Below are 57,003 nucleotides of genomic sequence, written 5' to 3' on the forward strand. Positions count from 1 at the left end.
CCACCGAGGTCAGGTCGTCGGCCGAAATCGCCGACACCACGGCCGAGCTGAGCATCAGCAGGATGAACTGGCTGGTGAGGGCCGGGTACACCGTGCGCAGCGCCGGTTTCAGAATCACGAAGCGGAAAATTTCGTGGCGTTTCAGATTGAGCGCCAGGCCGGCCTCGATCTGCCCCTTGGGAATGGACTCGATGCCGGCGCGGATGATCTCAGTCGCGTAGGCACCCAGGTTCACCACCATGGCGACCAGCGCGGCGGCGTAGGCCGACCAGCGCAGGCCCAGCGCCGGCAGCGCGAAAAAGAAGAAGAACAGCTGCACCAGAAACGGCGTGTTGCGGATCAGCTCGATGTAGGCATTGATGACCCAGCGCAGCGGGCGCGGCCCGGCGGTTTTGCCCCAGGCGCAGACGATCGCCAGCATGAGGCCGAGCAGCATGGCCAAGAGCGAGAGCTCGATGGTGCTGAGCGTGCCCTTGACCAGCAGCGGCCAGGCGGCAAAGACATCACCGAATTGAAATGAATAGTTCATGAGCGGGCGCAATCGCCAGGTTGGGCACAAAAATTGACGGGTCAACCGGGTTCAGCAGTCAGCTCTTGGCAACAAGTTTGAAACCGGTTTCAGTGAATTATAAAAGTAGCCCGGAACGCTCGGTAACTATGGAAAACCCTAGTACGGGTTAATTGACGGCGTGCACCGACGAGCCGCGCGGCACCAGACGGCCGGACAGCAAAATCTGGCGCGGCGGCAGTTCCAGGCCCTTCAGGCGCTCGATCAGGCAGCCGGCCGCAATGCGCCCCAACTCGTCGGTCGGCTGCGCAATGGTGCTCAGGCCCGGGCCGATGTAAGGCGACCACTCGGTGTCGTCGAAGCCCACCAGGCCGACATCGGTGCCGAACTGCCAGCCCAGGCGCGCCATGGCCGCCACCACGCGCAAGGTCACCACGGCATTGCTGGAGAGCACACCGGGCAGGCGCGGTCCGGCGCGCTGGCGCAAATCACGCAAGGCGGCGTCCAGCGCTTGCGGGTCGTCCGCCGTGTGCTCGAAAGTCCGGCCTTGCAGGCCGGCCACGGCGGGCGCCGACTCGCTGATGAAGGCGCGAAAAGCCGCCTCGCGCTCCTCGCGCGAGCTGACATTCTTGACCGGTTCCGAGATGAACAACAGCTCGCGATAACCGGCCTCCACCAAGTGGCTGGCGCCCAGGCGCACCGCGCCGGCATTGTCCAGTGATACAAAGTCGGCCTGCATGCCGGGGTGGCGCCGATCCACCAGCACCACCGGCTTGCCGTGGCGCGCGGCTTCGGCCGCGGCCTTGGCGTCGCGGCCCAGCGTGTTGAGGATGAAGCCTTCCACCTGGTAGGCGGTGAGCGCTTCAATGGCTTCGCTTTCGCGCCGGCTGTCATTGCCCAGGTTGAACAGCATCAGCAGGTAGCCGGCGTCCTGGCAGGCTTTCTCAGCCCCGCGCAATACCGCCACGGAAAAGGGGTTGGTCACGTCCGCCACCACCAGGCCGATCAGGCGCGAGCGCCCGCGCTTGAGCGCCTGCGCCATCGGGCTGGGGCTGTAGGCCAGCGCCGCAATGGCGACCTCCACACGCGTGGCGATGTCTTTGGTGAGCAGCTTGTCGCGGTGGTTCAGGAAGCGGGAGACAGTGGCCTTGGAGACGCCCGCGACGCGCGCGACATCCGCAATAGTGGGACGCGCCGCCGGCACGGCGGCGAGCGTGTTGTGAGAATGTGGTGAGGTGGACATTGCAAGTGGGACAGGCGTGGGAGAGACCGATTGAAACCAGTTTCAGGCGATGGTAGCACCTGCGCCGCGCGTGATCTACGGTCCAGGCTGCCCAGGCTAGGTTGGCGAGGCCGGGGCAAAGCGTTGCAGGACGTGGTGGGTCATGCCCTTGGCCAGCTCCTCCTCGCCGAAGAACACCGTGCCCACCCGTTCATTGCGCAGCAGTTGCGACTCGTCCTCGCTGTGGGTGCGCAACACGACTTCGATGCCCGGGTTGAGCGCGCGTGCTGTCTCGGCCATCTGGCGCACGCCGACGGAGTCCGGGGTGGCGATGACCAGCATCGCCGCCTCAGCGATGTGCGCCTGGATCAGCACCGCCGAATCCGCCGCATTGCCCGAGACGGCGGCCACGCCGTTCTTGCGCAACTGCTCCACCCGCTCGCGGTTCTGCTCGGCCACCACATAAGGGATGCCCCGTTCACTCAAAGCCGTGGCGATGCGTCGCCCGACGCGCCCATAGCCCACCAGCACCACCTGCCCTTCGAGGTATTTGCGCTCGGTGTTCACCGGCAATTCGGCAAACGGGTCCTCGCGCCGCTCCAGCTGGCGCGCCAGCTCGGAGCGCTGCAGCACCCAGCGGCTGAAGGGCGCGACGGCGGCGAAAACAAAGGGATTGAGCGCGATCGAAATCAGCGCGCCCGCCAGCACCAGGCTCATGCCTTCAACCGGCAACAGCCCCAGCGACTGCCCCAGCCCGGCCAGGATGAAGGAAAACTCGCCGATCTGGGACAGGCTGGCCGCCACCGTCAGCGCGGTATTGAGCGGGTAGCGAAAGGCCAGCACCAGCGCCATCGCCGCAATCGACTTGCCGATGATGATGATGGCCACCACGGCCAGCACACGCACGGGCTCCTGCACCAACACGGCCGGGTCGAACAGCATGCCGACCGAGACGAAGAACAGCACCGAGAACGCATCGCGCAGCGGCAGCGACTCTTCGGCCGCCCGGTGGCTGAATTCGGACTCGCGCATCACCATGCCGGCAAAGAAGGCACCCAGCGCAAAAGACACGCCGAACAACTGCGCCGAACCAAAGGCAATGCCGATGGCGGCGGCCACGACCGACAAGGTGAACAGTTCGCGCGAGCCGGTGGCGGCCACCTGCGACAGCATCCACGGCAAAACACGACGCCCCACCATCAGCATCAAGGCGATGAAGGCACCGACCTGCAGCAAGGTCAGGGCAATCGTTTGCCACAAGGGCGCCGCGCTCCTGGCCGACGCCACCGTGCCGCCCAGAATGCCGGCAAGCGCGGGCAGCAGCACCAGCACCAGCACCGTGACAATGTCTTCCACCACCAGCCAGCCCACAGCGATGCGCCCGTTCATGGTCTCCAGAATGCCGCGGGCTTCCAGCGCCTTGATCAGCACCACCGTGCTAGCACAGGACAAAGACAGGCCGAAAACCAGCCCGGCCCCCGGCGACCAGTCCCACCACCAGGCCATGCCCATGCCCAGCACGGTGGCCAGGCTCATTTGCAGGACCGCGCCGGGCAAGGCAATGCGCTTCACCGCGAGCAGATCGTCCAGCGAGAAATGCAGGCCAACGCCGAACATCAGCAACATGACGCCGATCTCCGACAACTGGGCGGCGATGCCGACGTCGGCGACAAAACCCGGCGTGGCCGGGCCGATCAGCACGCCCGCGAGCAGGTAGCCCACCAGGGCCGGCAGTTTCAGCCGCACGGCAACGAAGCCGAGAATCAGCGCCAGGCCGAAGCCGGCGGCAATCGTGGTGATCAGGGAGACGTTATGGTCCATTCGGGCTCTCTTCCTTGCACGACCAATGGATAGGCCATACGCTGCAAATTAAGTAGCGGCTTCCGCTTATTCAACGAGAGCTGGAGGTCAATTTGACCTCTAATTTTGACGGATTTTCCGGACCAACGCCGTGGTCGAATAACCATCCACAAAAGGCAAGGCCAGCGCCCGGCCGCCATAGGATTCGACCACGCGCGTCTCGGCCAGCTTGACCATGTCGTAGTCACCGCCCTTGACCAGAATGTCGGGCTGGATGTCGGCAATCAATTCCAGCGGCGTATCTTCGTCAAACCAGGTCACCAGGCTGGTCGACGCCAGCGCCGCCATGACAAAAGCCCGGTCCGTTTCTGAATTGAGCGGCCGGTCCGGCCCTTTGCCCAGGCGCCGGGCCGAGGCATCGGTGTTCAACGCCACCAGCAAACTGGCGCCCAGGGCGCGCGCCTGCGCCAGGTACATGACGTGGCCGCGGTGCAGCACGTCAAACACGCCATTGGTAAACACCAGCGGACGCGGCAGCTGCGCCACCCGCGCCAACACGCCGGCACGGCTGCAAATCTTGTCGGACAGGGCGGAAAGGGCAGAAATGGCGGGTAAGTCGGTCATGGCTTCCATGCTAGCAGGGTGGGCAAATCCCTTAAGCTCAGGAAGCCCGACCAATGCCTTGCCCGTGCATCGGCGTCTATTGGCATAATCCCGTCACTTCATGAATCTCGTCACCATCAACGTCGACTCCATCCGCATCGGCCAGCCGCTACCCTTTTCACTCCGGGATGAAAGCGGCGTCTTGCTGGCGAACAAGGGTTATGTGGTGGAAAACCGGGAAGAGCTGGACCTCATGATCGGACGGCGCAGCAATCTGTTCATTGATGTCACCGAGTCCGAGAGCTATCGCCGCGCCTATGTGGGCAAGCTTCGTGATCTGGTGCGGGACGACATTCCCCTGGGACAAATCGCCGACAGCCAGTTCTCTTCTTTCGAGCTGGCCAGCGCCCGCGACACCACGGACACCGGCGAGCCCGACTGGCTGGACCTGCAGGCGCAGACCCATGCCATGCTGCGCGACAGCAACCCGGCGAGCTTTCGCCAGCGGCTGGACAAACTGCAGGCGCAACTCAGCCGGCATGCGCGCGTCAATCCGGATGGCACCTTGTTTGCGCTGATCCACCTCTCCAGCAGCGAGGTGCGGCTCTACAGCGCAACGCACGCCATGCTGGTCAGTGTGATGTGCAGCCTGGCCGCGCGGGAGGTCTTGAAATGGCCCGCCGAGCTGGAGGCCACGCTGTGCAAGGCGGCGCTGACCATGAACATCGGCATGACCGAGCTGCAGGACCGGCTGGCGCTGCAAAAGCAGCCCCCCAGTCCAGAGCAGCTGCGACAGATCGAGCAACATGCCACGCGCTCCGTCATCCTGCTGGAGCAGCTGGGGGTCACAGATCCGTGCTGGCTTGAAGCCGTGCTGGACCATCGCACCAAAACACCGGGCCCGCTGGCCGGTCGCGTGCAAGGTCAGCGCATGGCACGCCTGATCCAGCGCGCCGATATTTTTGCGGCACGTCTGGCGCCGCGCACCTCGCGCCTGCCCGACTCGCCCGCCAGCGCCATGCAGGCCAGCTACTTTGATGAAAACCGCCAGATCGACGAAGCCGGCGCCGCCCTGATCAAGGCGGTGGGAATTTACTCACCGGGCTCGTTCGTGCGCCTGTCGACCAACGAGGTGGCGGTGGTGATCAAACGCGGGGCCAACACCACCACCCCGCGCGTGGCCATATTGATCAACCGTAGCGGCATGCCCACCGGGGAGCTGATCGTGCGTGACACCAGCAAACCTGAGTTCCGCATCATGGCCGGCATGGCTTACCGTGATGTCAAGGTGAAAATCAATCTCGAACGCCTGCTGGCGTTGACCAAATCACCCGCGTCGGACCGCCCCTGGTGAGACCGGCCTAGCCGTCAGACCGGCAGCGTGTCCGCAAAACTGGGACGCAGCATCAGTTTGTCGTGCAGCTTGTGCAGGTTGGGGTGGTCGGTGCGCCAGTCAATCTGGGCAAAACGAAAATCCAGATAACCCAGGGCACAGCCCACCGCGATGTCAGCCAGACCGAAGTGAATGCCGGCACAAAATGACTTGTCGCCCAGCCCGTGGCTCATGGACTTGACGCAGGCCTGCACCTTGCCGAGCTGGCGATCGATCCAGGCCTGGCTGCGTTGCGCATCGGTGCGCCCAGCCCAGGTGGCTTCCAGCCGCGCCAGAATCGAGGCGTCCAACAGGCCATCGGCCAGGGCTTCCCAGGTCTTGACCTCGGCCCGATCACGGCCCAGTGGCGGAATCAACTTGCCGACCGGCGACAGGGTGTCCAGGTATTCGACAATCACGCGCGAATCAAACAGCGCTTCGCCACCTTCCATGACCAGACAGGGGACTTTGCCCAGCGGATTGGAGTCGCCGATCGTGGTCTCGTCGGACCACACGTCCTCGGGCACAAAGACAAAATCAAGTTTTTTCTCGGCCATCACGACACGCACTTTACGTACATAAGGGCTGGAGCTGGATCCGAGTAATTTCATGGGTGGTTCGTGGTTGCAAGAGCTTTCATTCTATCCATCAGCTTGAACCGGAACTTACCCCGCAGGCGAACCCGTGGTCAAGGTGTGGCGCGCCACCTACAATCCGCGCATGAATTTCTCCGCCATCTCCGCCCTTTCCCCGCTTGACGGCCGTTATGCCGGTAAGCTTGCCAAACTCCGTCCCGTGATGAGCGAGCAGGGCTATATGCACCGCCGCGTTCAGGTCGAGGTCGCCTGGTTCATCTCCCTGAGCGATTGCGGCTTCACCGAATTCAAGCCCCTCACCCCCGGCGCCCGCACCTACCTGCTGGGCCTGGTCAAACACTTCTCGGAAGTCGATGGCGAAGCCATCAAGGCGATCGAAAAAGTGACCAACCATGACGTGAAGGCGGTCGAATACTGGCTCAAGTCCAAGTTCGAAGCCCGGCCCGAACTGCTGGCGGCGCAGGAATTCGTGCACTTTTCCTGCACCAGCGAAGACATCAACAACACCAGCCACGCGCTGCAACTCAAAGCCGGGCGCGATCAGGTGCTGCTGCCGGCGCTGGACGCCATCATCACCAAGCTGCGCGACATGGCCCATGCGTTTGCCGAGGTGTCCATGCTCAGCCGCACCCACGGCCAGACCGCCAGCCCGACCACCGTGGGCAAGGAAATCGCCAACGTGGTGGTGCGCCTGACGGCGGCACGCGAGAAAATCGCCAGCATCAAGCTGATGGCCAAGATGAATGGTGCCGTCGGCAACTACAACGCCCACCTGTCGGCCTGGCCCGAATTTGATTGGGAAGCTTTCAGCCGCAAGGTCATCGAGACCCCCGAACCGCTCGGCCTGGGACTGACCTTCCAGCCCTACAGCATCCAGATCGAGCCGCACGACTACATGGCCGAACTGTTCGACGCCGTGGCCCGCACCAACACCATCCTGATCGACTGGGCGCGCGATGTCTGGGGTTATGTCAGCCTGGGCTACTTCAAGCAGCGCCTGCGCGAGGGCGAAGTCGGCTCCAGCACCATGCCGCACAAGGTCAACCCGATTGATTTCGAGAACGCCGAAGGCAATCTAGGCCTGGCCAATGCCGTGCTGCGCCACCTGAGCGAAAAACTGCCGATTTCCCGCTGGCAGCGCGACTTGACCGACTCCACCGTGCTACGCAACATGGGCGTAGCCATGGGCTACGCGGTGCTGGCCTACCAGTCGCTGAATACCGGTCTGGGCAAGCTCGAACTCAACGAGGCCGCGATTGCCGAGGACCTGGACGCTTCGTGGGAAGTGCTGGCCGAGCCGATCCAGACCGTGATGCGCCGCTTTGGCCTGCCCCAGCCTTATGAGCAGCTGAAAAAATTCACCCGTGGCGAACCCATGACGCGCGAGCTGATGCAGGGCTTTATCGCCAATCTGGCCATTCCGGACGCGGAAAAAGCCCGTCTGCTGGCCATGACGCCAGGCAGCTACACCGGCAAGGCCGCCGAACTCGCAAAACGCGTCTGATGGCGATCAAATCCACCATCTTCAAAGCCAGTCTGCAAATCGCCGACATTGACCACGCGTATTACGCCGACCATGCGCTCACCTTGGCGCGGCATCCGAGCGAGACTGACGAACGCATGATGGTGCGCCTGTGCGCACTGGCGCTGCAGGCGCACAAGCTGCAGACCGTGTGCGGCGGCGACGGCACGCTGGCGTTTGGCGCCGGCTTGAGCGACCCGAACGAGCCCGATGTCTGGTTGCGCGACTACACAGGCCTGACCCGCTTGTGGATCGAAGTCGGTCAGCCCGAAGACAAGCCACTGCTCAAAGCCTGCGGCAAGGCCGACGAGGTGGTGCTGTACTGCTTCAATCACGCGGCCGAAGTCTGGTGGCGCACCATGGAAGCCAAGCTGGCCCGGCCGAAAAACCTGAGTGTGTTTCGCATCCCCACCGCCGCCTCGCAAGCGCTGATTCCGCTGGCGCAACGCAGCATGCAGCTGCAGGCCACGATTCAGGAAGGCGTGTTGATGCTGGGCGACGGCACGCACAACGTGGACATTGAGCCGCTGCGCTGGAAATAACAGCCGAATCAGGCTCTAGCCCGCGCATCTTCTGCGCAGATAGCTACTATTTTTATAGTGAATTGGCCGGCTTTTCAGCCGCCCGCTCGGCGTACTTGTTAAAGCGCCAGGACGTGCCTTCCATCGTGATGCGGCGCCAGGTCTGGCGTTTTTCCACCGGGCGCATCTGCGTCCAGTACTGCACCTCGGCAAAACTGCGGCCGCAGCCCTTGCATTCCTCATCGCCCTGGCTGGTGGAGCAGATCGCGATGCACGGCGTGTCGGGCGTGGTGTCGTACCAGGTCATCCACGCGGCCAGCGCCTCGGGCGAGAGGGAAAATTCATCAACCTGGGCCTCGTGCTGGAACACCATCAAGGCATAGACCTCGGCCAGGGCGCGGATCTCGGCGGCCAGGGAAAAGCCGTCCGGCGAGGGCTTTTTATCGCGCCAGTAGTTGATGGCCGACTCGATGTCGGTGATGAATATGCCTGCCATGGGGCCGGCATCATAGCCCGCCCCCGGTCAGCACCGGCCCAATAACCCTAGTCATTTGGGGAATAGCGTTTCGATGGTCAAATCCGCGCCTGAAGGGGAGTAGCTCCCGGTTGGTGAGTCGTCAATACGGAAGGCCTAGCGCTTTCCCGGTTCACCAGATGATGCGGCGTCATGTCTTGACCGCCCGCGCTATCGAGCAAGACCTTCGCCCTGCATCTGGCTGGTGCAACGCGCGAAGGTAGGCTCATGGCCTCTGTATCGCATTGCCTTGCCGGTGTTTTCAAACACAACACGCAAAAGGTTTTGCAATGGAATTATTCTCTGCCGCCTGGTGGTCCGCCCTCATGGCCATCGTCCTGATCGACTTGGTGCTCGCGGGCGACAACGCCATCGTCATCGCCCTGGCCGCACGCCAACTCCCGCCCCACCTGAAACAAAAAGCGATTTTGTGGGGCACCGTGGGAGCCATCGTCGTGCGCTCCGCCATGACGGTGGGCGTGGTCTGGCTGCTCAAGATTCCCGGCCTGATGCTGGTCGGCGGCCTGGGCCTGGTCTGGATCGCCTACCAGCTGCTGGCCGACCAGGGCGGGGATGAACACGACGGCCCGGTCGTCAGCACCTTCTGGGGCGCCATGAAGACCATCATCGTGGCCGACGCGCTGATGGGCGTGGACAACGTGCTGGGCGTGGCCGGTGCCGCGCACGGCGCCTTCGATCTGGTCATCATCGGCCTGTTGATCAGCGTGCCGATTGTGGTGTTTGGCAGCACCGTGGTGCTGAAGCTGGTGGAGCGCTTTCCGGCCATCATCCAGATTGGCTCGGCCGTGCTGGCCTTCACCGCCGCCAAGATGGTGGTGAGCGAGCCGCTGCTGGCCGGCGTTTTCGGCGATCCCAAGCAACCTGCCGAACTGCTGCACACGGCCGCGCGCTGGAGCACCTATGCAGTAGCGGTAGGAGGCGTGCTGGGCGCGGGCTGGTGGAGCAACCGCCGGGCGACTCCGGACGCCACCGCTAAAATCTGACCGGTGACAGACCTAGACCTACTCCCCGACGCTGACAGCAAAATCGAGCAAGCCCGCCTGTGGCGCGACAACGGCTGGACCGCCCGCGTCATCAAAAATGAAGACGATGACGGCTGGGCCGTGGCCATGATCCGGACGGGCGAGCCCGAGCCGGCGCTGGTCGGGCCGTGGACCATGGGGCGCGACAAGAAAAATCCGAAGCCGCTGGACGGCAACGCCTTCAGCACGCTGGTCAAAACCGCCTCGGAGTTTGTGCGCCGCCATGAGCAGCAATTGCATGCCTCGCTACACCAGAGCATTGCGGTCACGACCGGCCACGCCCGCGTGACCGTGTCGCTGGACATCGAACCCGATGACGACAACCCGTCCGCCACCCTGACGGCGCACGACGAGGCCGGGGAAGAGTTGGCACAGGTGCGGGTGTCGCCCGGCTTCAAGCTGAACCGGGCCAGCGCCACCGCCTGGGCCGATGGCGGCTACCCCAAGCCGCGCTGAGGCACTTGAGGGTCGTCATGGACGCCGCGTCGCAGGGTGCTATTCTTGCGCCATGAAACTTATCGTCAAATGGCTGCTCAGCGCAGCCGCCCTCTTGGCCGTGGCCTATCTGTACAGCGGGGTGGTGGTGAACAGCTTCACCGCCGCGCTGATTGCGGCCTTTGTCATCGGCCTGTTCAACATGCTGTTGCGGCCGGTGCTGGTGGTGCTGACACTGCCGGTCACCATGATCACGCTGGGCCTCTTTCTGTTTGTCATCAATGCCCTGATGTTCTGGGCCGCAGCGAGCGTGCTGGACGGCTTTTATGTGCGCGGCTTCGGCGCCGCCCTGCTGGGCTCGCTGATTTACTCGGCGTTTGGCATCGTGATCGACTCAGCGATCGAGCGTCTGCTCTTTAAGAAGTAATTCCACCTGGCGTTTGCGGGTGTCGATGATGGACGCCTCGATGTGGTCTGCCGCCGCATCGCCGGCACGGCCCTGGCGCAATAAATCCTGCGCCGCCTTGAAACGGTCCACGGCCGCCGGATAGTCCAGCAGCGCCACCTGGGTCTCGGCGCTGGCGCGAATCGCGCGCAGGCTCTGGCCTTGCGTCGCATAGGCGCTGGAGAGCAACTGCCAGGCCTGGGCATCGCGCGGATGCGCCGCCACCCAGCTTTGCAGGCGCTGCGCGGCTTCACCCGCCGGTGCGCCCTGGCCGGTTTGCAGGGCAAGCTGCACCGCCAGGAACAACTCGGGACGACGGGCATCCGCACCCCCCTCATGGCGTCCGCCGGGGCTCGCGTTCAACACGGCCGCCGCACGCGGGGCATCCCCCGCACTCAAGGCCATTTCAGCGTCCAGCCAACGCGACAAACGCAGCGCCCGCTCATCAGCGCGCACCAGCGCCGTCAAGCGCTCCAGATACAGCTTGGCGCGGGGGAAATCACGCAGGCGGCTGGCGGCCAGGGCGGCGCCATACAAGGCGCTGGCCTGCCGCGGCGCGGCCATGGAGGCCAATTTGGCACCCTCTGCTTCGGCCAGCAAGGCGCGCAAGGCGTCCACCCCAGGGTTGGACAGCACCCGGGCGCGGGCCGCGATCATGGCGTGCTCCAGGGTGGCGGCCGCGCTGGCGGCGCCGGGCTTGCCCAGTGGCTGGCGCGACTGCATGTCGGCCATCCGCTCGCTGGTCAGTGGATGGCTGCGCAGATAGGGGTAGGCGCCGTTGTCGTTGAGGCGCGAGGCCTGCTGCAGCTTGTCGAACATCGAAACAAAACCCTGGGGCTCAAAACCGGCCTGGGTCATGACGCCATAACCCACGCGATCGGCCTCGCGCTCCATGTCGCGGGAGAAGTTGAGCTGGTTCTGCGCCACCACCGCCTGCCCGCCCACGATCAGGGCATTGCCGGCATCGGGACTCTTGCTGGCGGCCAGCGCGCCCAAAATCATGGCGCCTATCAACCACGGCGTTTGCTGGCCCTGTTTGGAAATCAGGCGCGAAATGTGGCGCTGCGTCACATGGCTGAGCTCGTGCCCCAGCACCGAGGCCAACTCATCGCGGTTGCTGACGATGGCGATCAAGCCCAGATGGACGCCAAAATAGCCGCCCGGCAAGGCAAAAGCATTCACCGTGCGGTCCCGCCCGAGCATGATTTCCCAGGCAAAGCGCTCGTCCAGTTCAGGCGACAAATCACCCCGGGCCCGGGCGGCGGCCAGCAGGGGCTGCCAGATGCCCTGCACATAATCGGCCAGCACCGGGTCGTCGATATAGTCCGGGTCGCGGAAGATTTCGCGCGCAATGCGGTCACCCAGACGCCGCTCGGCGCTGCTGCTCATGTCACTGCCATCGCCCAGCGTGGGCAGCTGGGTGCTCAGCGGGGTCGATACCGGCGCACCCGCCTGGGCCTGCAGCGAAAGCGGAGCGGCCACGCCAGTCGCTACCAAAACAATAGCCACTACCGCTCTGTTGACGGGGGCTAGAGGCCAATTTGATATAAATTTAGAGGTCAAAATACATCCCGTGTTGCGTGCCATCCTCGACTTATTCGGCGGTCATCCTGCGCACAAATAACCGTATGATGCGCGGCTGACATGAACGTTCTGTAAATTTGGCGTGTGCCAGCGATTTTTCAACCGTAACGACGACTGTACTGAATTCCCACCATGAGCACACTTACCCATTTTGACGACCAGGGCCAGGCCCACATGGTGGATGTAGCCGCCAAGGCCAGCACGCACCGCATCGGCATCGCCGGCGGGCGCATTGACATGCTGCCCGCCACCCTGGCCATCATCGAGGCCGGCACCGCCAAGAAAGGCGACGTGCTGGGCATTGCACGCATCGCCGGCATCATGGCGGCCAAGAAAACCAGCGAGCTGATTCCCCTGTGCCACCCGCTGGCGCTGACCCGCGTTGCTATTGAATTTGAAGCTACCCAGGCAGATGCAACGGGGGCTGGCAGCATTTATTGCACAGCCACCGTGGAGACTGTGGGCCCCACCGGCGTCGAAATGGAAGCCCTGACCGCCGTGCAGGTGGCGTTGCTCACCATTTACGACATGTGCAAGGCGGTCGATCGCGGCATGGTGATGAACGACGTCAAGCTGCTGGAAAAGCACGGCGGCAAGTCGGGCAGTTTCATCAACGGCGGGTAAGAGCGCGATCACAGGTCTGGCCCAATGGCCTGTCTGACAACCCGTTTCCAGACACCGCCTGCAGTCAAGGGGCTACCGTGACCATCTCCTCTCACACGGCCCGCCAATGAGCTACGCCCATTCCGCCCTGTCCCTGTCTCTGGTTGGCGAGCACCCGTCGATTGCCGCGTTGCGCAAGTTGATCGCCCGCGTGGCGCGCAGCAAAGCCAACACGGTTCTGATTTACGGCGAAACCGGGACCGGCAAGGGACTGGTGGCCAGGATGATTCACCAGCAGTCGGACCGTGCCCAGGCCGAGTTCATGGACATCAACTGCGCGGCGATACCGGCCGAGTTGCTGGAGTCCGAGCTCTTCGGGCATGAGCGGGGTGCGTTCACGGGTGCCGTCAGCAAGAAGGAGGGCTTGATCGAGGCTGCCAATGGCGGCAGCGTCTTTCTGGACGAAGTGCGGGAGCTCGATCCGGTCATGCAGGCCAAAATGCTGACTTTGCTGGACACCCGCCGGTTCAGGCGGGTGGGTGCGGTGAGTCCGATCAATGTGGATGTGCGCTTTATTGCCGCCACCAACAAGATTCTCCTGGGCGAAGTCAAGGCGGGAAAATTTCGCGATGACTTGTATTACCGCCTCCAGGTGATCGCCATCAACATCCCCCCGCTGCGCGAGCGGGGCGAGGACATTTTGCTGCTGGCAGAGAACTTTCTGGCCCGGTACAACGCGCAGTACCAGAGCCAGATGCGCCACATCGACGACGATGTTCAAAGCGTGTTCAAGGCCTACCACTGGCCCGGCAATGTGCGGGAGCTTGAAAACCTGCTGGAGCGCATTTGCCTGCTGGAAGACGGCGACCGCATACGCCTGGACCACCTGCCGCAACGCATTCTTCGTGATCTTGCGGCTCCGCCGCTGAGCCAGGGCCTTGGCCCGGCAGCCACCTTGTCAACGGCAGGCGCCGGGCCAAGCCGGGATTACCACGCGGCAACATCGGCGTTCCAGGCCTCCCTGATCGGCAGGGCGTTGCACGACGCAGGAGGCAACCTGGGCATGGCGGCGCAGGCGCTGGGCCTGAGCCGTCATGCCCTGCGGCACCAAATGACGAAGCTGGGGATGGTCAGCTCATGGGGCGTGAACGACTGACGGAGTCTTGCGTTTTTTTCACGCTTATTGCGCACCTTTATGCGTGGTTGTCACGCTTCAAAAAATCATGATTCCTCTAAGTCATTGATTTATAAGTATTATTTTTAGTTCTGCCAGTGGCACGGTTTCTGCGCTATTGATGGCATCACATCAATGGGGTGTGACACAACCTCAAGCCACCTTGTATGCAAAACCTGAAAATCATCTGTCCCAACGGACACCTCGGCTTTGCGCCTCTGCGCCCCGAGAGCTTTGAGCTGGGCGTTCAAGCTCATCCCGATTACATCGCTGCCGATTCGGGTAGCGACGACGTGGGGCCGGTTCCATTGGGATCGGACACATCCACCAGCCCCGAGGCCTGGCAGCGGCATGATCTGGAGAAGATGCTCCTGGCCTCGCGCCGGCTGGGCGTGCCCATGATCATCGGTTCGGCCGGCGACACGGGCGCCAACAGCCGCGTCGACCTCTATGTGTCCATCATCAAGGAACTGGCCCAGAAACATGGCCTCAAGAAATTCCGGCTGGGCTACTTTTACTCCGAAGTCAGCAAGGACTACCTGCGTCAGAAGATGCAGCAGGGTCATGTGGTGGAAGGACTGGACGGTTTTGCCGCCCTGACCGAGAGCGAGCTGGACGCCACTGACCGCATCGTGGCGATGGCGGGTGTGCACCCTTACGTCGAGTTGCTGCGCCAGGGCGCGGACGTGATCATTGGCGGGCGCAGTTCTGACGCGGCGCTCTTCGCCGCACCCGCCTTGCACCACGGCTTTCCGGCTGACCGTGCCTACTACCTGGGCAAGGTGCTGGAGTGCGCGTCGTTCTGCGCCGAGCCTTATGGCGGCAAGGAAACCGTCATGGGCATCATTTCGCAAGACGATGTGCGCGTGACTGCCATGCTGCCAGAGCAGCGCTGCACAATTGCCTCGGTATCCGGGCACGCCATGTATGAGCGATCCAACCCTTACGAGGAATTTTTCGCTGGCGGCAAGCTGGACATGACGCATTGTCACTACGAGCAGCTCGACGAGCGCACCACGCGCATCACCGGCTCGCGGTTTGTGCCCGCCGAAAAAGTGCGTGTCAAGCTCGAAGGCGCGGGCAAGGTGGGCGAGCGTTACGTGGGCATCTGCGGCATTCGCGACCCCTACACCGTGGCCAACGTGGACCGCGTGATCGCCTGGGCGCGTGAGCAGGTGAAAACACGGTTTGGCGACAGCGGCTATGAATTGCACTACAACGTTTACGGGCGTGACGGCGTCATGGGTGACCTGGAGCCTCTGCGTGACAAGCCAGGGCATGAACTCTGTGTGATGGTGCAGGGCGTGGCGCCCACCCGCGAGATGGCCGAGGAGTTGACCATGATCGGACTGCGACAAATGTTTTACGCACGCCTGCCCGACGTGAAAGGCACCGCCGGCTCCGTCTCCTTCCCGCTGGACGAAGTGCTGCACGCCAGCGCGGCCTACCGCTGGACGCTTAACCACACCGTCGAGGTACAAGACCCGCTGGAACTGTTCCCCACCCACCTCGTTGACGCCGGCATTTGAACCAGGAGCCCCCCATGACAACTCAAAAACTGCACGAACTGGCCAAGACGATCCGCAGCAAGAACGCCGGCGTCAACAAGATCACCTTTGACATCATCTTTCGCGAGGCAGCGCAGTACGAGCGTGTCAAGCGCTCGGGCGCCATCAACCGGGCGAGCATGGCTTCCTTGTATGGCATCCCGCTTGAACGCATTTCTGATTTCGTCGAATACGACCCGGGCAACGCGATCAAGTTCACCATTTACCGCCTGCGTCCGAGCGGATGTGCCGGGGATGGTGACATCTTCGGCGCGCAGCAGTATGCGCCGCTGCTGGATGTTGAGATCCCGGTTTGACCGGTTGTCATTGGCTTTACCAACCCTACAAAGAGACAATCAAAATGCGTAAAACCCTCATCCAAATCGGCCTTGCTGTCGCCGGCCTGTGCGTTGTACCGGTCGCGTTTGGCCAAACCGACGCCGAAGCCAAGATCCCGGCCCTCATGAAGATCGTGGTGCCCTTCTCGGCCGGCGCCAGCAACGACAACATTGCCAGGGTGATCGCGCCCCTGCTGTCCAAGCGCTTGCGCAACACCGTGATCGTGGAGAACAAGCCGGGCGCTGCCGGTGTCATTGGCTCGGACTATGTGGCGAAAAGCCCCAAGGATGCGTCGGTGCTCCTGCTGACCTCGTCCACGTTTCTGACGGCGGCCGCCACCCAGGCACGCTTGCCCTATGACCCGTTGACCGCCTTCGCGCCTGTGGCCATGGTGGGCCAGGGCCCGCTGTTGCTGGCGGTGTCGGCCATGACCAGCATCAAGTCCCCGCAAGACCTAGTGTCCGCGGCCCGAGCCAAGCCGGGGGCGCTCACCTACGGTAGCTCGGGTCTGGGGTCGATCGCCCATATGGCCAGCGAGATGCTCAGCGACAGCGCCCGGATTCAGCTCACGCATGTGCCCTACAAAGGCGCTGCCAACGCCTTGCTGGACATGGCCGGCGGCCAGATCGACATGATGATCTCCAACTATTCGTCGCTTTTGCCTCAGATCAAGGCTGGCCGGGTGCGCGCGGTGGCTGTGACGTCGCGCCTGCCCTCGGCCTCATTTCCCGACTTGCCGACCATGGCTGGCGTGGCCCCCGGCTTCGTGGCCGACATCTGGATATCCATCCTCGCTCCGGCGGGAACGCCAGCACCCTTGGTTCAGCGACTGAACCGGGAGTTCAACGAGATTGCTGCCACACCCGAAGTGCGCGCGCTGCTGGAGTCGGACGGCGCCCTGCCAACACCGCTGTCGCCCGCCGAACTGGCGCAGCGTATCAAGGAAGACCTGAGCAGCTGGAAGAAAATTGCAACGGAGAAAAAGATCATCGCCGAATAGGGGGCCGCCGCATGGCACGCGCTGCCAATCAATGATCCTTGCGCGGATGGTCCTCGGCCCAGCGCGCATGACGCGTGGGAAATGCCGCCTGGTAGCGCATCAGGTAGAACAGCGCCTCGTCGTCGCGGCCCAGCAGCACGGCGCTCTCGATCAGTGGCTCAATCACAAAAGGTTCCGGGGAAAAGTGCAGCATGGCCGTGGCCAGTTCATTGACGTGCGCCGCATTGGCGCGTGTCAAGGGCTCGATGCCGAGTTCGGCAAAGCGCACCTGATTCCGGAACAGCCACGAGTCAGCAATCTTCGCCAGGGTGTTGTCGCGATACGCCGCGGAACGCATTTTGGGCGTCAGATAAATCTGGCTGATGCGGTAGTAGTCCCATGCGGCATAGGCCACAATTGCTAGCAAAAGAGTAGCTACCACCGCTGACAGGACAAGGGCTAGAGGCCTAAAACCATCTGATGTCTCAGCCAGCCGGCGCGGCGAGCGCCACAGCAGCCACACACTCAGGCCAAACGCCATCTGAAACGGCCCGTACCACAGCGGATACTCCAGCAGGCTGTGCAACAGGATGACGGCCAACACCGACCACGCCATCTGGCGCGTGGCATCCAGCTCACGCCAGGGCTTGGCCCGCCATACCGCCCAGGCGCCAAGGCCGCCGAGCGCCAAAGCCACGGGCACGCCCAGTTCCACCGCCAGATGCAGCGGCAGATTATGGGCATTGTCCAGAATGTCGCAAAAGCGTTCGCCGGGGTAGAGCGTGATGAAATGCGCGTAATCCAGTTCATTCCAGCCCCAGCCGAACCAGGGCTTTTGCGCGATCAGGTGCAGCACGTTGCTCCACAGCGTCAGACGACTGGCGCACTTGGGAGCGCCGTCATGCAGGCGCGCCAGAATGCCGATGGCGCTGGGGTCCAGACCGGCCAACAGCGGCAAGGCCAGGGTGGCAACGCCGTACGCCAGCGCAGCGGCCAGCAGAACGCGCCACATCGCCGCCTGCCGCCAACCGCTCCGACCATGGTTCCAGGCCCATGCCATGACCAACAACAACCCCAGCTGCAACAGCCCGGTGCGCGAAGACGAGGCCGCATTGCCCATGGCCAGGAGAACCGCCGCCGTCATGGGCGCCAGCCGTCGCCAGTTGAGTGGCGCGAGGCGCACGGCGTCAGCCGTGACAGTGGGCGTGGGCGTAAACGTGGATTGGGCTTGCGCCACCCACCACAGCAAGGCCACGAGGCCGATATTGGTCAGCGTCGCGAACTGGTTGCGCTGGCGCAGGTTGCCATACGCCTCGCCTAGGCTGGTGCTGTTGACCCACGACCCAAACACGGCGGTGGCGTCGAAATACTGCAGCAAACCCAGCAGGCTGCTCAGCAGCGCCGCCGTCAGCCAAGCGGAGGCTGCTACATCGGCCAGGCGCACCCGCGCAGCAAACAGCAGCACAAGCGCCAGACATGCCAAGGTGAACAGCCAAGGCATGACTGCCGGCGTGGGGCCGGGGGAAAACGGATTAAGCCAGGGGAGGGTTAGGGAGAGGAAGACGGCGATGGAGGGCATAAAGGCGATGGAGACAGTGCACAAAGTGCAACTGCTATGCGGTACAGGAAGCAAGGCAAGAGATCATCCGGCTATTTTCGCTCTGACTTGCGCCAGTCCTTCGCTGATATCCTGGATTTGGAAATAATGGAATCTGACCCCCAGTGATTTTCGCGAGGTGAACGCTTGAGGACTGAATTGAACAGACGATTCTCGATCAAGCACCGGATAATGCAGACGATGTTCCTCAAAGCTGGCGCACTCTCTCTTGCCCTGTTGCTGGCCAGCCGGCTGCTGGGGTTGCTGCGAGAGTCCGCGCAGGCTGCCGCGTTTGGCACTTCCGGCTTGGGCGATGTGGCGGTGCTGATGCTCACCTTGCCTGACTGGTTGACGAGTGTACTGGCCAGCGGTGCATTGGCCTATGTGTTGTTACCCCATTGGGCCGGGCAGAAGCCCGACCAACAAGCGCAGACGCAACGTCGGGTAGCGAATTGGTTGCTGGGACTAGGTGCGTCAACCGGGTTATTGCTGTATTTCTTTCAAGCCCCGGTGATTCACTTGCTGGCCAGTGGCTTGCCACCCCGCTTGCTGCCACAAGCTGCCCAGGGCTTGGCATGGAGCGCCGCCGCCGTTCCTACTGCGCTGCTGGCCGCGCTGTGGGCAACCCGCTTGCAGCATGAGCGCGACTTCACTGGCTTGTACGCGGCCAATCTGGTGGTCAACTGCACCTTGATAGGCGCTCTTTATTTTGTAGCCAAGAATGTCCTGCCAATAAGCGCAATCGGACTACTGGGCGGGTCTTTGTGGTTGGCGATGGGCCTGCGACTGCTGTGGTTGCGTTCGCGGCTGCGGGCTTATCACATCAAGGATGAAACGCCAATTGGTGAGATTGCGGTGCCGTTGCCCCGTGTCCCACTTTGGCTGTGGGCCGCACTGTCTGCGGGATTTCCGCTGGCCCTGCCATTTGTGGCGCGCAGCTTCGCGTCCGGCGAAGGCGAAGGCGCCTTGGCCACCTTCAACTATGCCTGGAAGTTGGTGGAATTGCCCTTGGTGCTGGCGATTCAACTGGTCGCCACGTTGGCTTTTCCTGCTATCACCCGCGCGATGGCGGCCCAGTCTGGCGCAGATAAGGCCGCGCAGGTACTGCCTCATGAGGCGATCCGCGCTGTGCGAAGCGCCTTCTTGTTGGCCTGGACCTTGGCCTGCGCTGCTACCGCCGCCCTTCAGCTGGGTGCACCCGCCATCGCGACCTTGTTGTTTGGATGGGGCCGCATGCCCTCCGAAGGGCTGGCAAAGGTGGCGGCTTGGGGGGCCATCGGCGCCTGGGGTTTGTTGCCGCAGGCGCTGATCGCGGTTGCGCTGACCGTGTTGGCCAGCCAAGGGCGCATGCGCTCCGTGGTGGCGGCCTACGGGGTGGCGCTGGTTGCACTGCTGGTTCTGGGTGCTTGGTCGACCGGCGACGGGGCCTGGCTGATGGTCGGACTGGACGCAGTGCTGATCTTTGTCGCCCTGGTTGTCCTGCTGGACTTGCGGCAACCAGACCGGCGCGCGAGCCAAAATTTGGCCCTGCTGCCCTGGCAAGCGATGCTAGCGCCCACCGTCGTGCTGCTGATTCTTGCCTTGCCTGCTCAAGCCGGATGGATCGCATTTTTGGAGCCAAAAAGCCTTTCTTCCCTTGCCCTTTGTGCATTGGCAGCTATCAGTGTTGTAGCAACAAGTTATCTAACCAGTGCGGAGTTGCGCACGGCGCTGCGACGATAATCCAGACAGCAAATAACCCTATGCTCGACCTGCTAAAAATCACCAACGACCCCGTCCTTGCCCGTCGTTGCGACGCGCTCGGCGGCATGCGGCTGTTCGTCGATCTGGAGCGCATGGGCAAGGCCGAGCGACAAGCCGGGCGCAATACCTACATCAGCTCGCACCAACTGGACGACATTGGCCATATCAAGGCCCAGCTCAAGTACTCCAGGCTGATGGTGCGCGTCAATCCATTGCACGCCGCGACCCCACATGAAGTCGACGCGGTGCTGGCCCAAGGGTTGACACAAGGCACGGGGCCAAAAGCTGACCTGTTGATGCTTCCCATGTTCACCAATGCCCAGACGCTACGCACGTTTTCCGACATCGTGGCGGGCCGTTGCCCTATCGTGGCATTGCTGGAAACTGCGGACGCGCTGGCCACGATTGACGACTGGATCGGCACCCCCGGCTTGGAGGAGGTATTTGTGGGCTTGAATGATTTGCACATTTCCCTGGGAATGCGCTTCATGTTCGAGCCCTTGGCCAGTGGCATGGTGGACCGGGCGGCCGTTGCCGCAGCGCGACAGGGAGTTCGGTTTGGTTTTGGCGGCATGGCGCGGGTAAACGAAGGCCTGCTGCCGGGGCGTGATGTGCTGGCCGAACATCTGCGACTGGGCTCGCAAGCGGTGATTCTGTCGCGCACCTTTATTTTTGAACGACGAGAAACCGATTCACCGTTTGAAGACGAAGTGCTGGCCCTGCGCGAAGCCGAGGCACAACTCGCATGCCGAACCCCGGCGCAGACCGAGGCCGACCGGCTGCGCATTGCCGCATGCATCATGTCGATTGCCGACGGCATGCCTCTACGGGCCCTATCGCCCGTTGCTCCTGTCGCATGAGCCTCACGAAACGGCTGATGGACATTGTGCTTTCGTTGCTGGCGTTGCTGGGCCTGGCCCCACTGCTGCTTTTGACGGCGCTGGCCGTTGTGGCGGAAAGCGGCTTGCCTGTATTGTTTCGCCAGACCCGTTTGGGCCTGGGTGGGTGTGAATTCGGCATGTTCAAGTTTCGCAGTATGGTGCAAAACGCAGCTGCTCTCGGCCCGTATTTCACTCAGGACAAGGACCCCCGCATCACGCGCGTGGGTCGGCTAATCCGGCGCACCAGCATAGACGAATTGCCACAGTTGCTCAATGTGTTGCTGGGCGACATGAGCCTGGTCGGTCCCCGACCCGATGTGCCGGTGCAACGCGGTCTGTATACCGATGCCGACTGGGCGCAACGCTGCAGTGTGAGGCCCGGCATTACCGGGCTGGCGCAGGTCGTGAACCGCTCGCAGGGGAGTGAAGGGGAACGCCTGGCGCTAGACCTGCGGTACACGCGTGAGGCGTGTGTGTGGCTGGATCTCAAGATCATGTGGCGGACCTTGGGTCGCCTATCAGGCGAGGGCGCCAACTAGATGTGTGGCATCTTCGGTTATTGGCACCGTTCGCGACAGGCCCTGTCAAACGAGACTTTGCACGCCATGGCGCAAACGCTGGTGCACCGCGGTCCGGATGATGAAGGTATCCGGCACCAGGCACAGCGCGGTGTGGCCATCGGCAACCGGCGCTTGTCCATCATTGACCTGGGCGGTGGACACCAACCTTTTGTGAGCGACGACGGTCGCATCGCCGTGGTGCAAAACGGCGAAATTTTCAACTACCTGGAACTCGCCGCGGAACTGCGCGCGCAGGGCGTGCAGTTCAAGACCGCATCGGACACCGAGGTCATCCTGCGGCTGTATGAACGTGAGGGCATTGCCTGCCTGCGACGGCTCAACGGCATGTTCGCGATTGCGATCGACGACGCGCACGAAGATGCGCTGTATCTGGCACGCGATCGCATCGGCGTCAAGCCGCTGTATGTCAAGGATGATGGCCGGCAACTGCTGTTTGCCTCGGAGATTAAGGCATTTTGGCCTGCAGCCCCGTCGGGACAGGCGAGAGCAGCTATTGATCTAGTAGCGATTCACCATTATCTGACTTTCAACTACATCCCCGCGCCGTGGACGGCGTACGAAGGGGTACGCCATGTGATGCCGGGCACCTGGATGAAGTTCACCCGCTCACCACACGTTCAGACGCAGCGCTGGTGGAATCTGGCCGACAGCCAAGAGCAGGACTTCAGTTTCGAGGCCTGGGGAGAGGAGTTCATGGCCACCCTGGACGATGCGACGCGCATCCGCCTGCGCGCCGACGTGCCGTTTGGCGCGTTTCTCTCAGGCGGTGTTGATTCGAGCACCATCGTCGGCCTGATGGCCCACCATGTGGAGCGGCCGGTCAGGACCTTCTGCATCGGCTTCGAAGACCCGCGTTACGATGAATCGATCTTCGCACGACAAGCCGCCGATCGTTTTGGTTGCCAACACACCGCGGAGGTGGCCGAGCTCAACATGCTGGCGCGCTGGCCGCAGGTGCTGCACCACCTGGACCAGCCGCACGGCGACGCGTCGTTCATGCCGACCCTGCGTGTGAGCGAGCTGGCCGCCAAACACGTCAAAGTGGTGTTGACCGGCGACGGCGGCGACGAGCTGTTTGCGGGCTACGACAAGTACGCTGCATTCTTCGCGCGGCCGGATGCACTGACGATGTCAGCGGCCGATTTCCAGCGCCGCTACTTTGACAGCATTTCGCTGTTCTCACCCGAGGCCAAACGCGCTTTGTACCGACCCGAGATATGGGCGCAGCTCGACGGCATCGACAGCTTTACGCAGGCGGCCAAACCGTGGCTGGATGAGGCGCAGCACTTCGACCGAATTAACCAGGCGCTGTACCTGGACATGCAGTTGCTGCTATGTGGCAACAACCTTGTCAAACCTGACCGCATGGGAATGGCTGCGAGCATTGAAGCGCGCACACCGTTCCTGGATGTCCGGATGATGGAGTTCGCCTTCCGCTCGCGCGGCGCCACCAAACTCTCGGCCGGCGGCGACAAGAAACACTGGTTCAAGCGTGCCGCAGTGCCGCTGATCGGTGAAGACCTCGCCTACCGAAGGAAGCAGATGTTCACCGTGCCGGTGGGCGACTGGTTCAAGAATGAGTTGCACGGTTGGCTGCGCGAGACGCTGACCGGCAGCCATGCCCTGGGGGAGTTGTTCGAACCGGCCGTGGTCACGTCCATGCTGGACCGGCACCGTAACGGCACAGGCAACTTCACGCGCGAGTTGCGTGCGCTGGCGGCGCTGGCTCTTTGGATAAGCAAATGTTGACATTGCCTTCACTGCCTTCGTTTCGAGAACAGGATCGCCACCGCCGTGCGCTTTTTGTGACCTATGGCGCAAGCCACATCGCAAAAATCGCTCCGGTCATTCGCGCAATGGAGAGACAAGGCATCGAGTGCCTGGTGATCGCACTGACGATTGGTCACAGAAAAGCCATTCAACTTGGCCTCAAACCCCTGGGTTATCGAGACTTCTTGGCGCTTTGGGGCGATCGGTCCGAGAAAGTACTGGCGCTAGGCCGATCCTTGTCAGCCGGGAATACCCACCCAGATGTGGACGAACACGAAACCGCGTGCTATCTGGGAACAAACTTTCAAGAATGGTTAGATGAACTGGGAGAAGTGCAGGCTCGGGAACGCTACGCGAAACAGGGCAGACATGCGTTCCTGCCTATTCGTTTCATGGGAAAAATACTCGACACCCTGAAACCTGGTGTCGTTGTCGCCACCAGCACGCCGCGCTCGGAAGAGGCATGTATCCGAGCTGCAGTCGAACGTTCTATTCCGACCTTGACCATGGTGGATCTCTTCGCTCCGCCATCAGACCCGTTTTTGCGAAGGCCGGTACAAGCAGACTGCATCACTGTCATCTCACAAGAAGTGAAAACGCAGTTTGTGGCCTCAGGTATCCCCTCAGACAAGGTCGTCGTGACAGGGTCGCCCGATTTCGACGAACTGTTTGAGCAAGAGGCCGTAGAGGCCGGCGTACAGTTTCGCCAAAAACATGGATGGAGCAACCAACGCGTGGTGCTGTGGGCAGGCATTCTGGAGCCCGAAGACGCGTCGCTCCCTGGAGCGATGCTGGGCATCGACGTGGAGAAGCGGTTGCGCAGTTGGGTGCGGTCACGTGCGGATGTTTCACTGGCGGTACGCTACCACCCGGGTCAATACCACCAGTTCCCGGTACAGCAGCCAGAGCGCAACGTGCATGTCAGCGATGCTGGATCAGAGCCGATTGCAGCCCTTCTCAATGCCTGCGACGTGGTCATACACCAAGTTAGCACGGTTGGTCTGCAAGCGGCGTTGCTCGGAAAGCGCGTGCTACACCTGGAGTTCTCAAGGTGGGTCCAGAACGTGGATTTCGATCTGAGCAGTTTTGGTGTGAGCGAGGGTATCCCAGCGCTGGATGACCTCGTACCTACCCTGGATAGCCCCATGCCCACATCGGCTGGTAAAAAAATGAGCGTACCAGCGGGTCCCTCCGCAGGGCGCGTGGCAGCACAAGTGGCTGCATTGCTCAAAGATAAGAGGACTCCCCGATGAAACTCACCGAAGAAGACATCCGCCCGAAGCAACTGGCTTCGGGACAAAAAATCGCGGCGTTGACCGACCTCGGGCGGATGCTCACACGCAGTAGCGAGTTTGTCGAGGTGGATTGCCCGGCTTGTGGTCAACATGATCCGCAACCCTGTTATGTCAAGAACGGCATGAGCTATGTGAGTTGCCCGCATTGCCGCACGCTCTATGTCAATCCACGCCCACCACCAGCGGTGCTTGACTGGTTCTACCGCGAATCACCCAACTATGCGTACTGGAACAAATACATCTTCCCGGCATCCGAGCCTGCACGCCGTGAGCATATTTTTGTCCCACGCGTGGACCGGCTTCTCGACATCTGCGCCCGATATGAAGTTCAAACCGATGCCCTTCTCGAGGTTGGCGCAGGATTCGGAACCTTCTGCGCCGAACTGAATTCTCGCGACGTTTTTCAGCGTGTCGTCGGCGTCGAACCCACACCAGATCTGGCCAACACCTGCCGTTCCCGTGGCGTAGAGATCATCGAGAGTCCAATCGAGCACGTCCGCACGGAAGCGGTCGGCCAGTTTGACGTCGTGGCAAGTTTTGAAGTGATCGAACACCTGTTCAAACCCGTGGAGTTTATCGCCCACATGGTTCGTTTGATTCGACCAGGCGGAGTGCTGATGTTGACCTGCCCGAACGGCCAGGGTTTCGATATCGAAACCCTTGGCCCGCTGAGCACCACAGTGGATCACGAACACCTCAACTATTTCAACCCCGCCTCCATGGCAGGCCTGCTCAAACGCCATGGCATGGAGCTGATCGAAAGCTTCACGCCTGGGAAACTCGATGCCGAACTGGTCCGCAACAAGGTACTGGAGGGAGCATTTTCTCTGGAAGAGCAACCCTTCCTGAAAAAGGTACTAATCGACGAGTGGGAGCACCACGGCGCAGCATTCCAGGACTTCCTGGTCGCGCGCGGCATGTCCTCCAACCTCTGGGTGGTGGCACGTAAACCAGCCACCTGAGCTGCTCCTTCTGCCTCCGCCTCAATGACCTACAACCTGACATGACTGCACCACAGACAGAAGCGCGCGTCGTCACCATCGTGGATCTTCAGATCCAGAACATCCTGTCCGTCGAAAATGCCCTGCGCGTCGTGGGCGCAAAGGTCGAGGTGGTGCGGGACGCAGCAGCCATTGCCAATGCCGATCTGCTCGTCTTGCCTGGAGTTGGCTCGTTTCGCGCTGCGGCGGAGCGACTGCACGGCAGCGGCATGGCCGAGGCGATCAAACAACATGCGGTAGCACGCAAACGACCTGTTGTCGGTCTGTGCCTTGGCATGCAGCTGCTGGCAGATTTCAGTGAGGAACATGGTGTTCACGCTGGTCTTGGCCTGATTCCCGGCAAGGTAATTCGACTTGAAGAAGCGCCGCCCGATTACAGGGTACCCAACGTGGGTTGGCGCGAGGTCAGCCTGGACGAAAAGGCCATGAAGCTTCTGCCGGAAGCACTGAACAATCGCAGCTATTACCACGTGCACAGCTACCACTTCCAGACCATCGACCCAACCCACACCACAGGTACGTCGACGTTCGGACCTTCAACAATCGCCAGTGTCGTGCAAAGGGGTTCCATCGTAGGCACCCAGTTCCATCCGGAAAAAAGTCAGGAAGCCGGACTTGACCTCCTCCATGCCCTCATCACCGGCCTGCGTTAAACGAGCCCCGCCATGAACCGTCTCATTCCCATCATCTTGCTCAAAAATGGTCTGATCGTCCGCAGCCAACTGTTCACTGTTCATCAGAGCATTGGCAACCCGATGCACACCGTACGGCGCCTGTCCAACTGGAACGTGGACGAACTGATCCTTCTGGACATTTCCACGGAGGACCGCCACGATCTGCGCCGCGATGACCTGCAGGTGCAATACAGCGATGCGACCTTGCTGGGCATACTGCCTGAGATTGCCAAGCTATGCTTCATGCCCCTGGCTGTCGGTGGCCGCATCCGGGATATCGAATCGATGCGCGAGCGATTCGCGCGGGGTGCAGACAAATGCGTCCTGAACTCTGAAGCCGTGCGCAACCCCGATCTCGTGCACCAAGCGTCTCGGGCCTTTGGTGCTCAAGCCATTGTGGTCAGCATCGATGCGCTGAGGCAAGCAGATGGCCGGCTGGAGGTTCATATCGATGGCGGAAAGACACCCACAGGATTGGAGCCTGCTGCCTGGGCGCGGGAATGCGAACGGTTGGGTGCCGGGGAAATACTGATCAATTCAATCGACCGGGACGGCAGCGGCATTGGATACGACCTCGAACTGGTCAAAGCGGTCTCCGACGCTGTCTCCATACCGGTCATTGCTTGCGGTGGCGTGGGGCGCTACGACGACTTTGCGCCCGCAATACGCCAGGCAGGCGCCAGCGCTGCGGCAGCAGCCAATATCTTCAACTTCTATGAGCTGGCTTACCCAAACGCCAAGCAGACTTGCCTTTCCGCAGGCATCCACATGCGTCCCATCAGCCTGGAAAACAAGTGGTTTCCGCGCGAGCCACGCTATGACTTACAACAAGAGAAAGCGAAGCTTGATCAGCGCATGAAAAATGCCAGCGACCGTGTGTTCACAGCGGCCCTGGACCAACGCGAACGGAAAATGACATGGTGTACACAGTGCCTCTACCCTTCGCTCAGTGCGACACCGATGGAATACGACGCACATGGGCTCTGCATGGGATGCCAGATTGCCAACCTGAAGCGGGATTTCCCCGATTCCGAATGGACCCGCCGTCAACACGTCCTCAAAGATATCCTGGAACAGGCGCGATCCCAGGATGGCAGCCGCCACGACTGCGTGATTGGGGTTTCGGGAGGCAAGGACAGCTACTTTCAGACGCACTACGTGAAGAATGTCCTGGGTTACAACCCGTTGTTGGTCACCTACTACGGCAACAACTTCACCCCTGAAGGCGAGCGCAATCTGCAACGTATGGCCGAGGTATTTGATGTCGATCACATCATCTACAAACCGGGTGTGGGTCTGCTGAAGAAGCTCAACCGGCTTGGCTTCAAGATCATGGGCGACATGAACTGGCACGGCCACATGGGAATTTCCACGATCCCCATGAAGATCGCCGCACTGCACCAAATCCCATTGGTGATATGGGGTGAACATGGATATGCCGATCTATGCGGGCAGTTTTCGATGAACGATTTCGTCGAATGGTCCTACCGAAACCGCCTCGAACACTTTGGACGCGGCTACGAGTGGAACTACATGGTCGGTCACGAAGGTATACGCCCCGCCGACATGGTCGCCTATCAATACCCGAGTGACCAGGAAATATTCGATCTGGGTCTCAAGGGCATTTACCTGTCGAATTTCGTTCCCTGGGATGGCAATGCAAACAGCAAGCTCGCCAGTGAGTTGTACGGCTTCGAGACGGGGGATATTCCGTTCGAACGAACCTACCGCCGCGCATCCAACCTTGACGACATGCACGAAAACGGGGCTCATGACTACCTGAAGTTCGTGAAGTTTGGCTACGGACGCTGCACAGATCACGCATCCAAGGACATTCGAAGCGGTGAAATGTCCCGTGAAAAGGGCATTGATCTGGTTCGGCGTTACGACCCGATCAAGTCCTCCGACATCAAGCGCTGGCTGGAATACGTGGGCATGAGCGAGCAAGAGTTCGACGCCATCGCTGACACTTTTCGCGACCCCCGTGTGTGGTGGTACGACGGCGGCTGGAAGAGACACCACATCAAATCCTGAGCCTGGTCCAACCGCTCGCCCTGACCCACTTTCTGGAAAGTTCCAAAGAGATCGTCCATGCTGAACAAATCCACCATCCTCATCACCGGCGGCACCGGCTCGTTTGGTCACACCTTCGTGCCCATGACGCTGGCGCGCTACAACCCGCGCAAACTCATCATCTACTCGCGCGACGAGATGAAGCAGTGGGAGATGTCCAAGCTGTTCCAGGGCGACGAACGCGTGCGCTTCTTCATCGGTGACGTGCGCGACCGCGAGCGCATGTACCGCGCGCTCGACGGCGTGGACTACGTGGTGCACGCCGCGGCCACCAAGATCGTGCCCACGGCCGAGTACAACCCGTTTGAGTGCGTCAAGACCAATGTCACGGGCGCCATGAACCTGATCGATGCCTGCATCGACAAGAAAGTGAAGGGAGTCGTGGCCCTGTCCACCGACAAGGCCAGCAGCCCGGTCAACCTCTACGGCGCCACCAAACTGGTGTCGGACAAGCTGTTCGTGGCCGGTAACTCCTACGCTGGTATAGACGGGTGCAAGTTCTCGGTGGTGCGCTATGGCAATGTGATGGGCTCGCGCGGCTCGGTCATCCCGTTTTTCCTCACGCAAAAAGGCAAGGGCTCGTTGCCCGTCACCGACGACCGCATGACGCGCTTCATGATCACGCTGGAGCAGGGCGTGGAGCTGGTCTGGCACGCCTTTGAGGACATGGAAGGCGGCGAGATCTACGTGAAGAAGATCCCGTCGATGAAGGTGACCGACATTGCGCGTGCCGTAGATCCCGAGGCCACGCACGAGATCGTGGGCATCCGCCCCGGCGAGAAGCTGCACGAGCAGATGATCAGCGAGGAAGACGCGCACTACACCTTTGAATACCCCGAGCACTTCAAGATCCTGCCGGCCATCCACAGCTGGCACGAGGACTTCAAGCGCATCAAGGACGGCCAGCGTGTGCCCGAGGGCTTCACCTACGCCAGCGACAGCAACACCGAGTGGATGGACGTGCCGGCCCTGCAGGCCTGGATCGCCCAGCACCAGGACAAGATCGGTCGCATCTGAACGTGTCCCGCTCCATGGAATACATCCCCTACGCCACCCAGTCCATCAACGAGGACGATCTTGCCGCCGTGCGCGAGGTACTGACATCGGGCTGGCTGACCCAGGGTCCGGCCGTGCCGCGCTTCGAGCAGGCATTTGCTGCGCTGCAGGGCGTGGCGCACGCCGTGGCGGTGTCCAACGCCACCGCCGGCCTGCACATCGCCTGTCTGGCACTGGGCGCAGGCCCGGGCAAGACCGTGTGGACCAGCCCGAACAGCTTCGTGGCCTCGTCCAACTGCGCGCTGTACTGCGGCGCCGGCGTGGACTTCGTGGACATCGACCCGGCCACGCGCAACATGAGCGGGAGCGCCCTGGCCGCAAAGCTGGAACAGGCCGAACGCGATGGCCAGCTGCCCGCCATCGTCATCCCGGTGCACTTCGCTGGCCTGGCCTGCGATCTGACACCGATGCGCGCGCTGGCCGACCGCTACGGTTTCAAGATCATTGAAGACGCCTCGCACGCCGTGGGCGCCAGCTACAACGGCCAGCCCATCGGCAGCCGCTACGCCGACGCCAGTGTGTTCAGCTTCCACCCGGTGAAGATCGTCACCACCGGCGAAGGCGGCATGGTCACCACACCGGACGCGGCGCTGGCCCGTCAACTGCAGCTGCTGCGCTCGCACGGCATCAAGCGCGAACCCGGCGAGATGCAGCAGGCCAACGCCAGCACCGGCGCCTGGCACTACGAACAACACAGCCTGGGCTTCAACTACCGGCTCACCGACATCCAGGCCGCTCTGGGCTCTTCGCAGCTGCAACGCATCTCGGCCTTCCACGCGGCGCGCGAACGCGTGGCCGAGCGCTATGATCAGCTGCTCGCCGGTCTGCCGCTGCGCCTGCCGGCGCGCTTGCCAGGGCCCGGCGCCACAGCCCGCTCGTCCTGGCACCTGTACGTGGTGGAGATCGTGCCCGGCCCCGGCGTGGCTGAACGCGCCACCGTGTTCGCCCGCCTGCGCGAGGCCGGCATCGGCGTGAACGTGCACTACATGCCCATTCCCCTGCAGCCCTACTACCGGGCGCTCGGCTTCCGCCCGGGCCAGTTTCCGGCTGCCGAGGCCTATGCGGCGCAAGCGCTGTCGATCCCGATCTACCCGATGCTGACGGATGCGATGCAGGACCGTGTGATCGCTACGCTGACCCAGGCCCTGCGAGCATGACCACGCTGCTCATCGTCCAGGCGCGCATGACCTCGACCCGGCTGCCGGGCAAGGTGCTGTTGCCGCTGGCAGGCGCTCCCATGTTCACGCGGCTGGTTCAGCGTCTGCGCCGGGTGCGGCGCGCCGACGGCATCGTCATCGCGACCACCACCAACGCCACCGATCACCCGATCGCCGCGCTGTGCGACACGCTGGGCGTGCCCTGCCATCGCGGCAGCGAACACGACGTGCTCTCGCGCTACGCCGATGCGACACGCCTGCATGGTGCGGATGTAGTGGTGCGCATCACGGCCGACTGCCCGCTGATCGACGCGGCGCTGATCGACGAGGTGATCGCGGTCTATGCCGAAGGAGGCAGCGACTACGTCTCCAACATGCTGCCCCCCACCTGGCCGTATGGCATGGCGGTCGAGGTGTTCAGCGCCGCCGCGCTGCAGCAGGCCCATGCCGAGGCCACGCAGGCCGCCGAGCGCGAGCACGTCACGCCATTCATCTACTGGCATCCCGACCGCTACCGACTGCGCAACGTCGAAAGCCCGGTGGACCTCAGCCACCACCGCTGGACAGTGGACACGCCCGAGGACTACGAACTGGTGCGGCGCCTGTTCGAGACGCTCCACCCCATCAACCCCGAATTCACTCTGGCGGACATCCTGACCCTGCTGGACACTCATCCCGACTGGATGACCCTCAACCAGCATGTGGAGCAGAAACCGGCCACCGAATCACAGACCAAGGAGCCCACCCCATGACCTTCAAGACCGAACAGGAAGCCTTCTGGGCCGGCGATTTCGGCACCGAGTACATCCAGCGCAACCAGGGCGATGCCCTGCTCGCATCCAACCTCGACTTCTTCACCAAGGCCCTGCGCGGCGCGCGCGGCATCAAGAGTTGCATCGAGTTCGGCGCCAACATCGGCATGAACCTCAAGGCGCTGAACCTGCTGCGTCCCGGCATCGACGCGCACGCCATAGAGATCAACGCAGAGGCCGCGAAACAGCTGGGCACGGTGATCCTGCCTTCGAACGTCTACAACAGCTCCATCCTTGACTTTGCGCCCGCGCGCCAGTGGGACCTGACCTTCATCAAGGGCGTGCTCATCCACATCAACCCCGAGGTGCTGCCGCAGGTGTATGACACGCTGGTCGCCAGCACCCGCCGCTACCTGATGGTGGGCGAGTACTACAACCCGGCGCCGGTGGCCATTCCCTACCGCGGCCACAGCGACCGCCTGTTCAAGCGCGATTTCGCGGGCGAGATCATGGACCGCCACCCGCAGCTGCAACTGGTGGACTACGGCTTCGCCTACCGCCGCGACCCCAACTTCCCGCAAGACGACATCACCTGGTTCCTGATGGAAAAGCTGGAGTGACATGAAACTTGTGGCGATCCGGGTCGATGCCTCGGCGACCATCGGCACCGGTCATCTCAAGCGCTGCCTGTCGCTGGCGCAGGCCCTGATCGAACAAGGCGCGCAGGTCAGCCTGATCGCACGCGCGCTTGACGGTGTGGCGGCACAGGTGCTGCGAGACGCGCCCTGCCCGGTGCGCTGGTTGCCTGCGCCCAGCGGCGACGTCCCGACCGACAGCACCTCCACGCCACACGCCGCGTGGGCCGGCGTGTCGTGGACGCAAGACGCCGACGACACCGCAAACGCCTTGAGAACCGAGCGACCCGACTGGCTGGTGGTGGACCACTACGCCTTCGACGTGCGCTGGCACGACGCCCTGCGCGCATCGCAGGACTGCCGCCTGCTGGTGATCGACGACACAGCGGACCGGGCACTGGCCCCGGACGCGCTGCTGGACCACAACTGGGCGCCCGACCACCGGACCAAGTACGCTGGCCGGCTGGCACGCGAACCCCATTGGCTGGCCGGCCCGCGCTACGCCCTGCTCTCGCCCGCCTACCGAAACGCGCCGCGCTACGCCTTCCAGCCAGAGGTGCGCAGCATCGGCATCTTCATGGGCGGCACCGATCCCGATGGCATCTCGGCGCGGGTGCTGGTGGCCTGCCGTTCGGCCGACTTTTCCGGTCTGGTGGAGGTCGTGTCCACATCGGCCAATCCGCATCTGAGCGCCTTGCGAGATGCCTGCACTGGCGCCGGCCACGCCACACTCACCCTCGATCAAACCGACCTCGTCGCTTTCTTTACCCGCCACGACCTGCAGATCGGTGCCGGCGGTGGCGCCACCTGGGAACGCTGCAGCATCGGCGCGCCCACCCTCGCGATCGCGGTGGCCACCAACCAGTCGGCCGTGGTGCCCGGCCTGGCATCGCTCGGCGCGGTGTGCGCCGCCACGGAGGCGACCCTGACGAGCACGCTGCGCGAACTGATCCAGAACCCCATGGCACGGCAAGCCCTGGCCACCCGGGCCGCCACCCTGGTCGATGGCCGCGGTGCCCAGCGCGTGGCCCTGCACCTGCTACGCGACACACTGCGGCTCCGGCCCGCCACGCTGGCCGATGCGCAGCTGCTGCATGCGTGGCGCAACCATCCATCTGTGCGTGCGGTCTCGGGCAACAGCGAGCCAATCTCTTTCAAAAGCCATCACAGCTGGATGCGGCGCGTGCTCCAGTCGCCAGACCGCAGGCTGTTGATCGCCCAGGTGGGTGCTCTGCCCGTGGGCAGCATCCGCTTCGACCAGTTGGAGACGGGTCACCTTGAGGTCTCGCTCTACACCGATCCGCAACTGCAAGGCCTGAGTCTCGGCCCGCGCCTGCTGCTCGCCGGCGAACGGCAAATGCACCACAGCCTGCAGGCGCCGTTCACGGTCGATGCCACTGTGGTCGCTGGCAACACCGCGTCACAACAACTCTTCGAAGGCAGCGGTTACCATGGTGGACCGCTGCTCTATTGCAAAACCATTGGGCCCTTGCCCGACGAACCGACCGCCATACCATGAAGATCCTCGACCGCGAGATTGGCCCCGGACACCGCCCCTACCTGATCGCCGAAATGTCGGGCAACCACAACCGGTCGCTGGAGCGCGCGCTGGCTATCGTGGACGCGGCCGCCGCACACGGTGCCGACGCGATCAAACTGCAGACCTACACCGCCGACACCATGACGCTCAATGTGCGCATGCCCGGCTTTGTGATCGACGACCCCAAGAGCCTGTGGGCCGGTCGCCAACTCTACGAACTTTACGAAGACGCGCACACGCCTTGGGCATGGCACGCGCCTATCATGGAACGCGCGGCCTCGCACGGCGTGCACTGCTTCAGCACCCCGTTCGACTTCAGCTCGGTGGACTTCCTCGAATCGCTGGACGTCCCGGCCTACAAGATCGCCTCGTTCGAAAACACCGACCTGCCCTTGATCCGCCGCGTGGCCGCCACCGGCAAGCCCCTGATCATGTCCACCGGCATGGCCACGGCGGGCGAGATCGACGAAGCCGTACGCGCCGCGCGAGACGCCGGCTGCCAAGACTTGGTCCTGCTCAAGTGCACCAGCACCTACCCAGCCACAGCGGACAACACGAATATCTCGACCATCCCGCACATGCGCACGCTGTTCGGCTGCGAGGTGGGTCTGTCGGACCACACCTTGGGCTGTGGCGTGTCGGTCACGGCCACTGCCCTAGGCGCGACGGTGATCGAAAAACACTTCACCCTGCGCCGCGCCGATGGTGGAGTAGATTCGAGCTTTTCTATGGAGCCTCACGAATTTCTTCAGCTACGCGAAGAAACTGAGCGGGCGTGGCTGGCCCTTGGACAGGTGAGCTATGGTCCGACGCAGGCAGAAATGAAGTCGCTAGCATTCCGTCGCTCTCTTTACATTGCTGCAGACCTTAAATCGGGGGACGTTCTTACACGTGAGAATCTGAGATGCGTACGGCCAGGATTTGGTCTTGCGCCGAAACATTTGGACACTCTATTGGGCTTGCGGGTAAGTCAAGATGTGAAGAGCGGCACACCCATGAAATGGGAGCTACTGGTCAGATCGCCGTGACGTTCTGGCGTAAATCGGCCCGGCGCAATCGAAAGTCAAGTAAACCTGTCTCGATTGACTTGAGCAGATATACCAAGGCGTCAGCTTGGCGACCAATGCGTGCAACGGCGGCATCAATGGCCGCCGCTTGCGTCGCAAAGCGGCGCTTGAGATCGATAACGGGTCTGGCGACGTTGAGTATTTCAGGAGTACCGGCAGCATAGGGTCGCCACAAATCCGGGCGCGATGCACTCGAATGGGTTGTATTCTGCGGCAGGCATCTGCTTCAGCGCGGCGGCATGCACAACGATGTCAATGCCCTCAAGGGCGCGCGTCCATCGGGATTCATCCCGGATATCACCAATAAAGTAGCGCATCCCTTGATGTTGACGGGGTGAATAAACCTGAGCCATTTCGAACTGCTTCAGCTCATCTCTTGAGTACACCACCAGACGCTTCATATCTGGGTAACGAGATAGCACGGTTCCGACAAAAGCCTTGCCAAAGGAGCCCGTACCGCCGGTGATCAGGATGGATTTGTCGTTTAGCATGAGAGAAAAGGGTTCACCATATTGTCCTTATCGGGGCTGTCCCCACCTGCATGCCGAATTTAACTATTCAGTTAGCCGGCTCGTCTGGAAATGGTGTTTTCACCAGTTGTGGGTACTTGCCTTGCGTCAGTTTTCCCCAATTTTTCTTGGCATTGACGCATGATTTCTCTATGTCCATGCTGCAAAGTTTTCGCAACGCTATGCCTGCTTCAGCCGAATGCCCATTGAGCGCCAGTGCCAGGGCATAGCGGTAAAACGAAGATGGATAGCCATAGCGCTCTGATATGTGCCGCATCCACTCCAACTGTGATTCCGACATGCCCGGTGCTGCCTCGGTTCGAGCGAACCGAATCAACTCGCTAATCTGTGTGAGTAACAGAGGTGTCGGTGGCGGTAGCGGCGCTGGATTCACGAGCCCCACCTCTGCATAGCGCATTTGTCGCCACTCCTCCTCCCACGCAGGATATTCGAATGCCACCGTGGCAAAAATTAGGAACGAAGCTGCCGCAAATGTCTTCAAGACAAGGCGTACCAATCCGGGTGGCAATTTTGCGCATTGCTGATCCAGGGGCGACGGATGCACTGCGGACAAAGTACCCATTAGGAAGCCGACCGGCAACAGAAAAAATGCATATTTCAACGGATATTCCAACATGGCATGACTGAACACAAATCCTATGCCTATCAATATGGACCAAGACAATGGGTCCCGGCATCGCCTTATCTGCCAAACGCACCATGCGACCAAGCTGCCGCCGGCTATTAGCCCGACCGGCACGCCATTTTGCAAAACAAGATCCAGGAAAAGGTTGTGCGCGCTGTCATAAAACCCGTGCGTCGCAGGATGGTCTAAGGCAACCACGTTTGAGGCTATGCCAACTTGGCCCCATCCGTACCCGACCCAGGGAGCACGTACCGTGGCATCGAGCATCGCTTGCCAAAACTCCAGTCGCATGCCCGGCGTCTCCATCCGAACAAGCGCCGACGCGCTGTCAGGCCCCAACAGAAGGACTTTGTTTAACGCAGGCCAAAGTAGAGACAGCCCAACATAATACAGACTCAACCCGAAAACTACGACAGGGCTGGTCCGCAGGCCGCAACGCTTGCGCAGCAAACCGTAGGCTAGGCAAAACCATACCAGGGACAGCAAGACTGAACGCGATCCAGTCATGACGAGGCCAGATATAAGCAGTAGCGCTGCCAATACGCCTGGCCAGGCACGCAGACATCGCGACTCAAACAAAAAAATCAGCCCGGCGATACCAAGCAGAAGTAGGGTTGCAAGCTGATTGGGCTGCGCCAAATTCGCGAAAGGCCGTGCCCCCGGCGGCATGTCGACGATGGAAAGACCGAGCAAGCCCAAGTCCAGCCACTGATGGATAGCTAAAGCCGCCGACACCAGCGCAGACAACACCAACGCAGCCCACCAACCGTCCAGTACCTTCAGCGGCGTTGAAATTTGCGCCGTTCCCAGGACAACGCGTGTCCCAGCCAGTGCCGCCAGACCAAACCCTGCAAGATACAGCCACGCCAACCAAGCGTCTCCTGAAAAATAGATTTGCCCGAAAGCAAATTGCCCAAGCGGAATAACGGAGAAGGCCAGAGCTGCCCAAACGACAGCGGGCATGGCGCCAGCGCGCAACGCAGCCCAAATCATGACGGGTGCGAAAGCCAGTGCAGCCGCTAACTCCCCATGAAAACTAAGCCACGGTGAATAGTGATTTGGCAGGAGATAACAAATTCCCAAGACGACCGCACACCACAATACTACTCTTGCGCTCACGTATAGCACCTTAAACAGATTTCATTTCACAACTGCAGAATAAAAAAGGCGCGTCAATGACGCGCCTTTTTTCAAAACTTATCTGCGGGAAGCCAGATAAGCGATCGCTGTTAACCGCGGCAAGAGCCTGGCAAATACTTTGATGGCATGGGTGTGGTCGCACCCGGGCCACACTTCCACTTAAACACAGTCTTGTTCACATCGGTATTGGCCAGCGCGGTTGTATCGTTCGCGTAAGGCGTCATGTCAATTGTGGTGCTAGCTGCACCACTCAGACTTGTATCAGCAGTAGTCTTAATTGTGACCAAGCCAGCGCTTGTTGTCACGATAGAAAGAACATACTTTGTTGGCGCGCTGGCGGCAGTACCGGCAACATTTTGCTCGCACCCCCAAGTGTTTGCCAAAGGCAGAACATTGCTAGAAATGGTTTGAACCGTTTCAGTGACGCTGGTGCGGCATTGCGAGCCCGCCAGAATCGCTTCCGACACCTTGGCACGAACGGTGTAATCCTGATAAGCCGGCAACGCCACCGCGGCCAAAATACCAATAATCGCAACAACGATCATCAATTCGATCAGGGTAAAACCCTTTTGCATAGAACGCTTCATGAATAACTCCTTGGATAAGAACATGTAACAACAATGAGACACTTGTTCTGAGCAGATTCTATGCCAGGCCGTTTCATGCTCGAATTTGCCTACTTGCCGGCAAGAACCTATGTATCAAAATGCAAAATGTGTCTATTTTTGTCACTTTCGAGCTTTCATGTGACATTTTTGTCAGCCCATTTGCGTCACTTACTTGATGCACACCTGCCGCACCATCTTGATGTCCGTCAGCCCCATCATGATTTTTTCCATGCCGTCCATCTTCAGGGTGCGCATGCCGCCTTCGACGGCGGCGGAGAAGATTTCGGCGACGCGGGCGCGTTCCTGAATGAGTTTCTTGATGTCGTCGGAGGCGATCAGCAGTTCGTGCAGGCCGATGCGGCCCTTGTAGCCGGTCTTGTTGCACTTGTCGCAGCCGACGTGGCGGTAAAACCTGAGTTGACCGTCCTGGTCATAGGCCTGGTGCCAGCTCTCGATCAGTTTCTGGGTCTCGCCCTCATAGTCGGCCAGCCAAGCGGCGGAGTGTCGGAGTTCATCGGAATATTCGACGGCAAACAGGCGCAATTCTTCCGCGTCCGGCACATAGGACTCCTTGCAATCGCACAGCTTCTTGGCCAGGCGTTGCGCCAGAATGCCCAACAGTGCATCGGCGAAGTTGAACGGGTCCATGCCCATGTCCAGCAAGCGCGTGATGGACTCGGGCGCCGAGTTGGTGTGCAGGGTGGAAAACACCAGGTGGCCGGTGAGCGAGGCTTCCACGCCCATGGCCACGGTTTCCTTGTCGCGCGACTCGCCGACCATGATGATGTCGGGGTCAGCCCGCAAGAAGGCGCGCATGATCAGGGCAAAGTCAATGCCGGCCTTGCGGTTGATCTGGACTTGGCGCAGCCCTTTTTGCGTGATTTCAACCGGATCTTCGGCGGTCCAGATTTTTGTGTCCGGCGTGTTGAGGTGCTTGAGGATGGAGTGCAGCGTGGTGGTTTTGCCGGAGCCAGTGGGTCCACACACGTAGAACAGGCCGTAGGGCTTTTCGATGGTCCGCACCACCCGCTCTTTGTTGTGGGGGGTCAGGCCGAGCTTGTCCAACGGAATGGGCTCACCGGCAGCCAGAATACGCATCACCACGTCTTCCACGCCGCCGGCCGACGGGATGGTGGCCACCCGCAACTCGATGTCCAGCGGACCGTATTTCTTGAACTTGATCTTGCCGTCCTGCGGCCGGCGACGCTCTGAAATGTCAAGATCGCACATGATCTTCAAGCGGGTCACCATGGCCTGGCGAAAATGCGCGGGCACCTCGATGTAGGGCTGCAAGGTGCCATCAATGCGAAAGCGGATGCCGGTCTTGAGCTTGCCGGGCATCGGCTCGATGTGGATGTCCGACACCTTCTGGTGGTAGGCGTCGATGATGACCTTGTTGACGAACTTGACCAGTTCGTTATCGGCCGCCGCCGACTCCAGCGAGTCGTCGTTGCTGTCGTCGGCGGGTGCGCCATCCATGTCGGCCAGCAGCTCGTCAATGGAACCGCCCTCCACCTCAGCGCCGAAGATTTGCCCCAGCGTATCCGTGAACTCGCTCTGCGTGGTGACGCGATAAGCAAACTTGGTAATGCGGGGGAATACCTGCGGCACGATCCGCGAGCTGCGCACGGCCTCTGGGTCCATGCACATGACGACAAGGCCCTCGGGCGACTCCTCCAGCGGAATCCAGCCCTGCTCTTCGATGAACTCGCGTTTGAGCGATCCGTGCAGCATTTCTGAACGAATACGGCCGGCACTGAAGGCCTCATAGGGCACATCGAAAAACTTGGCCAATGAAGAACCAATCTGGGCCGGCCGCACCTTGTATTGGGTCATCAACACATGTTCAACCGGTCGCCCCTGGTTACGCGCCTCCTGCAGGCAATGCTCCAATTCTTGCGCTGTCATCACACCTTCGGCAACCAGGCCTTCGTACTTGGTGGCACTGCGCCGCACACCGTCTTCGGCCTTGTGCACACGCTGCCGGATGGCGGTGGCGAGGGTCTTGCACAGCTGGGCAACGCCTTCGACCTCCAGCTCGCTAAAGGATTGGTCGCTTTTATTATTGATGACCTGCAATACGCCATGGAGTGTTTTGCCCTCCAGGATAGGCGCTACCAACATCTGACGGGTCCGGTAGCCCGAACGCTTGTCCACTTCCTTCAAAAAAGTCAGGGCAGGGTGAATTTGCTTGAGCGCCTCGTCGTCATACACATCGGGCAGGTTGAGCAACTGCCGGCTGTAGGCGGCGTAGCCCGCGATGCTTTGCGGCGTGATGGGCAGTTTGAGATCGCGGCTGCTGTTGAGGCCGGTCTTGACCTTGGAGACGATAGCGGTCTGGTCTTCGTTGACGACGTAAAGGGTCAAGCGATCCGCATTGAACAATTTGCAGATATCGTGGCTGGCCTCCAGCATGATCTGCTCTACGTTTTCAGTCTCATGAATGCGAGCGGTAACGTGTTGCAGCTGCTTGTAAAAAAGCGCTTCAAACGTCATGCCGCGTTTGACGGCAGGCAAATTCACGTGCGTCAGGTCTGAATAAACTGCATTTGAGTACCTGCCAGCTCAATCAGGTCCCCATTTTTCAAGGCAAGCGGGTCGGACCCGATGGGCGCCCCATTGAGTGCCGGATTTCCCGCGCCTTCCACATGATGGACGAAAAACCCGCGCTGGCGGCGGGTAATGGCGGCAACGGCCACGCCGGGCTTGCCGATGGTGGTCACCACTTTGGTCAAGATCACTTCGCGACCGGCCGCAGCACCCGACATCACCTTGATCGCCCCATGAAGCGGCTCCAGCGCGCCATGATGCGAGTCCATTGCGCCAGGGTTGGCCGCAGAATCTGCATGGAACGCCGACAGTGGCGCAGGGGGTGCTGCCGCCACGACCGCGCCGGCTTTGAACATCATGGTTTTCTCAAAACCGGCACCCGCCGCATCATTGACGAACTTGATCTTGTATTTGCCCACCTCGACGGTGTCGTTGTTTTGAAGCAACTGCTTCTTGGCGGCTTTTCCATTCACGTAGGTGCCATTGGTGCTGTTCAGGTCTTCCAGATAGACTTCGCCGCCTTGCATCTGCACTGCAGCGTGCTCGCCACTGACGGCCAGATTGTCGATCACGATGTCGTTATAGGGCCGCCGCCCCAAGGTTGTGCGGTCCTTGGTTAACTGGACTTCCTTGATGACAACACCGTCGATCGATACGATCATTTTCGGCATGACCGACTCCTGTTCCTGAAACTTGTAATTGGAAATCCCATGAGCTTGCTATTTGCCAAGTAATCTGGATATTAACCCGCGTTTCTCTTGCTTGTTGACCACTTGCGTCAACAAGACCGTGATGTTGTCGCGTCCACCATTTTCGTTGGCTGCGCAAACCAGCGCTCCCGCCATTTGATCCAGCGACGATCCATTTTGCAGAATTTGTGCAATCGCTGCGTCGTCCATCATGTCAGAAAGCCCATCAGAGCACATCAAATAGATATCCCCTGCCTCTACAGAATACTCATTGAGGTCCAGCGCCACTTCCGTTTCTACGCCCAAGGCCCGGGTTACCAGGTTTTTGTTGGGCGATGTCGCGGCCTGCTCCCGCGTCAGCAAGCCGGCGTCCATCTGCTCCTGCAAGAGTGAATGGTCCCGGGTGATCTGCAAGAGCTGATTTCCGCGCCACCGATAGCAGCGCGAATCACCCACATGCCCCAACAGCAAGGTGGCACCTTGAAAAACGGCCAGGACCAGGGTTGTTCCCATGCCCGAGTACTGGGGATTGGCGTGCGAGGCGTTAAAAATAGAGCGGTTGGCATTGTCAACACAGATCTCGATAGCGCGCCTGACCTGCCCGGCCTGGGCCTGCGGACCCGCCTCAGACAACCAGCGGGCCAATTCCGTCTTGATAAACGCGGTAGCCATGCCGCTGGCAATCTCGCCGGCGTTGTAGCCGCCCATGCCATCCGCCAGGACAGCCAGGTGCGTGGCTTCATCAAACACCACGGCGTCTTCGTTGTTCTCCCGGACCCGGCCTGGATCGGTTTGCGCGCAGAAGGTGTAATTCATGATAAGTCCGGCTATATTTCCAGGTCGATGGCGGTGCCACCCGATAATACCGCCCGCAAGTCACTGGCGAACTGACCGCCGTCCTGATGGCGCGCTTCTGGACGCTTGCTGAGTGACCTGGTAACCAGGCTCGCCAGGTTTTGCGGCAATTCGGGACGGATGCTTCGGATGTCGGGCGCGTCGTCGCTGGCAATTTTTTGCATCAGTTCGGCCATCGAATCGCCCCGAAATGGCAGCACGCCCGTGAGCAGCTGGAACAGCGTGACTCCCAACGAATAAAGATCCGAACGGCCATCGACCTTTTTGCCGGCGAGCTGCTCCGGCGACATGAAGCTCGGCGTTCCCAAGACAAGGCCGGTTTTGGTCCTGCTCGAATCAGTGATGCGGGCGATGCCAAAGTCGGTAACCTTCACCGTGTCACTCTCAAGATCAAACATGATGTTGGCGGGCTTGATGTCGCGGTGCACCACATGCAGACCGTGGGCATAGCCGAGTGCCTCGGCGACACGGGCGACGATGCTCAACACAACGGGCACCGGAAGCAACTGCTCCGTCGTGCAAAAGCATGTCAGGTCCTTGCCTTTAAGGAATTCCATGGCGATATAGGCCAGACCGTGGTCTTCGCCAGCGTCAAAAATGGTGACGATATTTTGGTGTTGCAAACGCCCGGCCGTCTCCGCCTCACGAAAAAAGCGCTCGCGTGCATCGACCAGCGCCCGGCCCGCAAACTCTTCACTCAAGGCCATGGTTTTAATGGCCACGATGCGTCCAATTTTGGGATCTTTGCCGAGATACACGACCCCCATGGCACCCTTGCCCAATTCCCGCGCCACCTGATAGCGCCCCAACAAGTCGGTTTTGACGGCTTCCGACAAGGGGACGACTGGGCTTAATTTGGACTTGAGGTCTTTGTAATCTTGGTTGTAGGCCGCCATGTGCTGGTACACCGCCTCGGCCGTGTTGAACTGGCGCCTGCGCTCAAAATCGAGAGCCAGTGCGTACAAATCGCCCATCAGGGCATCACCCATTGGCGCACGGCGGAAGCGCTCAAACGCCATGTCGAGTTGACCCTGTCCCTGCAGGGCAAGCCCCATCATCCGGTCGGTTTCAGCCAATGTTTCCGCCGACTTGGCTGAATCGACCTTGTTCAGCAAGACGCGCTTGCTCATGAATGCCAGGTGGCCGATCAGCAAAAGTGCCGTCGGCAGAACCATGTTGAGCCACAGGGTGGCGCCTGTCAGCAGGCCGAACTCAGCCCCCAGTAAGGCGATCAGGAGCAAAAGGGTGAGCGTGGCGGCTGCGGACGACGGCAGACGCGGCAAAAGCACCATGAGGTAGACGCCGACCAGCAGCAAGGCAGCCAGCGTAACCCACAGAGCCCACACCGGTTGGACAAAGCCATGCCCGTTCAAAATACTGGATGTGATGTGCGCCATGGCCTCAGCCGACGACAAAGCGGGCAGTCCGGGCACAGCGAACGGGGTGCCCACGCCGGCCGCCGTGACACCGATGACAACAATCTTGTCAGCGTATCTGGAGGCAGGAATCTTCCCTGTCAGCACATCGTCAAACGAATCCACGGCAAAGGCCGGTTTGCCCTGACGCCCTTTGTAGAACTGCGGCAACATGCGCCCCGCACTGTCCGTCTTGACGCGCAGCGTCCCGATTTGCACGGACGCCCCCGGATTCAGCTTGATGTCGGCCGCGGTCAGATGGAGGCCCGTGGCGACCGCCAGCAGTGCCATTGAGGGCGGGGTTTTGTTTGCGTCAATCAGCAGCAGGGGCACTTGCCGAACGACCCCATCCACATCCGGCACCAAATTCAGCGGGCCGACCCCGGCAGCGGCCGTTGGCAGGGCTTCGCCTGTTTGCTGCCCTGCAACGGAATTGGAAGGGGGGATGACGACATTGGCGGCGCTGCGGAAGCTGCGGACCAGGCGGGCATCCGTGTCCAGCGCCACCTCGGCCTCGGCAACCAGCTGGGTCAATTGCGCGTGGGCAACCGATGGGGCACTGCCCGCTTCAGCGGCAACGGCCAACACGGTCTTGATGTCGCGAATAAAGCGCAGCCCGCGGTCAGACTCGGGTTCAAAAACGAAATCCGTGTAAACAATGCTTTTTGCCTTGACCGCCGCCAACCGCTCAATCATCCTGGCCTGGATATCGGGCGGCCAAGGCCAGCGGCCGATGCTGGCAATGCTCTGGGCATCAATGGCGATGACAGCTAGCTGACTGGAAGGCTGACGCGAGGTGCTGGTGCTGGCGAAGTCGTAGAAGCGGCGTTCAAGCGCGCCGATCAGGTCGGTCGTCGCGTGGAGCGCGATGACGGCGATCAGCGTCGACAGCCCAAGGAACAAGTCGGATTTCCAGAAAGCGTCCGCCCTACGGGGTGTGAATTGCGCCACTGGCCGACCCTAACCCGTTACAGCCATCAACTTTACGGGGCAGTGTCCGGCAGGACGTTTGTACGCCTGCTCAGGCCGGCGTTTCCGCGCGTTTTTTCAGTACCGTACCCACGAGAAACACCACCAGTGCGCCGGCGATGCCCAAACCGTAATTCCATGCTTTTGTTTGCGGCAGCAAATCCACCACCGCCGGGTCGGTGTGTCCCATGGTGCCGGCAATCCAGCCCAACAACATGCCGCCGATCATGATGATGATCGGGAACCGATCCATCAGCTTGAGCACCAACTGGCTACCCCAAATGATGATGGGAATGCTGACCAGAAGGCCAAAAATCACCAGCGGCAACTGGTGTTCTCCGCCGGCGCTGGTAGCCACCCCGGCGATCGCGATCACGTTGTCGATACTCATGACCAAGTCGGCAATGATCACGGTTTTGACCGCCGCCCACAGCTTGTCGCTGCCCTGAATGTTGGAATGGCCCTCCTCCTCCGGGACCAGCAGCTTGACACCGATCCACAACAACAAGGCGGCACCCACCAGCTTCAGATACGGCACGGCCAGCAAGGTCAAGGCGAAGGCAATCAGGATGACGCGCAACACAATGGCACCGGCCGTTCCCCACAAAATGCCTTTGAGGCGAAGATGTTTCGGCAACTGGCGGCACGCCAGCGCAATGACCACGGCGTTATCACCACCCAGCAGAATATCGATCATGATGATCTGACCGACTGCGAGCCAAAAATGAGCGGTGAGGAATTCTGCCATGAGGGTCTTTCTCTATCAATGCAATGCGCATTCAAACAATAAAGCCGGATTGTCCCTCAGGAAATCCGGCTTTCTATTGTGGATAACCGCAATCAGCGGCCCAGGCCGGGCCGCCGGTCGCGCATTACAGCATGGCTTTGAGCAGCTTCGCCATCTCGCTTGGGTTGCGCGTGATCGTGAAACCGCACTCTTCCATCACCGCCAGCTTGGCATCGGCCGTGTCGGCACCGCCCGAGATCAGGGCGCCTGCGTGGCCCATGCGTTTGCCTGCAGGGGCGGTCACACCGGCGATGAAGCCAACGATCGGCTTCTTCATGTTGAGCTTGCACCAGCGCGCCGCTTCGGCTTCGTCCGGGCCACCAATTTCGCCAATCATGATGACGGCGTCGGTGTCCGGGTCGTCATTGAAGGCTTGCATGATGTCGATGTGCTTGAGGCCGTTGATGGGGTCGCCACCAATGCCGACGGCGCTGGACTGACCCAGACCGATTTCGGTCAACTGTGCCACCGCTTCATAGGTCAGCGTGCCGGAACGGCTGACCACACCGATGCGTCCCTTGCGGTGGATATGCGCGGGCATGATGCCGATCTTGATTTCGTCAGGGGTGATCAAACCCGGGCAGTTGGGGCCCAGCAACAGGGTCTTCTTGCCGCCAGCGGCTTCTTTGGCGCGCATTTTGTTGCGCACTTCGAGCATGTCACGCACCGGGATGCCTTCGGTAATACAGATGGCCAGGTCCAGATCGGCCTCGACGGCTTCCCAAATGGCGGCGGCTGCACCAGCCGGCGGCACGTAGATCACCGACACGGTAGCGCCGGTATCTTTGGCGGCTTCCTTGACGGAGGCAAAGATTGGAATGCCAAAAATGGATTCACCCGCCTTCTTGGGGTTCACACCCGCGACGAAACAGTTTTTGCCGTTGGCGTATTCCTGGCACTTTTCAGTGTGGAACTGACCGGTCTTGCCGGTGATGCCTTGGGTGATGACCTTGGTGTCTTTATTGATGAGGATCGACATGATTCTTTTCCTTAAGCAGCAGCTTTGACGGCGGCAACCACTTTTTGGGCCGCATCGGCCATGGTGTCGGCGGTGATGATGGGCAGACCGGACTCGGCCAGCATCTTCTTGCCCAAGTCTTCGTTGGTGCCCTTCATGCGCACGACCAGCGGCACACTCAGATTGGTGGCTTTGCAGGCCGTGATCACGCCGGTGGCGATGGTGTCGCACTTCATGATGCCGCCGAAGATGTTGACCAGAATGGCCTTGACCTTGGGGTTTTTCAGCATGATCTTGAAGGCTTCGGTCACCTTCTCGGGGGTGGCTCCGCCGCCCACGTCCAGGAAGTTGGCGGGCTCGGCGCCAAACAGCTTGATGGTGTCCATGGTGGCCATGGCCAGGCCGGCGCCGTTGACCAGGCAACCGATGTCGCCGTCCAGGCTGATGTAGGCCAGGTCAAACTTGCTGGCTTCGACTTCGGCCGGGTCTTCTTCGTCCAGATCGCGGTAAGCGACGATTTCCGGGTGACGGAAGAGTGCGTTGGCGTCAAAGTTGAACTTGGCGTCAATGGCCTTGATGCCGCCGTTGCCCTCCAAAATCAGGGGGTTGATTTCGACCAGCGACGCGTCGGTGTCCATGTACACCTTGTACAGCTTTTGCAATACATCCACGGCTTGGGCGCTGGAACCTGCCGGCACGCCGATGGCATCGGCCAATTTCTTGGCTTGGACTTCGGTCAGGCCGGTGGCCGGATCGACAATTTCGGTAATGATTTTTTCGGGGGTGGAATGTGCCACTTCCTCGATGTCCATGCCGCCTTCGCTGGACACAATCATGGCCACGCGCTGGGTGGCCCGGTCGGTCACGGCCGACACGTAGTATTCTTTTTTGATGTCAGCGCCGTCTTCAATCAGCAGGCGACGGACTTTTTGGCCTTCGGGGCCGGTCTGGTGGGTAATGAGCTGCATGCCCAGGATTTCACCGGCCAGCTTTTTGACATCGTCGATCGAGCGAGCCAGCTTGACGCCGCCACCCTTGCCACGGCCGCCGGCGTGGATTTGCGCCTTGACCACCCACACCGGGCCGCCCAGTTTTTGCGCGGCTTCCACCGCTTCTTGAACGGTGAATGCCGGAATGCCGCGCGGCACCGGTACACCAGCTTGGCGCAAGATTTCCTTGCCTTGGTATTCGTGGATCTTCATGAGGACTCTCTCAGGAGGGGGTGATTTTCATCCGGCCGCAAAGCATCTCAACTCTGCGGGCGGCACTGGGCTATGCAGCCTTGGACTGTATCATGCTGCAACGCACCAATATGAGGACTGCGCGCGGCTTGCATAATTCATAATTATCAAGCATTCATCTGAATTGAAACTGACGAGAAAGGCTCCGACATGCACAAGATATTCATTGACGGCGAAGCCGGCACCACCGGTCTTCAAATTCGGGAGCGGCTGCAGTCGACGCCCGGCATCGAGTTGGTCAGCATCGCCCCCGAACTGCGCAAGGATGCGGCGGCCAAACGCGCCTTGATGTCCCAAGTGGATCTGGTCGTGCTCTGCCTCCATGATGACGCCGCTATTGAATCAGTAGCTATGATTGACGATATGGCGAGGGCTACAGGCCAAATTGGTCCCAAAATCATTGATGCCTCCACGGCTCACCGCACGGCACCGGGCTGGGTATTCGGCTTTCCCGAATTGCTGAAGGGCCATGGCGAAGCGGTCGCACAGTCGCGCCGTGTCGCCAATCCGGGCTGCTATGCCACCGGCGCCATTGCGTTGATTCGACCCCTCATTGATGCGGGCCTGATTCCGAAGGATTTCCCGCTGACCTTGCCTTCGGTCAGTGGTTATTCGGGTGGCGGGCGGCCCATGATCGAGGCCTATGAAAAAGGCGAGGCGCCGGCTTTTGAGCTGTATGGCCTGGGCTTGAAGCACAAGCATCTGCCCGAAATCATGAAATACACCGGCCTGACGCGCCGCCCGGTGTTCATCCCCTCGGTCGGCAATTTCAAGCAGGGCATGCTGGTGCAATTGCCCTTGCATCTGGACCTGCTGCCGGGGCAGCCCACGGCACAAGACCTGCATGAGGCGCTGGCCAGGCACTATGCGGGCAGCGAATGGGTCAGCGTGGAGCCCGCCACTCCGGATCTCAAGCTGGATGCCGTGGCACTGGCCGACACCAACAAGATGGAACTGAGGGTGTTCGCCAATCCGGGCGCAGACGATGGTTTCCAGCATGCGGTGCTGGTGGCCCGGCTCGACAACCTGGGCAAAGGCGCCAGTGGTGCGGCAGTACAAAATCTCAAGCTGATGCTGGGCATCTAGGACACATCAAAACCCGGCGTGCAACGCGCGCAGTGCGTTGCGCAGCCCCAAGGCGTTATACCGATGCCCGCAGCTTGAGCAGATACAGCATGAGGCGCGTCGTGGCAACCTCGATGTCCAGGAAACTGGCAAAGTCTTTGCCCGGCAACCACGCAGACGACCAGCGGTTCTCCTTGAGCGTTTTCTGCCAGGCCTCATGCGCGGTCGCACGCGCCAGCGCGTCCAGCATCTCGGTACGCCGTGCTGTCAGGACATCCTTGCCCGTCATGACAGAGCGCCAGTTGGCCATTTCCACATCCAGGCCGAATTCGCGGACCGCCGGTATGCCAAACATGGCCCGTTTGGATGACACGCCAATGGCGCGCAACTTGCCGCTGGCGAGTTCGGCGCTGAATTCGCTGAAGCCTGAAATGCCGGCTTGCGCCTTGCCGCTGAGCACGGCGCCCACCACCTCGACGCCGCCCGCGAAGGGCAAATAGTTCAGCGCTTCCGGCCTGCCGCGTGCAACCCGCACCAGACCACCTGCAAAAATATGATCGATACCGCCGGCAGAGCCGCCTGCAATCGGCGTCGCACTGGTTTCACGGCGCAAGCGCTCACCCAGATCACGCATGGTGCGAATCGGCGAGTCAGCCGCCACCACGACCAGCATGTAGTCGTTAACCAAACGCGCAAGTGGCTGGATATCGCGCAAGTCAACGGGCGGATGCTGCTCCCGCGCCAACGCGCCGAGCATCACCACGCCGCTGATGAGCATAGTGTCGGGGTCGCTGCTGTATTCCTTGACGTAGCGCGCCAGGCCCAGCGTACCGCCTTTCCCGCCTTCATTTTGGTACTCTACTTCGCCCACCGCGCCGCACGCTACCAGGGCCGCCCCCAAGGAGCGTCCGGTCTGGTCCCATCCGCCACCGGGATTGGCCGGAATGAAAATGCGCAAACGCCGCGCCAGCAAATGAGACTGCGCAGGTTTCGCCGCGTTGCCCTGTCCCCGGGCTGGCAGCGCCATGCCTAAACCAGCCGACGCCATCAGCGCCATTCCTTGTCGTCGAGACAGTCCAACACTTTTTTTGAGCATGATTTCCTTTATTCGTGCAAACGATAAAAATCTGGCCCTAGTCTATCCAGACTGCACACGTCGAAATCTAGTCCTCGAATTTGCCCGCCACCACAGCGCGAATCGCTTCGGAAGCAAAACCGCGCGCGGCCAAAAACCGCATCTGCTGGGCGGTTTCCTTCGGATTTTGCGGCGCCTGGCTGAACTTCTTGCGCCAGACCGCCAGCGCCCGCTCCAACTCGCTGGCCTGCAAGCCCGCCAGGGCTGCGCTGACAGCCTCGGGAGCCAGTCCTTTGCTTTGCAACTCCTGCTTGATGCGGGCGGTGCCCAGCTTGGCGGCACGGCGATGCACGACCGACTCAATCACCCGCTGCTCGTTGATGAAGCCCTTGGCTTGCAGTTCGTCCAGTGCCTGGGCCAGCGACCCGGGCTCCTCTTCAAAGGGTTTGAGTTTGCGCTCCAGTTCGGCTCGGGAGTGCTCGCGGCCGCTGAGCAGGCGCAGGGCGCGACCTTTGAGAGAGGGCTGGGCAAACGACATGGGGAGTTCGGTTCAACCGTGATGGCATTCACCGCAGACTATGCGCAATAACTATACTTTTAATAGCTGCTTGCGCATAGTCCACGAGGGCTAGGCGGCTTTTTTGCTTGAAGCCTTGGTTTTCACTTCGGGCTCTTCGGCGCCCGGCAGCAAAGGAATGCCCAGCGACGCACGCACCTTGTTTTCGATCTCGGTCGACAAGGCCGGGTTTTCGCGCAAAAACTCACGGGCGTTGTCGCGGCCCTGGCCGATTTTTTCGCCGTTGTAGGCGTACCAGGCGCCCGACTTGTCCAGGATATTGGCGGTCACACCCATGTCGATGATCTCGCCGTGGCGGCTGATGCCCTCGCCGAACAGGATGTCGAATTCGGCGGTCTTGAAAGGCGACGCCACCTTGTTCTTGACGACCTTGACCCGGGTTTCGTTGCCGATCGCCTCGTCACCTTTTTTGATGGTGCCGGTGCGACGAATGTCCAGGCGCACCGAGGCGTAAAACTTCAGCGCATTGCCGCCGGTGGTGGTCTCGGGCGAGCCGAACATGACGCCGATCTTCATGCGGATCTGGTTGATGAAGATCACCATGCAATTGGTCTTCTTGATGTGGGCCGTGAGTTTGCGCAGGGCCTGGCTCATCAGGCGGGCCTGCAGGCCGGGCAGCGAGTCGCCCATTTCGCCTTCGAGCTCGGCTTTCGGCGTCAGGGCGGCGACCGAGTCGACCACGATCAGATCGACCGCGCCGGAGCGCACCAGGCTGTCCACAATTTCCAGCGCCTGCTCGCCGGTGTCGGGCTGGCTGATCAGCAAGTCCTGCAGGTTGACGCCCAGCTTTTGCGCGTACTGGATGTCCAGCGCGTGCTCGGCGTCGACAAACGCGCATTGGCCGCCGATTTTTTGCATCTCGGCAATCACCTGCAAGGTCAGCGTGGTTTTGCCACTGGATTCCGGTCCGTAAATTTCAACCACCCGGCCGCGCGGCAGGCCGCCGACGCCCAAAGCGATGTCCAGCCCGAGCGAGCCTGTCGAAACCACCTGGATGTCCTCGATCACCTCGCCCTCGCCCAGACGCATGATGGTGCCTTTGCCAAACTGTTTTTCAATCTGGGCCAGCGCCACTTGCAGGGCCTTGGCTTTTTCGGCATTCACGGGGGTGGGGGCTTTGATCGGTGTCACAGGTGCGTCCATGGAAATCTCCTTGAATATCAATTGCTTGGGTCGGGGTTTGATTCGCAGCACCCTCTGGTTTTAATGACAGGCTGGATGCTTGAACAGTAGTTTAGCGCGGCCTTTAAATCTGTAAACAGATTTTTTAGTCAATTTGGTTTACTATTTCCACCTACCCATTGCTCCTTCACACCATGTCTGATCCTTATCCCACCGATGGCTGGCGCCAAACCCACTTGGGGCACTGGATGAGCCAGGCGCTGCAGCGCTTTGACGCCCGCGTGCTGGCCCTGATGGCCCGCAATGAAGACATGCCGCTGGCGCTGTCAAATCTGGCGGCGCGGGGGCGTTTGAGCGCATCGCACGTCCACATCACGCGCCATCTGGCACTGGAGGGTTCGCGCCTGACCGAGCTGGCGCAGCGCGCCAACATGAGCAAGCAGGCCATGGGCAAACTGGTCGAGCAGTGCGAGGCCTGGGGTCTGGTCACCCGCCTGGAGGACACGCACGACGCCCGTGCCCGGCGCATTGTGTTCACCCCCATTGGACTGGCCTGGCTGCAGGCGTTTCGCCAAGCGGTGGTGCAGGCCGAGGATGAGTTGCGCGCGGCGGTCGGGCCAGAAGTGGCCACCGTCATCGCGATCGGGCTGGAAGCGTATGCAACCTGAAAGTCTGCCCTCACCTGACGAAAAACGTCTGGCGGGCATGCGCGCCTAGAATTGGCGAAAAACACGAATGCCCGTCGACGGCCTTCACCCACCAAGGAGACTCACATGCGAATTCTGATTGCAGAAGATGACCAGGTTTTGGCCGACGGTTTGCTGCGCACCCTGCGCAGCTCGGGCGCCGCGGTGGACCATGTGGCCAGCGGCACCGAAGCCGATGCCGCGCTCATGACCAACACCGAATTCGATTTGCTGATTCTGGACCTGGGCCTGCCCAAAATGCACGGGCTGGAGGTGCTGAAAAAGCTGCGCGCGCGCGGCTCCTCGCTGCCGGTGCTGATCCTGACAGCCGCCGACAGCGTGGAGGAACGTGTCAAAGGTCTGGACTATGGCGCCGACGACTACATGGCCAAGCCCTTCAGCCTGCAGGAACTCGAAGCCCGGGTGCGCGCCTTGAGCCGGCGCGGCATGGGCTCGGCCAGCAGCACCATCAAACACGGCCCCCTGATTTACGACCAGTCCGGCCGCGTCGCCACCATCGACGGCGTCATGGTCGAGCTGTCGGCGCGCGAACTGGGTCTGCTGGAAGTGCTGCTGCAGCGCGCCGGCCGCCTGGTGAGCAAGGACCAGCTGGTGGAACGGCTGTGCGAGTGGGGCGAAGAGGTGAGCAACAACGCGATCGAGGTCTACATCCACCGCCTGCGCAAGAAAATCGAAAAAGGCCCGATCCGCATCGCCACGGTTCGCGGTCTGGGCTATTGCCTGGAAAAAATCCCCAACTGAACATAGGCTGTCCACGCTTGTGACCTCGTGAACATTTTCCACCGCGAGCAGCGCTCCCTTTTCGGTGAGATCCTGGACTGGATGCTCACGCCGCTGCTGCTGCTGTGGCCCGTGAGTCTGGTGCTGACTTGGCTTGTAGCGCAAAGCATTGCCGGCAAGCCGTTTGACCGGGCGCTGGAGTATGACGTCGGGGCGCTGGCGCAATTGGTCACCGTAAACAACAACCGGGTCCAATTCAACCTGCCGCTACCGGCGCGCGAACTGCTGCGCGCCGATGATTCGGACACGGTTTACTACCAGCTGCTGGGTGCACGGGGCGAGTACCTGAGTGGTGAGCGCGAGCTGCCACTGCCGCCGGAAGACGAGAAACCCGTTTTCGATGAGGTTCGCATTCGGGACGACGAGTTCCGCGGCGTCGACATCAAGGTCGCCTACACCTGGGTCAAAGTGGCGCTGCCGGGCGCCAAACCGGCGCTGGTGCAGGTGGCCGAGACCATGGAAAAACGCTCGGTGCTGGCGACGGAAATTGTCAAGGGCGTCATGCTGCCGCAGTTCGTCATCCTGCCGCTGGCGGTGCTGCTGGTGTGGCTGGCGCTGGTGCAGGCGATCAAACCCCTGAACCAGCTGGAAGAGCGCATTCGCGCCCGCCGCCCCGACGATTTGAGTCCGATCGATGCGCAGGCAGTGCCGCTGGAAGTGGCGCCGCTGGTGTACTCGGTCAACGATCTCTTGATGCGACTCAAAGACTCGATTGCCACCCAAAAACGCTTTCTGGCCGACGCAGCCCACCAGCTCAAGACACCGCTGGCGGGTTTGCGCATGCAGGCCGACCTGGCGCAACGCGAAGGCGCCAACACCGAGGAGCTGAAACAATCGCTGCGCCAGATCGGCCGCGCCAGCATCCGGGCGACCCACACCGTCAACCAGCTGCTGGCGCTGGCGCGGGCGGAGAGCAGCGGCGCGGCGATGCCGCGCACGCTGTGCGATCTGGCCGACCTGACCATGGCCGTGGTGCGGGATTGCGTGCCGCGGGCGATCGAAAAATACATTGACCTGGGTTATGAAGGCACCCAGCCAGGCGCGGAAGGCGGGCAACTGGCGGGCAACCCGACCCTGCTCAAGGAGCTGATCCGCAACCTGGTGGACAACGCCATCAATTACACGCCCTCCAGCGTCGACCAACCCGGCGTCATCACAGCGCGGGTGCTGACCGATCCGTTTGGCAAAACCCTGGTGCTGCAGGTGGAAGATTCCGGCCCGGGCGTGCCCGAGGCCGAGCGGGAGCTTATTTTCCAACCCTTCTATCGCGCGCTGGGCACCGAGGCCGATGGCTCCGGGCTGGGCCTGCCGATCGTGATGAAGATCGCGCACCAGCACAACGCCACCGTCAGCATGGAGGACACCCGGCCCGGTCAGGTGCCGCCCGGTGCGCGCTTCAGTGTGCGTTTTATGGCGGAGTCGACCAGCGACGCGGCCCTGGCCTAGGGCTCAGCGGCACGCGGTCAAGGGCTTGCCGGCCAGAGCCGGCGTCAAGGCCTCCAGTCGGGCTCGCAACGCATCATCGACGCCCGGCAAGCGCAACAGCAGGCCACGCACCTCGGCGCGCTCCTCCACCACACGTGCGGTGCGCACGCCGCGCTGGCTCAAAGCCTCCAGTGCCTCATTGGCCGCTGCCTGCGTCTCGAAGCCGCCCAAGGACAGCCCCAAGGCCAGCGCCGGGTTGACCAAGGGCTCATACTTCAGGTTCAAGAACGCCAGCTGCGCGCGCTTTTTTTCTAGATCGGCGGTGCTGGCATATTTACCCATGTAGATGATCCAGCGCGCCGGCTCCGCTGCGGCGTCCAGCACCCACGAGCCCGCCGGCCAGCTGGCGGACAGTGTGCGACGCAACAGCTCACCCTGAACTTCGTCAAACAAACCGGCCTGCAGACACTCGTTCGAGCCGGCAACAAGGACGCGCGGCGCCGCCTCAGGCAGGCCCTGCTCCTGTTGGGTGAGCAGGTGCAGGGCATCCGGCCTGATTTGCTGATCCAAGCGTTGCGGTTCGGATTGCTGCACCGGCGCCAGGCCCAGGCCGAGCAGCAGGTCTTGTGACCAGGCGAAATATAGGCCGTTGAGCAGTACCAGGGCCAGAACAAATAATCGCAACATGGGTGTACAGGTGCCGACTAGAGATGCTCGTAGGGCGGGGGACTCAAGGGGCGCACGCTTACCTCGGAACTGGTGATTTTTTTGACCCCCTGCTCCGTCTGTACGCGCAAGGCGCCAACACCATCCACCCCAAGCGCTGTACCGCTTACCCCATCGCTGAGGGTCACCGCAAGTCCGGCCAGCGCATCGCGCTCATTGAAACGGGCCTGAAACGGCGCGAAGCCGTACGCCTCGAACGCCTTGAGGGCTTGCACCAAGGGTGCGGCGATCCGCAGCAGGGCCTGTGGCGCATCCACGCCCGGCAGCACCTCCCCCAGCCAGGCGGGCGGCGTGGCCAGGCCCGTGGCGCCACGCTCCCGGATGTTGATACCCACACCCACCACGGCGTAACGCAGATCGCCCAGACTGGCGGTCTCGATCAGAATGCCGGCCAGTTTGCGGTCATGCAACCACACATCATTGGGCCACTTCAAGCGCAGCTCGGGATGCAGGCTCTGGACGATGCTGAGCCCCACGGCCAGCGACAGGCCCGACCAGTCTTGCGGCGACAAGGGCAGGCCCAACGAAAAAGTAAGAGAAGCTGGCGCCCCCGCGCTTGCCTCCTGCCCGCTAAACCACTGTCGTCCCAATCGGCCGCGCCCAGCCGTCTGCTGCTCGGCCACCAGCAGCACCGGCTCCATGCGCCCGGCGCGGGCGCGGCGCATCAACTCGGTGTTGGTGGAATCGATCTGCGGCAATATTTCGACGGTAAAACCGGGCAGATCAGGCACCACGGCTTCCCAGATCGCCTCAGCCGGCCAGCGTGTCGGGCTGCTCATGGTCACTTAACGGCGGCCGCGTTTCGGCGCCAAAAGCGTGCCGCGGCAAGTCTTCGCGCCGCACCAGCAGGGGTACTCGGCCTTGAGCTTGGGCGTGTAGCGCTCGTCAATGATCAGGCCGTAGTCGTAATTGAGTTCTTCGCCGGCCTTGATATTGCGCAGGGCCTTGATGAAAATACGCCCGTCCTGCTCGTCGGCTTCGCAGTTGGGGTCGCAGGCGTGGTTGATCCAGCGCGAGGAGTTGCCGCCCACCACCGCGTCGATCACGCGGTTTTCGTCAATGTGAAAATAAAACGTGTGATTCGGGTCGGTCGGGTCGTGCGGGTGACGCGCCTGCGCTTCGGGCCAGCTGATGATCTCGCCCACGTATTCAATGAGGGTTTCGCCTTCGGCGATATCCTGCACGGCAAACACGCCTTTGCCGTGCACGCCGGAGCGTCGGGTTTGAATGCGGCGATGGCTTGCGGCGGCGACTTTTTTGGGCACGGTGAAAAATTTGGTATGGTGAACTCGTATGGGCGCGTGTGGGCGCGCTCACGTATGTGTGTGTGCGCCTGTGCGCACGCGAGAAACTGGATTGTAGTCAGATGAAAACATTAGTAATCGCCGAGAAACCTTCTGTAGCGCAAGACATCGTCAAGGCGCTCACGCCTGTGGCGGGCAAGTTCGAGAAACACGACGAGCATTTCGAGAACGACAAATACGTCGTCACCAGTGCCGTCGGCCACTTGCTTGAAATCCAGGCGCCGGAAGAATTTGACGTCAAGCGCGGCAAGTGGAGTTTTGCCCACCTGCCGGTGATTCCACCGCACTTTGACCTGAAGCCGATGGACAAAACCAAGACGCGGCTCAACGCCATCGTCAAACAGGCCAAACGCAAAGACGTGGGCGCCTTCATCAACGCCTGCGATGCCGGGCGCGAGGGTGAGCTGATCTTTCGTCTGATCCAGCAGTACAGCAAGGTCAAGCTGCCGGTGCAGCGCCTGTGGCTGCAGTCGATGACGCCGCAAGCCATCCGCGATGGTTTTGGCGCCCTGCGCAGCGACCAGCAGATGCTGCCGCTGGCGGATGCGGCGCGCTGCCGCAGCGAGGCCGACTGGCTGGTCGGCATCAACGGCACGCGCGCCATGACGGCGTTCAACTCGCGCGATGGCGGCTTCTTCTTGACCACGGTCGGCCGGGTGCAGACACCGACCTTGAGCGTGGTGGTGGAACGCGAGGAAAAAATCCGCAAGTTCATCAGCCGCGACTACTGGGAAGTGCACGCCACCTTTGCGGCACAGGCTGGCGACTACCCTGCCAAATGGTTTGACCCCAAATGGAAACGCTCGGCCGCCAATGCCGCCGCTGGCAACACCGACGAGATGGACCCCGAGCTCAAGGCCGACCGCCTCTGGAACCAGCGTGAGGCGCAGCTCATTGCCGATGCGGTACGCGGCCAGAAGGCCACCGTGACGGAGGAAAGCAAGCCGACGACGCAAGCCTCACCCCTGCTGTTCGACTTGACCAGCCTGCAGCGCGAGGCCAACGGCAAGTTTGGTTTTTCCGCCAAGACCACGCTGTCGATCGCGCAAAGCCTGTACGAGCGCCACAAGGCCCTGACCTATCCGCGGACCGACTCGCGCGCCCTGCCCGAGGACTATGTGCCGGTGGTCAAGCAGACCTTCGAGATGCTGGCCGGCAGCGGCATGAAGCATCTGGCACCACACGCCAGCACCGCGCTGCAGGGCAACTACATCCGCCCCAGCAAA

At 61.4% G+C, this 57,003-nt stretch carries 54 protein-coding genes (1 of these 54 only partly in view); 30 read left to right on the forward strand and 24 right to left on the reverse strand.

Annotation, left to right across the window (positions count from 1 at the left end; all coding sequences use genetic code 11):
* From C5P05_RS14850 to rfaE2, 4 genes are all read right to left on the reverse strand, one after another.
* A partial coding sequence (locus tag C5P05_RS14850) for an amino acid ABC transporter permease (RefSeq protein ID WP_114970631.1) occupies positions 1-529 on the reverse strand: 529 nt, incomplete at its 3' end.
* Positions 530-677: 148 nt separating this feature from the next.
* Complete coding sequence (locus C5P05_RS14855; RefSeq protein ID WP_114970632.1) at positions 678-1,751, reverse strand: LacI family DNA-binding transcriptional regulator; 1,074 nt, start codon at positions 1,749-1,751, stop codon at positions 678-680.
* A 96-nt stretch (positions 1,752-1,847) separates the two neighbouring features.
* Positions 1,848-3,551: a YbaL family putative K(+) efflux transporter gene (gene ybaL / locus C5P05_RS14860; protein ID WP_114970633.1), complete on the reverse strand. Its 1,704-nt coding sequence runs from the start codon at positions 3,549-3,551 to the stop codon at positions 1,848-1,850.
* 99 nt (positions 3,552-3,650) lie between these two features.
* A complete protein-coding gene (gene rfaE2 / locus C5P05_RS14865; protein WP_114970698.1) occupies positions 3,651-4,154 on the reverse strand; it encodes a D-glycero-beta-D-manno-heptose 1-phosphate adenylyltransferase in 504 nt (167 codons plus the stop codon).
* A gap of 100 nt (positions 4,155-4,254) precedes the next feature.
* On the opposite strand from rfaE2, the gene C5P05_RS14870 reads away from it, so the two are divergent.
* Positions 4,255-5,487, forward strand: a complete 1,233-nt coding sequence (locus C5P05_RS14870; RefSeq protein WP_114970634.1) for an HD-GYP domain-containing protein — start codon at positions 4,255-4,257, stop codon at positions 5,485-5,487.
* A gap of 14 nt (positions 5,488-5,501) precedes the next feature.
* Here the strand turns inward: C5P05_RS14870 and C5P05_RS14875 are convergent, their stop codons facing one another.
* Positions 5,502-6,116, reverse strand: a complete 615-nt coding sequence (locus C5P05_RS14875; protein ID WP_114970635.1) for a glutathione S-transferase N-terminal domain-containing protein — start codon at positions 6,114-6,116, stop codon at positions 5,502-5,504.
* A gap of 109 nt (positions 6,117-6,225) precedes the next feature.
* Here C5P05_RS14875 and purB point away from each other — a divergent pair, with 109 nt between their 5' ends.
* Together purB and C5P05_RS14885 are read left to right on the forward strand one after the other, a co-directional pair.
* Complete coding sequence (purB, locus tag C5P05_RS14880; RefSeq protein ID WP_114970699.1) at positions 6,226-7,605, forward strand: adenylosuccinate lyase; 1,380 nt, start codon at positions 6,226-6,228, stop codon at positions 7,603-7,605.
* Positions 7,605-8,165 (forward strand): YaeQ family protein, encoded by a 561-nt coding sequence (locus tag C5P05_RS14885; RefSeq protein WP_114970636.1) that lies wholly within the window; start codon positions 7,605-7,607, stop codon positions 8,163-8,165. The genes purB and C5P05_RS14885 overlap by 1 nt, the downstream gene beginning before the upstream one ends.
* 52 nt (positions 8,166-8,217) lie before the next feature.
* Here the strand turns inward: C5P05_RS14885 and C5P05_RS14890 are convergent, their stop codons facing one another.
* On the reverse strand, positions 8,218-8,640 hold the full coding sequence (locus tag C5P05_RS14890) for a DUF3717 domain-containing protein (protein ID WP_114970637.1): 423 nt from the start codon (positions 8,638-8,640) through the stop codon (positions 8,218-8,220).
* 308 nt (positions 8,641-8,948) lie between these two features.
* Here C5P05_RS14890 and C5P05_RS14895 point away from each other — a divergent pair, with 308 nt between their 5' ends.
* The 3 genes from C5P05_RS14895 to C5P05_RS14905 are packed head-to-tail and all read left to right on the forward strand — an operon-like array spanning position 8,949 to position 10,563.
* A complete protein-coding gene (locus tag C5P05_RS14895) occupies positions 8,949-9,662 on the forward strand; it encodes a TerC family protein (RefSeq protein WP_114970638.1) in 714 nt (237 codons plus the stop codon).
* Positions 9,663-9,665: 3 nt separating this feature from the next.
* Positions 9,666-10,157 (forward strand): hypothetical protein, encoded by a 492-nt coding sequence (locus C5P05_RS14900; RefSeq protein WP_114970639.1) that lies wholly within the window; start codon positions 9,666-9,668, stop codon positions 10,155-10,157.
* A gap of 52 nt (positions 10,158-10,209) precedes the next feature.
* The gene (locus C5P05_RS14905) at positions 10,210-10,563 is read left to right on the forward strand and encodes a phage holin family protein (RefSeq protein WP_114970640.1); all 354 of its coding nucleotides are present in this window, start codon (positions 10,210-10,212) and stop codon (positions 10,561-10,563) included.
* Here the strand turns inward: C5P05_RS14905 and C5P05_RS14910 are convergent.
* On the reverse strand, positions 10,531-12,168 hold the full coding sequence (locus C5P05_RS14910; protein ID WP_114970641.1) for a M48 family metalloprotease: 1,638 nt from the start codon (positions 12,166-12,168) through the stop codon (positions 10,531-10,533). The two genes, C5P05_RS14905 and C5P05_RS14910, sit on opposite strands and share 33 nt — an antisense overlap.
* A 129-nt stretch (positions 12,169-12,297) precedes the next feature.
* On the opposite strand from C5P05_RS14910, the gene moaC reads away from it, so the two are divergent.
* The 5 genes from moaC to C5P05_RS14935 all read left to right on the forward strand — a co-directional run bounded on the left by moaC (position 12,298) and on the right by C5P05_RS14935 (position 16,828).
* Positions 12,298-12,789 (forward strand): cyclic pyranopterin monophosphate synthase MoaC, encoded by a 492-nt coding sequence (gene moaC / locus C5P05_RS14915; protein WP_114970642.1) that lies wholly within the window; start codon positions 12,298-12,300, stop codon positions 12,787-12,789.
* 106 nt (positions 12,790-12,895) lie between these two features.
* Entirely contained in the window at positions 12,896-13,924 is a 1,029-nt protein-coding gene (locus C5P05_RS14920) for a sigma-54 interaction domain-containing protein (RefSeq protein WP_114970643.1), read from the forward strand.
* A gap of 185 nt (positions 13,925-14,109) precedes the next feature.
* Positions 14,110-15,471: an acyclic terpene utilization AtuA family protein gene (locus C5P05_RS14925; protein ID WP_114970644.1), complete on the forward strand. Its 1,362-nt coding sequence runs from the start codon at positions 14,110-14,112 to the stop codon at positions 15,469-15,471.
* Positions 15,472-15,485: 14 nt separating this feature from the next.
* Positions 15,486-15,806 (forward strand): DUF4387 domain-containing protein, encoded by a 321-nt coding sequence (locus C5P05_RS14930; protein ID WP_114970645.1) that lies wholly within the window; start codon positions 15,486-15,488, stop codon positions 15,804-15,806.
* Positions 15,807-15,850: 44 nt separating this feature from the next.
* Positions 15,851-16,828 carry a tripartite tricarboxylate transporter substrate binding protein gene (locus C5P05_RS14935; RefSeq protein WP_114970700.1) on the forward strand — a complete coding sequence of 326 codons (978 nt, stop codon included), beginning with the start codon at positions 15,851-15,853 and terminating at the stop codon, positions 16,826-16,828.
* A gap of 28 nt (positions 16,829-16,856) precedes the next feature.
* On the opposite strand, the gene C5P05_RS14940 is transcribed toward C5P05_RS14935, so the two are convergent.
* A complete protein-coding gene (locus C5P05_RS14940) occupies positions 16,857-18,410 on the reverse strand; it encodes a Wzy polymerase domain-containing protein (RefSeq protein ID WP_332871353.1) in 1,554 nt (517 codons plus the stop codon).
* Positions 18,411-18,605: 195 nt separating this feature from the next.
* On the opposite strand from C5P05_RS14940, the gene C5P05_RS14945 reads away from it, so the two are divergent.
* The 14 genes from C5P05_RS14945 to pseI are packed head-to-tail and all read left to right on the forward strand — an operon-like array spanning position 18,606 to position 34,590.
* On the forward strand, positions 18,606-20,126 hold the full coding sequence (locus C5P05_RS14945) for a lipid II flippase MurJ (protein ID WP_157979340.1): 1,521 nt from the start codon (positions 18,606-18,608) through the stop codon (positions 20,124-20,126).
* Between the two features lie 20 nt (positions 20,127-20,146).
* Entirely contained in the window at positions 20,147-21,007 is an 861-nt protein-coding gene (locus C5P05_RS14950; RefSeq protein ID WP_114970648.1) for an aldolase/citrate lyase family protein, read from the forward strand.
* 17 nt (positions 21,008-21,024) lie between these two features.
* Entirely contained in the window at positions 21,025-21,567 is a 543-nt protein-coding gene (locus C5P05_RS14955; protein WP_157979341.1) for a sugar transferase, read from the forward strand.
* Positions 21,568-23,358 carry an asparagine synthase (glutamine-hydrolyzing) gene (gene asnB, locus C5P05_RS14960; RefSeq protein WP_114970650.1) on the forward strand — a complete coding sequence of 597 codons (1,791 nt, stop codon included), beginning with the start codon at positions 21,568-21,570 and terminating at the stop codon, positions 23,356-23,358.
* A complete protein-coding gene (locus C5P05_RS14965; protein ID WP_157979342.1) occupies positions 23,352-24,632 on the forward strand; it encodes a hypothetical protein in 1,281 nt (426 codons plus the stop codon). The genes asnB and C5P05_RS14965 overlap by 7 nt, the downstream gene beginning before the upstream one ends.
* Positions 24,629-25,636 carry a class I SAM-dependent methyltransferase gene (locus C5P05_RS14970; protein WP_114970652.1) on the forward strand — a complete coding sequence of 336 codons (1,008 nt, stop codon included), beginning with the start codon at positions 24,629-24,631 and terminating at the stop codon, positions 25,634-25,636. The genes C5P05_RS14965 and C5P05_RS14970 overlap by 4 nt, the downstream gene beginning before the upstream one ends.
* Before the next feature lie 41 nt (positions 25,637-25,677).
* Positions 25,678-26,328, forward strand: coding sequence for an imidazole glycerol phosphate synthase subunit HisH (gene hisH, locus C5P05_RS14975; RefSeq protein WP_114970653.1), 651 nt, complete (start codon positions 25,678-25,680; stop codon positions 26,326-26,328).
* Positions 26,329-26,340: 12 nt separating this feature from the next.
* Positions 26,341-28,383, forward strand: coding sequence for an N-acetyl sugar amidotransferase (locus C5P05_RS14980; RefSeq protein WP_114970654.1), 2,043 nt, complete (start codon positions 26,341-26,343; stop codon positions 28,381-28,383).
* 57 nt (positions 28,384-28,440) lie between these two features.
* Positions 28,441-29,439 (forward strand): UDP-N-acetylglucosamine 4,6-dehydratase (inverting), encoded by a 999-nt coding sequence (gene pseB / locus C5P05_RS14985; RefSeq protein WP_114970655.1) that lies wholly within the window; start codon positions 28,441-28,443, stop codon positions 29,437-29,439.
* Between the two features lie 14 nt (positions 29,440-29,453).
* Positions 29,454-30,635, forward strand: a complete 1,182-nt coding sequence (pseC, locus tag C5P05_RS14990; protein ID WP_114970656.1) for a UDP-4-amino-4,6-dideoxy-N-acetyl-beta-L-altrosamine transaminase — start codon at positions 29,454-29,456, stop codon at positions 30,633-30,635.
* Positions 30,632-31,387, forward strand: a complete 756-nt coding sequence (locus C5P05_RS14995; RefSeq protein ID WP_114970657.1) for a cytidylyltransferase domain-containing protein — start codon at positions 30,632-30,634, stop codon at positions 31,385-31,387. Before pseC ends, C5P05_RS14995 begins: the two co-directional genes overlap by 4 nt.
* Entirely contained in the window at positions 31,384-32,007 is a 624-nt protein-coding gene (locus tag C5P05_RS15000; RefSeq protein WP_114970658.1) for a pseudaminic acid biosynthesis-associated methylase, read from the forward strand. The genes C5P05_RS14995 and C5P05_RS15000 overlap by 4 nt, the downstream gene beginning before the upstream one ends.
* Position 32,008: 1 nt before the next feature.
* Positions 32,009-33,541 carry a UDP-2,4-diacetamido-2,4,6-trideoxy-beta-L-altropyranose hydrolase gene (gene pseG / locus C5P05_RS15005; RefSeq protein ID WP_114970659.1) on the forward strand — a complete coding sequence of 511 codons (1,533 nt, stop codon included), beginning with the start codon at positions 32,009-32,011 and terminating at the stop codon, positions 33,539-33,541.
* Positions 33,538-34,590: a pseudaminic acid synthase gene (gene pseI, locus C5P05_RS15010; protein ID WP_114970660.1), complete on the forward strand. Its 1,053-nt coding sequence runs from the start codon at positions 33,538-33,540 to the stop codon at positions 34,588-34,590. The genes pseG and pseI overlap by 4 nt, the downstream gene beginning before the upstream one ends.
* A gap of 182 nt (positions 34,591-34,772) precedes the next feature.
* Here the strand turns inward: pseI and C5P05_RS15015 are convergent, their stop codons facing one another.
* The 10 genes from C5P05_RS15015 to sucC form a co-directional block, all read right to left on the reverse strand.
* Positions 34,773-35,120, reverse strand: a complete 348-nt coding sequence (locus tag C5P05_RS15015) for a polysaccharide biosynthesis protein (protein WP_269813936.1) — start codon at positions 35,118-35,120, stop codon at positions 34,773-34,775.
* Between the two features lie 67 nt (positions 35,121-35,187).
* Positions 35,188-36,777: a PglL family O-oligosaccharyltransferase gene (locus C5P05_RS15020; protein ID WP_114970661.1), complete on the reverse strand. Its 1,590-nt coding sequence runs from the start codon at positions 36,775-36,777 to the stop codon at positions 35,188-35,190.
* 236 nt (positions 36,778-37,013) lie between these two features.
* Complete coding sequence (locus C5P05_RS15025; protein ID WP_114970701.1) at positions 37,014-37,511, reverse strand: pilin; 498 nt, start codon at positions 37,509-37,511, stop codon at positions 37,014-37,016.
* A 189-nt stretch (positions 37,512-37,700) separates the two neighbouring features.
* Complete coding sequence (locus tag C5P05_RS15030) at positions 37,701-40,028, reverse strand: GspE/PulE family protein (protein ID WP_114970702.1); 2,328 nt, start codon at positions 40,026-40,028, stop codon at positions 37,701-37,703.
* A 32-nt stretch (positions 40,029-40,060) separates the two neighbouring features.
* Positions 40,061-40,753: an FHA domain-containing protein gene (locus C5P05_RS15035; RefSeq protein WP_114970662.1), complete on the reverse strand. Its 693-nt coding sequence runs from the start codon at positions 40,751-40,753 to the stop codon at positions 40,061-40,063.
* Positions 40,754-40,801: 48 nt separating this feature from the next.
* Complete coding sequence (locus C5P05_RS15040; protein WP_114970663.1) at positions 40,802-41,587, reverse strand: Stp1/IreP family PP2C-type Ser/Thr phosphatase; 786 nt, start codon at positions 41,585-41,587, stop codon at positions 40,802-40,804.
* Positions 41,588-41,598: 11 nt separating this feature from the next.
* Entirely contained in the window at positions 41,599-43,944 is a 2,346-nt protein-coding gene (locus C5P05_RS15045) for a CHASE2 domain-containing serine/threonine-protein kinase (RefSeq protein ID WP_232834501.1), read from the reverse strand.
* A 118-nt stretch (positions 43,945-44,062) separates the two neighbouring features.
* Positions 44,063-44,758 carry a TerC family protein gene (locus tag C5P05_RS15050; protein WP_114970665.1) on the reverse strand — a complete coding sequence of 232 codons (696 nt, stop codon included), beginning with the start codon at positions 44,756-44,758 and terminating at the stop codon, positions 44,063-44,065.
* 124 nt (positions 44,759-44,882) lie between these two features.
* Positions 44,883-45,776, reverse strand: coding sequence for a succinate--CoA ligase subunit alpha (gene sucD / locus C5P05_RS15055; protein ID WP_114970666.1), 894 nt, complete (start codon positions 45,774-45,776; stop codon positions 44,883-44,885).
* A gap of 11 nt (positions 45,777-45,787) precedes the next feature.
* On the reverse strand, positions 45,788-46,957 hold the full coding sequence (gene sucC, locus C5P05_RS15060) for an ADP-forming succinate--CoA ligase subunit beta (protein WP_114970667.1): 1,170 nt from the start codon (positions 46,955-46,957) through the stop codon (positions 45,788-45,790).
* 189 nt (positions 46,958-47,146) lie between these two features.
* Between sucC and argC the strand changes: the two genes are divergently transcribed.
* Positions 47,147-48,082, forward strand: a complete 936-nt coding sequence (argC, locus tag C5P05_RS15065) for an N-acetyl-gamma-glutamyl-phosphate reductase (RefSeq protein WP_114970668.1) — start codon at positions 47,147-47,149, stop codon at positions 48,080-48,082.
* A 55-nt stretch (positions 48,083-48,137) separates the two neighbouring features.
* Here the strand turns inward: argC and C5P05_RS15070 are convergent, their stop codons facing one another.
* The 3 genes from C5P05_RS15070 to recA form a co-directional block, all read right to left on the reverse strand.
* Positions 48,138-49,157, reverse strand: coding sequence for a Bug family tripartite tricarboxylate transporter substrate binding protein (locus C5P05_RS15070; protein ID WP_232834502.1), 1,020 nt, complete (start codon positions 49,155-49,157; stop codon positions 48,138-48,140).
* Positions 49,158-49,224: 67 nt separating this feature from the next.
* On the reverse strand, positions 49,225-49,674 hold the full coding sequence (recX, locus tag C5P05_RS15075) for a recombination regulator RecX (protein ID WP_114970670.1): 450 nt from the start codon (positions 49,672-49,674) through the stop codon (positions 49,225-49,227).
* A 90-nt stretch (positions 49,675-49,764) separates the two neighbouring features.
* Positions 49,765-50,856 (reverse strand): recombinase RecA, encoded by a 1,092-nt coding sequence (recA, locus tag C5P05_RS15080; RefSeq protein WP_114970671.1) that lies wholly within the window; start codon positions 50,854-50,856, stop codon positions 49,765-49,767.
* Between the two features lie 173 nt (positions 50,857-51,029).
* Between recA and C5P05_RS15085 the strand changes: the two genes are divergently transcribed.
* The 3 genes from C5P05_RS15085 (at position 51,030) to C5P05_RS15095 (ending at position 53,768) form a co-directional block, all read left to right on the forward strand.
* Positions 51,030-51,503, forward strand: a complete 474-nt coding sequence (locus tag C5P05_RS15085; RefSeq protein WP_114970672.1) for a MarR family winged helix-turn-helix transcriptional regulator — start codon at positions 51,030-51,032, stop codon at positions 51,501-51,503.
* 105 nt (positions 51,504-51,608) lie between these two features.
* The gene (locus tag C5P05_RS15090; RefSeq protein ID WP_114970673.1) at positions 51,609-52,283 is read left to right on the forward strand and encodes a response regulator transcription factor; all 675 of its coding nucleotides are present in this window, start codon (positions 51,609-51,611) and stop codon (positions 52,281-52,283) included.
* Positions 52,284-52,310: 27 nt separating this feature from the next.
* The gene (locus C5P05_RS15095) at positions 52,311-53,768 is read left to right on the forward strand and encodes a sensor histidine kinase (protein WP_114970674.1); all 1,458 of its coding nucleotides are present in this window, start codon (positions 52,311-52,313) and stop codon (positions 53,766-53,768) included.
* A gap of 3 nt (positions 53,769-53,771) precedes the next feature.
* On the opposite strand, the gene C5P05_RS15100 is transcribed toward C5P05_RS15095, so the two are convergent.
* From C5P05_RS15100 to C5P05_RS15110, 3 genes are read right to left on the reverse strand one after another with little or no spacing between them, the layout of a single operon-like run.
* Positions 53,772-54,434 (reverse strand): SPOR domain-containing protein, encoded by a 663-nt coding sequence (locus C5P05_RS15100; RefSeq protein WP_114970675.1) that lies wholly within the window; start codon positions 54,432-54,434, stop codon positions 53,772-53,774.
* A gap of 17 nt (positions 54,435-54,451) precedes the next feature.
* Positions 54,452-55,252: a biotin--[acetyl-CoA-carboxylase] ligase gene (locus C5P05_RS15105; RefSeq protein WP_114970676.1), complete on the reverse strand. Its 801-nt coding sequence runs from the start codon at positions 55,250-55,252 to the stop codon at positions 54,452-54,454.
* A gap of 6 nt (positions 55,253-55,258) precedes the next feature.
* Positions 55,259-55,738, reverse strand: coding sequence for an SET domain-containing protein (locus C5P05_RS15110; protein ID WP_114970677.1), 480 nt, complete (start codon positions 55,736-55,738; stop codon positions 55,259-55,261).
* A 101-nt stretch (positions 55,739-55,839) separates the two neighbouring features.
* On the opposite strand from C5P05_RS15110, the gene C5P05_RS15115 reads away from it, so the two are divergent.
* Positions 55,840-57,003, forward strand: the beginning of a protein-coding gene (locus C5P05_RS15115; protein WP_114970678.1) for a DNA topoisomerase III. 1,884 nt of this gene lie beyond the right edge of the window; the window shows 1,164 of its 3,048 coding nt (coding positions 1-1,164); its start codon is at positions 55,840-55,842; the stop codon falls past the right edge of the window.

It is taken from the genome of Rhodoferax ferrireducens, from assembly GCF_003347515.1.
Taxonomy (GTDB): domain Bacteria; phylum Pseudomonadota; class Gammaproteobacteria; order Burkholderiales; family Burkholderiaceae_C; genus Rhodoferax.

Excerpts from the sequence above, each read along its gene's own strand:
- C5P05_RS14855 (WP_114970632.1), bottom strand. The coding sequence starts at position 1,751 with ATGTCCACCTCACCACATTCTCACAACACGCTCGCCGCCGTGCCGGCG.
- ybaL (WP_114970633.1), bottom strand. The coding sequence starts at position 3,551 with ATGGACCATAACGTCTCCCTGATCACCACGATTGCCGCCGGCTTCGGC.
- rfaE2 (WP_114970698.1), bottom strand. The coding sequence starts at position 4,154 with ATGACCGACTTACCCGCCATTTCTGCCCTTTCCGCCCTGTCCGACAAG.
- C5P05_RS14870 (WP_114970634.1), top strand. The coding sequence starts at position 4,255 with ATGAATCTCGTCACCATCAACGTCGACTCCATCCGCATCGGCCAGCCG.
- C5P05_RS14875 (WP_114970635.1), bottom strand. The coding sequence starts at position 6,116 with ATGAAATTACTCGGATCCAGCTCCAGCCCTTATGTACGTAAAGTGCGT.
- purB (WP_114970699.1), top strand. The coding sequence starts at position 6,226 with ATGAATTTCTCCGCCATCTCCGCCCTTTCCCCGCTTGACGGCCGTTAT.
- C5P05_RS14885 (WP_114970636.1), top strand. The coding sequence starts at position 7,605 with ATGGCGATCAAATCCACCATCTTCAAAGCCAGTCTGCAAATCGCCGAC.
- C5P05_RS14890 (WP_114970637.1), bottom strand. The coding sequence starts at position 8,640 with ATGGCAGGCATATTCATCACCGACATCGAGTCGGCCATCAACTACTGG.
- C5P05_RS14895 (WP_114970638.1), top strand. The coding sequence starts at position 8,949 with ATGGAATTATTCTCTGCCGCCTGGTGGTCCGCCCTCATGGCCATCGTC.
- C5P05_RS14905 (WP_114970640.1), top strand. The coding sequence starts at position 10,210 with ATGAAACTTATCGTCAAATGGCTGCTCAGCGCAGCCGCCCTCTTGGCC.
- C5P05_RS14910 (WP_114970641.1), bottom strand. The coding sequence starts at position 12,168 with ATGGCACGCAACACGGGATGTATTTTGACCTCTAAATTTATATCAAAT.
- moaC (WP_114970642.1), top strand. The coding sequence starts at position 12,298 with ATGAGCACACTTACCCATTTTGACGACCAGGGCCAGGCCCACATGGTG.
- C5P05_RS14920 (WP_114970643.1), top strand. The coding sequence starts at position 12,896 with ATGAGCTACGCCCATTCCGCCCTGTCCCTGTCTCTGGTTGGCGAGCAC.
- C5P05_RS14925 (WP_114970644.1), top strand. The coding sequence starts at position 14,110 with ATGCAAAACCTGAAAATCATCTGTCCCAACGGACACCTCGGCTTTGCG.
- C5P05_RS14930 (WP_114970645.1), top strand. The coding sequence starts at position 15,486 with ATGACAACTCAAAAACTGCACGAACTGGCCAAGACGATCCGCAGCAAG.
- C5P05_RS14935 (WP_114970700.1), top strand. The coding sequence starts at position 15,851 with ATGCGTAAAACCCTCATCCAAATCGGCCTTGCTGTCGCCGGCCTGTGC.
- C5P05_RS14945 (WP_157979340.1), top strand. The coding sequence starts at position 18,606 with ATGTTCCTCAAAGCTGGCGCACTCTCTCTTGCCCTGTTGCTGGCCAGC.
- C5P05_RS14950 (WP_114970648.1), top strand. The coding sequence starts at position 20,147 with ATGCTCGACCTGCTAAAAATCACCAACGACCCCGTCCTTGCCCGTCGT.
- C5P05_RS14955 (WP_157979341.1), top strand. The coding sequence starts at position 21,025 with ATGGACATTGTGCTTTCGTTGCTGGCGTTGCTGGGCCTGGCCCCACTG.
- asnB (WP_114970650.1), top strand. The coding sequence starts at position 21,568 with ATGTGTGGCATCTTCGGTTATTGGCACCGTTCGCGACAGGCCCTGTCA.
- C5P05_RS14965 (WP_157979342.1), top strand. The coding sequence starts at position 23,352 with ATGTTGACATTGCCTTCACTGCCTTCGTTTCGAGAACAGGATCGCCAC.
- C5P05_RS14970 (WP_114970652.1), top strand. The coding sequence starts at position 24,629 with ATGAAACTCACCGAAGAAGACATCCGCCCGAAGCAACTGGCTTCGGGA.
- hisH (WP_114970653.1), top strand. The coding sequence starts at position 25,678 with ATGACTGCACCACAGACAGAAGCGCGCGTCGTCACCATCGTGGATCTT.
- C5P05_RS14980 (WP_114970654.1), top strand. The coding sequence starts at position 26,341 with ATGAACCGTCTCATTCCCATCATCTTGCTCAAAAATGGTCTGATCGTC.
- pseB (WP_114970655.1), top strand. The coding sequence starts at position 28,441 with ATGCTGAACAAATCCACCATCCTCATCACCGGCGGCACCGGCTCGTTT.
- pseC (WP_114970656.1), top strand. The coding sequence starts at position 29,454 with ATGGAATACATCCCCTACGCCACCCAGTCCATCAACGAGGACGATCTT.
- C5P05_RS14995 (WP_114970657.1), top strand. The coding sequence starts at position 30,632 with ATGACCACGCTGCTCATCGTCCAGGCGCGCATGACCTCGACCCGGCTG.
- C5P05_RS15000 (WP_114970658.1), top strand. The coding sequence starts at position 31,384 with ATGACCTTCAAGACCGAACAGGAAGCCTTCTGGGCCGGCGATTTCGGC.
- pseG (WP_114970659.1), top strand. The coding sequence starts at position 32,009 with ATGAAACTTGTGGCGATCCGGGTCGATGCCTCGGCGACCATCGGCACC.
- pseI (WP_114970660.1), top strand. The coding sequence starts at position 33,538 with ATGAAGATCCTCGACCGCGAGATTGGCCCCGGACACCGCCCCTACCTG.
- C5P05_RS15015 (WP_269813936.1), bottom strand. The coding sequence starts at position 35,120 with ATGCTAAACGACAAATCCATCCTGATCACCGGCGGTACGGGCTCCTTT.
- C5P05_RS15020 (WP_114970661.1), bottom strand. The coding sequence starts at position 36,777 with ATGATTTGGGCTGCGTTGCGCGCTGGCGCCATGCCCGCTGTCGTTTGG.
- C5P05_RS15025 (WP_114970701.1), bottom strand. The coding sequence starts at position 37,511 with ATGAAGCGTTCTATGCAAAAGGGTTTTACCCTGATCGAATTGATGATC.
- C5P05_RS15030 (WP_114970702.1), bottom strand. The coding sequence starts at position 40,028 with ATGACGTTTGAAGCGCTTTTTTACAAGCAGCTGCAACACGTTACCGCT.
- C5P05_RS15035 (WP_114970662.1), bottom strand. The coding sequence starts at position 40,753 with ATGCCGAAAATGATCGTATCGATCGACGGTGTTGTCATCAAGGAAGTC.
- C5P05_RS15040 (WP_114970663.1), bottom strand. The coding sequence starts at position 41,587 with ATGAATTACACCTTCTGCGCGCAAACCGATCCAGGCCGGGTCCGGGAG.
- C5P05_RS15050 (WP_114970665.1), bottom strand. The coding sequence starts at position 44,758 with ATGGCAGAATTCCTCACCGCTCATTTTTGGCTCGCAGTCGGTCAGATC.
- sucD (WP_114970666.1), bottom strand. The coding sequence starts at position 45,776 with ATGTCGATCCTCATCAATAAAGACACCAAGGTCATCACCCAAGGCATC.
- sucC (WP_114970667.1), bottom strand. The coding sequence starts at position 46,957 with ATGAAGATCCACGAATACCAAGGCAAGGAAATCTTGCGCCAAGCTGGT.
- argC (WP_114970668.1), top strand. The coding sequence starts at position 47,147 with ATGCACAAGATATTCATTGACGGCGAAGCCGGCACCACCGGTCTTCAA.
- C5P05_RS15070 (WP_232834502.1), bottom strand. The coding sequence starts at position 49,157 with ATGCTCAAAAAAAGTGTTGGACTGTCTCGACGACAAGGAATGGCGCTG.
- recX (WP_114970670.1), bottom strand. The coding sequence starts at position 49,674 with ATGTCGTTTGCCCAGCCCTCTCTCAAAGGTCGCGCCCTGCGCCTGCTC.
- recA (WP_114970671.1), bottom strand. The coding sequence starts at position 50,856 with ATGGACGCACCTGTGACACCGATCAAAGCCCCCACCCCCGTGAATGCC.
- C5P05_RS15085 (WP_114970672.1), top strand. The coding sequence starts at position 51,030 with ATGTCTGATCCTTATCCCACCGATGGCTGGCGCCAAACCCACTTGGGG.
- C5P05_RS15090 (WP_114970673.1), top strand. The coding sequence starts at position 51,609 with ATGCGAATTCTGATTGCAGAAGATGACCAGGTTTTGGCCGACGGTTTG.
- C5P05_RS15100 (WP_114970675.1), bottom strand. The coding sequence starts at position 54,434 with ATGTTGCGATTATTTGTTCTGGCCCTGGTACTGCTCAACGGCCTATAT.
- C5P05_RS15105 (WP_114970676.1), bottom strand. The coding sequence starts at position 55,252 with ATGAGCAGCCCGACACGCTGGCCGGCTGAGGCGATCTGGGAAGCCGTG.